Source organism: Paenibacillus sp. JGP012 (genome assembly GCF_014203995.1).
Taxonomy (GTDB): Bacteria; Bacillota; Bacilli; order Paenibacillales; family Paenibacillaceae; genus Paenibacillus; species Paenibacillus silvae.
Window position 1 is genome coordinate 115,344 of record NZ_JACHKG010000006.1, and the last position, 57,671, is coordinate 173,014.

Annotated in this window: 52 protein-coding genes and 1 pseudogene (2 of these 53 cut by a window edge); 46 read left to right on the forward strand and 7 right to left on the reverse strand. The window is 47.7% G+C overall.

The window, feature by feature from the left end; genetic code table 11:
- The 3 genes in view from HNR77_RS10345 to HNR77_RS10355 are tightly spaced (at most 21 nt apart) and all read left to right on the forward strand, a layout consistent with a single transcriptional unit that may run on beyond the window.
- Positions 1-216, forward strand: partial view of a sensor histidine kinase gene (locus tag HNR77_RS10345; RefSeq protein WP_184183351.1) — the final stretch only. It extends 1,548 nt beyond the left edge of the window; only the last 216 of its 1,764 coding nucleotides appear in the window; its start codon lies off the left edge, out of view; it ends in the stop codon at positions 214-216.
- Between the two features lie 21 nt (positions 217-237).
- On the forward strand, positions 238-783 hold the full coding sequence (gene pssA, locus HNR77_RS10350; protein ID WP_111273403.1) for a CDP-diacylglycerol--serine O-phosphatidyltransferase: 546 nt from the start codon (positions 238-240) through the stop codon (positions 781-783).
- Between the two features lie 15 nt (positions 784-798).
- Entirely contained in the window at positions 799-1,284 is a 486-nt protein-coding gene (locus HNR77_RS10355; RefSeq protein ID WP_184183354.1) for a DedA family protein, read from the forward strand.
- A gap of 1,063 nt (positions 1,285-2,347) precedes the next feature.
- Here HNR77_RS10355 and HNR77_RS10360 read toward each other — a convergent pair.
- Together HNR77_RS10360 and HNR77_RS10365 are read right to left on the reverse strand one after the other, a co-directional pair.
- Positions 2,348-3,001 (reverse strand): transcriptional regulator, encoded by a 654-nt coding sequence (locus HNR77_RS10360; protein ID WP_184183613.1) that lies wholly within the window; start codon positions 2,999-3,001, stop codon positions 2,348-2,350.
- A 395-nt stretch (positions 3,002-3,396) separates the two neighbouring features.
- Positions 3,397-4,587 carry a cation:proton antiporter gene (locus tag HNR77_RS10365; protein ID WP_184183357.1) on the reverse strand — a complete coding sequence of 397 codons (1,191 nt, stop codon included), beginning with the start codon at positions 4,585-4,587 and terminating at the stop codon, positions 3,397-3,399.
- A 406-nt stretch (positions 4,588-4,993) separates the two neighbouring features.
- On the opposite strand from HNR77_RS10365, the gene HNR77_RS10370 reads away from it, so the two are divergent.
- The 5 genes from HNR77_RS10370 (at position 4,994) to HNR77_RS10390 (ending at position 8,601) form a co-directional block, all read left to right on the forward strand.
- The gene (locus HNR77_RS10370; protein ID WP_397366551.1) at positions 4,994-5,554 is read left to right on the forward strand and encodes a DUF420 domain-containing protein; all 561 of its coding nucleotides are present in this window, start codon (positions 4,994-4,996) and stop codon (positions 5,552-5,554) included.
- 76 nt (positions 5,555-5,630) lie between these two features.
- A complete protein-coding gene (gpmA, locus tag HNR77_RS10375) occupies positions 5,631-6,374 on the forward strand; it encodes a 2,3-diphosphoglycerate-dependent phosphoglycerate mutase (RefSeq protein WP_184183363.1) in 744 nt (247 codons plus the stop codon).
- A 516-nt stretch (positions 6,375-6,890) separates the two neighbouring features.
- Positions 6,891-7,079 carry a hypothetical protein gene (locus HNR77_RS10380; protein ID WP_111273603.1) on the forward strand — a complete coding sequence of 63 codons (189 nt, stop codon included), beginning with the start codon at positions 6,891-6,893 and terminating at the stop codon, positions 7,077-7,079.
- A 180-nt stretch (positions 7,080-7,259) separates the two neighbouring features.
- Entirely contained in the window at positions 7,260-8,168 is a 909-nt protein-coding gene (locus HNR77_RS10385; protein WP_184183616.1) for an aldo/keto reductase, read from the forward strand.
- A 106-nt stretch (positions 8,169-8,274) separates the two neighbouring features.
- Positions 8,275-8,601 (forward strand): thioredoxin family protein, encoded by a 327-nt coding sequence (locus HNR77_RS10390; RefSeq protein ID WP_110899450.1) that lies wholly within the window; start codon positions 8,275-8,277, stop codon positions 8,599-8,601.
- A 107-nt stretch (positions 8,602-8,708) separates the two neighbouring features.
- On the opposite strand, the gene HNR77_RS10395 is transcribed toward HNR77_RS10390, so the two are convergent.
- Positions 8,709-9,599 carry a DMT family transporter gene (locus HNR77_RS10395; protein ID WP_311768602.1) on the reverse strand — a complete coding sequence of 297 codons (891 nt, stop codon included), beginning with the start codon at positions 9,597-9,599 and terminating at the stop codon, positions 8,709-8,711.
- Between the two features lie 200 nt (positions 9,600-9,799).
- On the opposite strand from HNR77_RS10395, the gene HNR77_RS10400 reads away from it, so the two are divergent.
- Both HNR77_RS10400 and HNR77_RS10405 read left to right on the forward strand, forming a co-directional pair.
- Positions 9,800-10,690, forward strand: a complete 891-nt coding sequence (locus tag HNR77_RS10400) for a LysR family transcriptional regulator (RefSeq protein WP_184183365.1) — start codon at positions 9,800-9,802, stop codon at positions 10,688-10,690.
- A gap of 78 nt (positions 10,691-10,768) precedes the next feature.
- Positions 10,769-10,951: a hypothetical protein gene (locus HNR77_RS10405; RefSeq protein ID WP_184183368.1), complete on the forward strand. Its 183-nt coding sequence runs from the start codon at positions 10,769-10,771 to the stop codon at positions 10,949-10,951.
- Between the two features lie 136 nt (positions 10,952-11,087).
- Here HNR77_RS10405 and bacA read toward each other — a convergent pair whose 3' ends face one another.
- Positions 11,088-11,900, reverse strand: a complete 813-nt coding sequence (gene bacA, locus HNR77_RS10410) for an undecaprenyl-diphosphate phosphatase (protein WP_184183371.1) — start codon at positions 11,898-11,900, stop codon at positions 11,088-11,090.
- Positions 11,901-12,121: 221 nt separating this feature from the next.
- Between bacA and HNR77_RS10415 the strand changes: the two genes are divergently transcribed.
- The 29 genes from HNR77_RS10415 (at position 12,122) to HNR77_RS10555 (ending at position 47,919) form a co-directional block, all read left to right on the forward strand.
- Complete coding sequence (locus HNR77_RS10415; RefSeq protein WP_184183375.1) at positions 12,122-12,754, forward strand: TetR/AcrR family transcriptional regulator; 633 nt, start codon at positions 12,122-12,124, stop codon at positions 12,752-12,754.
- Between the two features lie 140 nt (positions 12,755-12,894).
- Positions 12,895-13,767, forward strand: a complete 873-nt coding sequence (locus HNR77_RS10420) for a substrate-binding periplasmic protein (protein WP_145405986.1) — start codon at positions 12,895-12,897, stop codon at positions 13,765-13,767.
- A 31-nt stretch (positions 13,768-13,798) separates the two neighbouring features.
- Positions 13,799-14,443 (forward strand): amino acid ABC transporter permease, encoded by a 645-nt coding sequence (locus tag HNR77_RS10425; protein WP_184183378.1) that lies wholly within the window; start codon positions 13,799-13,801, stop codon positions 14,441-14,443.
- Positions 14,444-14,458: 15 nt separating this feature from the next.
- Entirely contained in the window at positions 14,459-15,205 is a 747-nt protein-coding gene (locus HNR77_RS10430; protein WP_184183381.1) for an amino acid ABC transporter ATP-binding protein, read from the forward strand.
- A gap of 76 nt (positions 15,206-15,281) precedes the next feature.
- Positions 15,282-15,704: an OsmC family protein gene (locus tag HNR77_RS10435; RefSeq protein ID WP_184183384.1), complete on the forward strand. Its 423-nt coding sequence runs from the start codon at positions 15,282-15,284 to the stop codon at positions 15,702-15,704.
- Positions 15,705-15,939: 235 nt separating this feature from the next.
- A complete protein-coding gene (locus tag HNR77_RS10440) occupies positions 15,940-17,730 on the forward strand; it encodes a sensor histidine kinase (protein WP_184183387.1) in 1,791 nt (596 codons plus the stop codon).
- Positions 17,723-19,291, forward strand: a complete 1,569-nt coding sequence (locus tag HNR77_RS10445) for a response regulator transcription factor (protein WP_184183389.1) — start codon at positions 17,723-17,725, stop codon at positions 19,289-19,291. Before HNR77_RS10440 ends, HNR77_RS10445 begins: the two co-directional genes overlap by 8 nt.
- A 160-nt stretch (positions 19,292-19,451) precedes the next feature.
- Positions 19,452-22,502 (forward strand): sugar-binding domain-containing protein, encoded by a 3,051-nt coding sequence (locus tag HNR77_RS10450; protein WP_221443795.1) that lies wholly within the window; start codon positions 19,452-19,454, stop codon positions 22,500-22,502.
- A gap of 292 nt (positions 22,503-22,794) precedes the next feature.
- A complete protein-coding gene (locus HNR77_RS10455) occupies positions 22,795-23,778 on the forward strand; it encodes an ABC transporter permease (RefSeq protein WP_184183395.1) in 984 nt (327 codons plus the stop codon).
- Between the two features lie 15 nt (positions 23,779-23,793).
- The gene (locus tag HNR77_RS10460) at positions 23,794-24,696 is read left to right on the forward strand and encodes a carbohydrate ABC transporter permease (protein ID WP_184183398.1); all 903 of its coding nucleotides are present in this window, start codon (positions 23,794-23,796) and stop codon (positions 24,694-24,696) included.
- Between the two features lie 205 nt (positions 24,697-24,901).
- Positions 24,902-26,587, forward strand: a complete 1,686-nt coding sequence (locus HNR77_RS10465; protein WP_184183401.1) for an ABC transporter substrate-binding protein — start codon at positions 24,902-24,904, stop codon at positions 26,585-26,587.
- A 399-nt stretch (positions 26,588-26,986) separates the two neighbouring features.
- Positions 26,987-28,687: an ABC transporter substrate-binding protein gene (locus HNR77_RS10470; protein WP_184183405.1), complete on the forward strand. Its 1,701-nt coding sequence runs from the start codon at positions 26,987-26,989 to the stop codon at positions 28,685-28,687.
- A gap of 64 nt (positions 28,688-28,751) precedes the next feature.
- Positions 28,752-30,464: an ABC transporter substrate-binding protein gene (locus tag HNR77_RS10475; RefSeq protein WP_184183408.1), complete on the forward strand. Its 1,713-nt coding sequence runs from the start codon at positions 28,752-28,754 to the stop codon at positions 30,462-30,464.
- A 356-nt stretch (positions 30,465-30,820) separates the two neighbouring features.
- A complete protein-coding gene (locus tag HNR77_RS10480) occupies positions 30,821-32,167 on the forward strand; it encodes a GH1 family beta-glucosidase (RefSeq protein ID WP_184183411.1) in 1,347 nt (448 codons plus the stop codon).
- A 376-nt stretch (positions 32,168-32,543) separates the two neighbouring features.
- On the forward strand, positions 32,544-32,807 hold the full coding sequence (locus HNR77_RS10485) for a hypothetical protein (protein WP_111268361.1): 264 nt from the start codon (positions 32,544-32,546) through the stop codon (positions 32,805-32,807).
- A gap of 321 nt (positions 32,808-33,128) precedes the next feature.
- Positions 33,129-34,103 (forward strand): ubiquinol oxidase subunit II, encoded by a 975-nt coding sequence (cyoA, locus tag HNR77_RS10490; RefSeq protein ID WP_184183414.1) that lies wholly within the window; start codon positions 33,129-33,131, stop codon positions 34,101-34,103.
- Between the two features lie 21 nt (positions 34,104-34,124).
- A complete protein-coding gene (locus tag HNR77_RS10495) occupies positions 34,125-36,095 on the forward strand; it encodes a cbb3-type cytochrome c oxidase subunit I (RefSeq protein WP_111268363.1) in 1,971 nt (656 codons plus the stop codon).
- Positions 36,096-36,716: a cytochrome o ubiquinol oxidase subunit III gene (gene cyoC / locus HNR77_RS10500; RefSeq protein ID WP_111268364.1), complete on the forward strand. Its 621-nt coding sequence runs from the start codon at positions 36,096-36,098 to the stop codon at positions 36,714-36,716.
- Position 36,717: 1 nt separating this feature from the next.
- Positions 36,718-37,047, forward strand: a complete 330-nt coding sequence (cyoD, locus tag HNR77_RS10505) for a cytochrome o ubiquinol oxidase subunit IV (protein WP_111268365.1) — start codon at positions 36,718-36,720, stop codon at positions 37,045-37,047.
- Between the two features lie 363 nt (positions 37,048-37,410).
- Entirely contained in the window at positions 37,411-38,394 is a 984-nt protein-coding gene (locus tag HNR77_RS10510) for a zinc-dependent alcohol dehydrogenase family protein (protein ID WP_184183426.1), read from the forward strand.
- An 81-nt stretch (positions 38,395-38,475) separates the two neighbouring features.
- Complete coding sequence (locus HNR77_RS10515; RefSeq protein ID WP_184183430.1) at positions 38,476-38,922, forward strand: hypothetical protein; 447 nt, start codon at positions 38,476-38,478, stop codon at positions 38,920-38,922.
- A 157-nt stretch (positions 38,923-39,079) separates the two neighbouring features.
- Positions 39,080-39,919 (forward strand): 5-dehydro-4-deoxy-D-glucuronate isomerase, encoded by an 840-nt coding sequence (gene kduI, locus HNR77_RS10520; protein ID WP_145406005.1) that lies wholly within the window; start codon positions 39,080-39,082, stop codon positions 39,917-39,919.
- A 61-nt stretch (positions 39,920-39,980) separates the two neighbouring features.
- Positions 39,981-40,739 carry a DeoR/GlpR family DNA-binding transcription regulator gene (locus HNR77_RS10525; RefSeq protein ID WP_184183433.1) on the forward strand — a complete coding sequence of 253 codons (759 nt, stop codon included), beginning with the start codon at positions 39,981-39,983 and terminating at the stop codon, positions 40,737-40,739.
- A gap of 79 nt (positions 40,740-40,818) precedes the next feature.
- Entirely contained in the window at positions 40,819-41,571 is a 753-nt protein-coding gene (kduD, locus tag HNR77_RS10530) for a 2-dehydro-3-deoxy-D-gluconate 5-dehydrogenase KduD (protein WP_111268370.1), read from the forward strand.
- Positions 41,572-41,617: 46 nt separating this feature from the next.
- Positions 41,618-42,463 carry a sugar phosphate isomerase/epimerase family protein gene (locus tag HNR77_RS10535; protein WP_184183436.1) on the forward strand — a complete coding sequence of 282 codons (846 nt, stop codon included), beginning with the start codon at positions 41,618-41,620 and terminating at the stop codon, positions 42,461-42,463.
- A 607-nt stretch (positions 42,464-43,070) separates the two neighbouring features.
- The gene (locus tag HNR77_RS10540; RefSeq protein ID WP_184183439.1) at positions 43,071-44,378 is read left to right on the forward strand and encodes a homocysteine synthase; all 1,308 of its coding nucleotides are present in this window, start codon (positions 43,071-43,073) and stop codon (positions 44,376-44,378) included.
- A gap of 964 nt (positions 44,379-45,342) precedes the next feature.
- Positions 45,343-45,552 (forward strand): hypothetical protein, encoded by a 210-nt coding sequence (locus HNR77_RS10545; protein WP_184183441.1) that lies wholly within the window; start codon positions 45,343-45,345, stop codon positions 45,550-45,552.
- Positions 45,479-47,482, forward strand: a complete 2,004-nt coding sequence (locus HNR77_RS10550) for a heavy metal translocating P-type ATPase (protein WP_184183444.1) — start codon at positions 45,479-45,481, stop codon at positions 47,480-47,482. The genes HNR77_RS10545 and HNR77_RS10550 overlap by 74 nt, the downstream gene beginning before the upstream one ends.
- Before the next feature lie 116 nt (positions 47,483-47,598).
- Positions 47,599-47,919: an alpha/beta fold hydrolase gene (locus tag HNR77_RS10555; protein ID WP_397366526.1), complete on the forward strand. Its 321-nt coding sequence runs from the start codon at positions 47,599-47,601 to the stop codon at positions 47,917-47,919.
- A 312-nt stretch (positions 47,920-48,231) separates the two neighbouring features.
- On the opposite strand, the gene HNR77_RS10560 is transcribed toward HNR77_RS10555, so the two are convergent.
- Complete coding sequence (locus tag HNR77_RS10560; protein ID WP_184183447.1) at positions 48,232-48,963, reverse strand: ZIP family metal transporter; 732 nt, start codon at positions 48,961-48,963, stop codon at positions 48,232-48,234.
- Positions 48,964-49,220: 257 nt separating this feature from the next.
- On the opposite strand from HNR77_RS10560, the gene trxB reads away from it, so the two are divergent.
- Positions 49,221-50,162 (forward strand): thioredoxin-disulfide reductase, encoded by a 942-nt coding sequence (trxB, locus tag HNR77_RS10565; protein ID WP_184183450.1) that lies wholly within the window; start codon positions 49,221-49,223, stop codon positions 50,160-50,162.
- A gap of 128 nt (positions 50,163-50,290) precedes the next feature.
- Positions 50,291-50,521 (forward strand): glutaredoxin family protein, encoded by a 231-nt coding sequence (locus tag HNR77_RS10570; protein WP_111268376.1) that lies wholly within the window; start codon positions 50,291-50,293, stop codon positions 50,519-50,521.
- A 266-nt stretch (positions 50,522-50,787) separates the two neighbouring features.
- Here HNR77_RS10570 and HNR77_RS10575 read toward each other — a convergent pair whose 3' ends face one another.
- Complete coding sequence (locus HNR77_RS10575; protein WP_111268377.1) at positions 50,788-50,985, reverse strand: hypothetical protein; 198 nt, start codon at positions 50,983-50,985, stop codon at positions 50,788-50,790.
- A gap of 154 nt (positions 50,986-51,139) precedes the next feature.
- Entirely contained in the window at positions 51,140-52,303 is a 1,164-nt protein-coding gene (locus HNR77_RS10580) for an ROK family transcriptional regulator (RefSeq protein WP_184183453.1), read from the reverse strand.
- Between the two features lie 442 nt (positions 52,304-52,745).
- Here HNR77_RS10580 and xylA point away from each other — a divergent pair, with 442 nt between their 5' ends.
- From xylA to HNR77_RS30765, 5 genes and pseudogenes are all read left to right on the forward strand, one after another.
- Complete coding sequence (gene xylA, locus HNR77_RS10585; RefSeq protein WP_111268379.1) at positions 52,746-54,062, forward strand: xylose isomerase; 1,317 nt, start codon at positions 52,746-52,748, stop codon at positions 54,060-54,062.
- A 188-nt stretch (positions 54,063-54,250) separates the two neighbouring features.
- Positions 54,251-54,439: a hypothetical protein gene (locus HNR77_RS10590; RefSeq protein WP_184183456.1), complete on the forward strand. Its 189-nt coding sequence runs from the start codon at positions 54,251-54,253 to the stop codon at positions 54,437-54,439.
- A gap of 386 nt (positions 54,440-54,825) precedes the next feature.
- On the forward strand, positions 54,826-56,319 hold the full coding sequence (gene xylB, locus HNR77_RS10595) for a xylulokinase (RefSeq protein WP_184183457.1): 1,494 nt from the start codon (positions 54,826-54,828) through the stop codon (positions 56,317-56,319).
- 283 nt (positions 56,320-56,602) lie between these two features.
- The gene (locus HNR77_RS10600; RefSeq protein ID WP_184183460.1) at positions 56,603-57,274 is read left to right on the forward strand and encodes a glycosyltransferase family 2 protein; all 672 of its coding nucleotides are present in this window, start codon (positions 56,603-56,605) and stop codon (positions 57,272-57,274) included.
- A gap of 20 nt (positions 57,275-57,294) precedes the next feature.
- Positions 57,295-57,671: pseudogene (locus tag HNR77_RS30765) on the forward strand (hypothetical protein) (its annotated part continues 133 nt past the right edge of the window); the annotation flags it as partial.

A 57,671-nucleotide genomic window follows, 5' to 3' on the forward strand; every position in this document is an offset into this window, starting at 1 on the left:
ACGATTGAAAATAAAGGTGAACACATTGCTGAAGAGGAACGGCAATATATATGGGAGAGGTTCTACCGTGTAGAGCGATCGCGCAACCGTAAAATGGGGGGGACCGGACTGGGGCTGGCGATTTCGAAGCAGATTCTGGATCTGCACGGATGCGGATATGGTGTGGAGAATACACCGGATGGCGTACGTTTTTATATTACATTTTCTAAAGCCTAATATGAAAGGAAGTTAAATCTTATGAAGTCTTTACCATCCATTTTAACCTTGGGGAACTTAAGTTCAGGAATGCTGGCGGTTATTATGGCCATTCATGGCGAGTTTGCCTTGGCTGTGACGATGATATGGGTAGCGATGTTCTTTGATCTGTTCGATGGATATGCAGCACGCAAGCTGCATTGTGAAGGGGAGTTTGGCAAAGCGCTGGATTCACTGGCTGACGTCGTTTCATTCGGAACGGCACCTGTGCTCATTCTGTATCTCAATTCAATGACTGAAGTAGGTATGCTGGGCATGGCATTAACGGCATTGTTCCCGGTATGCGGTGCGCTTCGCCTTGCACGTTACAACTGCCAGAAAACACCGATTAGCGGTTTTGTAGGAATGCCGATTACTTTTGCAGGGGGGCTGATGTCCTTCTTCGCACTCTGGAGTCCTTATTTTACAACGGGTGTGGCGTATCTTGTTATTGTTGTGCTGTCTGGTCTCATGGTTAGCCAAATCCGTTTCCCTTCTTTGAAGCAAATACTGCCCTCTCATGAGAAGGATATTGTGGAACCGAAATAAGGAGCGAGTCAACGTATGGAATTTGCTAAAGAAATTATTGGTCAGTACGGATATTTTGCAATTTATGGCTTACTCGCTCTTGGCGTCATTGGGATGCCGATTCCGGATGAGGTGCTGATGACCTTTGTGGGTTATCTCGCCTCCATCTCGGTTCTGGATTATTCGGTATCCATTGCTGTCTGCTTTGGAGGAGCGTTTACAGGCGGGCTGCTTAGTTATACGATTGGCAGGAAAGCGGGCAGACCTCTGTTTCACAAATATGGGAAATGGATCGGAGTTAATGCCAAGCGGTTCAACAGGGTGGAAACGTGGTTTCTCAAATATGGGTCCTGGTCTGTGATTCTCGGTTACTTTATCCCGGGAGTCCGTAATCTGATGTGCTGCTTCTCCGGCATGAGCCGTATGGCGATGAGCAGATACGTTCTTGTATCCGGCATTGGCGCCTTTGTCTGGTGTGTGGTGTTTATCTCCATTGGCTTCTATGTAGGCGTATTAACCTAGATTGGACAACCTCTTTGCCGCTTGGTGAACTAACGATATATGGTATACGTGATATGCCTGTGAAGAGTGGGGTGTGGTCGCTTTGGTAGCAGTATGCAGTCAAATACAACCTAGAACTAGAATGAAGACCTCTTGTGTGCAAGGTGGTCTTTTTTTATTGAGTTTATGGATGGACGATTGTCATCATCAGCAGCTGATGAGCGAAATTGCTGGCACAACAGCAAACATAAGGCATACAAGTACCAGCACCAGCACTTGAGCAGCACCATAGAGCACATTAGTAACATTGTAGAGCTTTAGGTAGCACTAGTAGTGCATTTCAATAACATTATAAAGCACGTCAGTAGCACTGTAGAGCATTTGGTAGCACCATAGAGCATTCGGTAGCACCATAGAGCACATTAGTAATATTTTAGAGCACATCAGTAACACTATTAAGTACATCAGTAATATTGTAGAGCTTTGGGTAGCACCAAGGAGTACTTCATTAACATTATAGAGCACATCAGTAGCACCCGTACACCACTACAGTAGCATACCTGAGCAAGTCAAAGTGCGACTGAGGAAGAGGAAGCTTAGCGAGAATCGAGTGGGGGATAGCTAATGGGTGGCAATGCCCTATCCAAATCTCTAACGATCTCAGATGACCTTATTTGGGTGATTTTAAGCTTTTTGAAATTCTAACGAATCACAGAAAGCTTATTTCGATCAAAATCGAAGAAAATGGCCCATTTTCATAGCAAATGAATGAAATAGCGTCTCCTGAAATCGTTAGAATTTTCAAAGGTGTGATTTACCCCAAATAGCGTTTCTGGGAATCGTTAAAAGGTAAGGTGATTATCACAATTACTGCAAAGCTCCATTTGATACCTATGATTGCTCAATATTTACTGTTTTCTACCAATTTGGATTCGCACTACCTCTACGTAACTGCATAACTGCCCACCACCAGACCAGCAAGCACTCCCCCCTACGTCTCTAATAACTCACAACCATCATCCCTAGTCCCACGAGACCGATTCATCCCACCATCAACAGTGTCACCTCAAGCGTATCTGCCAGCTCACATTCGCAATGCATACGTCCGATATCGCTGGGTGCCGCTTGCAACATATATGATGTGCTGGTCCAGCAAACTGCGAAGGACCTTTCGGGCGTGAGTATCCGAGATTCGCAGATGTGCTGCGAGCTCCGAAGGTGCAAAAGGGCGGACGATACGTCTTGCATATCGGACAGCCTCTGCATCCAACCAATTCAGGGATGCGGGCACATCTGCGGCCATAAATTTGCCCATAAAAGCCAGCACCAACTGCTGACATTGTTTCGGTTCATCTTTGATGGAGAGATAGGCAATGGGCAGGAAAATCCAGTCATCCAGCGTCAGCAGACAATGGCGCCAGCACAGGTCCTTGAAACGTCTAACATCCAGATCACGGGCATGCGGTCCGTAACCTTGGATTTCGATGCCACCTTTTACACCGTTGCCCGGTAAATACGCCAGGTCCAAATAACGGTAACCATTGTGAAAATCCCGCACCTCCCATTCCGGGTGCAAATGATTGAAATTTTTCATCACCGGAAACCATATCGAACGCAGAAACTCCATTGTCGCATGCTCAAGCCCTTGTTCAATTCGGGAACGCACACGTGGATTGGTTTCCTGTTCCAGTAGTGCGTTCATCCACTCTTCGTATGCTTCGTTAAAATCAAGACTCATTGTACTCAAGACATGTTTCCTCCTTAATCACAATAGTGTAGTAGTGTAAAAAAACAAAAAAGCCGCTCTGCCATTTTCCAAGCCTTCACAATGGAAGGAGAGAAGAAAGGACAAAGCGGCGTGTGCTTCACGACCGACAATCTTATTTCATTATCTAGTTTTACACAGTTCTCTTCATAACGATTATAACTTACACCATGTGCAGATGCTACTCCCAGTGCACACCGAGAGGAGGCAACATCAATTATTTTGTAATCATCGTATTACGCGTGAACGATTCACACCAAAGCTGTAATTACGATCCTCATCCTCTCGTGCTCACGATAACCGTATTTCCGGGCCTGCTAACAAACATCCACACAACCACATCTACGCACCCACACATCAAGCCTGCCTCATCCGTTCAGATGAGATTCTTCAATTCCACGTTCAATACGTTGTTCTCCCTTTTTGCGGGCAAACGTGATTTTGAGCAGGGGTGGGGTGACCAGTGTGGTGATAATGACCATGATTACAACGCTGGTAAAATATTCAGCATCAAGCAAGCCTGATGCAAGGCCAGTGGAGGCGATAATCAGGGCAACTTCGCCCCTGGAGATCATGCCCGCCCCGATCGCTAGGGAAGAGGTGCGGTCAAACCCGGTCAAACGCGCACCGGCACCACCGCCAAGCAGCTTGGTTATAATCGCCACGATGCTAATAACAACGATCAGCCAAATTTGAGAGCCCACACCCTCGAAGGTCACGTTAAGTCCGATGCTGACAAAGAATACAGGAACAAAAATACTGTAAGCAATCGGCTCTACTTTTTGCTCGACTTCATGTTTAAATCCGGTTTGAGAAATAGCAATGCCTGCTGCAAATGCACCGATAATGCCTGCAACACCCATCCACTCGGCGAAGTAAGAGAAGCCAAAACAGATAATCAAACCCGCGGTAATGACCGTTTCCGTTACCCGCAACGGGGCCATCCATTTCATAATACGCGGAACAACGAGCCAGCTGGCTGCAATGATGATCACGAAGAATAACAGCTTTTTGCCAATGAGCAGGCCGATGGAAACATCGCCGCCGCCCGTTCCGAGCAGACTCATCATAACCGCAAGCAGCACAACAACGAGCACATCATCGACAACCGCCGCCCCCAGAATGGTCGTGCCTTCACGCGAGCCGAGCTGATCCATATCCTTCAACGTTTGCACGGAGATACTGACTGAGGTAGCACAGAACAACAACCCGAAGAACAGTGCATGAGTCTGCGACATGCCGAAAGCAATAGCTGATCCGTATCCTCCGATAAAAGGTAAAATAACCCCGCCTACCGCCACAGCGAAAGCAGCCTTCCAGTTTTTCTTCAATTGGTCCAGATCGGTTTCCAGACCTGCGATAAACATCAGCAGCAGTACCCCGATTTCGGCCATGTAATGAACAAAATCAGTTTTATCAACCCAGCCAAGCAGGGCGGGTCCGAGCACAACACCTACAATAAGTTTTCCCAGCACCGACGGCTGACCTAGTCGGACCGACAGATCACCCGCAAGTTTGGTAAAGATCAGGATAAGGGCAAGAACAAATATAAATTCCACAGATGGTTTCTCCTCTCTGCTCGCAGCATACTTAGAATAACCCTTCCAAGTTAAAATAACCCCATCCAGCCCTTTAACAAAACAAAAAGGCACAGAACAACGATAACCCTTTACCGTCCCATGCCTATAAAAGACAAAGAGGGGCCCTTGGTGACAGGCTCCTCCGTATCCATGCGTATGTGATTAAGTGCATTAATTATAACACATTTGGAGCCTTGGGTAAAATAGTGCTTGGACGAATGGGGATGAAAATCCCCTTAAACGGGCATTTCTACGTAAAGACAGCCTTTTTTTGTTCAGAGTGTTGTCACTTAACAGCCCCGAATCGCCGCGATATAATGATATAGAACACAGAAAGTTAGGATATGAGGAGGATTTTGCATTGGCTAAAAAGGAAAGAGGGGATCTGAACGTGCCATCCAATCAGACGGCCCCGACCAGTAATAAAAATTTTGCAGGTATCATTATTACCATCTCCATTCTTGCTAACGTTATTATCCTGTTATTGTTTTTCGCCCCATCCATCGGTTACAAAGGCGAGCTCACCTTTGATATTACCGTGCTTCCGCGCTTTAATGCCGTATTTAACAGCTTCACCTTTATCTTTTTGCTGGCTGCGCTGATCGCGATTATCAAGCGTAACGTCAAGCTGCACAAACGTTTTATTCTGGCAGCCTTTACAACTACGCTGCTGTTTCTGGTGACGTATCTGACCTTCCACTATCTGTCCCCGGAAACGTCCAAGTTTGGCGGCGAAGGCATCGTTCGCAGCATCTACTTCTTCATTTTGATCACACACAGCATTCTGGCTGCGCTGATCGTACCATTGGCGCTGTTTACGCTGGTATGGGGCTGGACCAACCAACTGCAGAAGCATCGCAAAATCGCACGCTGGACCATGCCGATCTGGCTGTATGTAAGCTCCACAGGTGTTGTTGTATATCTGATGATGGCACCGTATTATTAATTTCATTTCAAGTTATGAATAGTTAAAGTGATGAGTTATGTTTCGAAAGAGCTGCACAGGAAAGGGGATTCACGTGATGTACAGAATCGTGTTGATTCGTCATGGACAGAGCATGTGGAACGTGGAAAATCGCTTTACCGGTTGGACGGACGTGGATCTGACCGAGGATGGATATGGAGAAGCACGCAAGGCGGGCAAAATTCTGAAGCAGCAGGGGTTTGATTTTGACTGCGCCTACGCTTCGGTTTTGAAACGTTCGATTCGGACCCTGGATATTGCTCTGGATGAGATGGACCTGATGTGGATTCCGATTACGAAGACGTGGAAGCTGAATGAGCGTCACTATGGAGCACTGCAGGGGCTTAACAAACAGGAGACAGCAACGAAATACGGGGAAGAGCAGGTTCACGAATGGAGACGTTCCATTCACGTATCACCACCGGCTTTGGAAGAAAGCGACGAGCGATATGTCCGGGATCTGGACAAGTACAAGCGCCTGGGCTGCACCATTCCGCGAACAGAGAACCTGATGGATACGTCCAAGCGAGTGCTGGAATATTGGAATGCAGAGATCAAACCGATGGTATCTTCGGGAAAAAGGGTGCTGATCTCCGCGCATGGCAATACGCTCCGTTCACTTGTCATGCATCTGGACCAATTGTCCGAAGCAGACGTGATGGCGCTCAACATCCCGACAGGCATTCCGCTGGTCTACGAGTTGAACGAAGAGCTGCACCCGACAGGTCATTTTTACCTGACGGCCGATGGCTCCACCTATCAGCATGATGAGATGAAGCATGTAGCCACGCCGTCAGATTAAGGGAGAGCATCGATCCTTATGACTCGTTCAAGGCATGATCTTCATGAAGCAATACAACGTGTTACTTTTGAACATAATAAAAAAACGCATTTCCAGAAGATGATTACCGAAGTTATTGGGTAATCATCTTTTTTGACTCTATATAAGTTGAAGGGTTTATTTACACGTGAACGGAGAGGACAGAAAAAACCTGAAAAAGCGGAGCTAAAAGCTTTCTGCAAGAAAGCTACATCGGAAGCATAAGCTTCGCCTTTATCACCGGATTTTTCCCTTTGGAAAAGGGAATCCAAAAAATCTGGGGATAACAGCGATTGGAAGGTTGTTCTGTCATCGGAGTGGATTGTGTAAAATCTTTAGTTCAACTTATATAGATGCACCTGAGCATGATGCTATTCAGAAAAGGGAAGATTTTATTTTCAAAGGCAGCCTGATTTTTCGTTTCGTTTGCTGCAGAGCGGGTAAAACTCAAACAAGACACGATGTACATGAATCCGAATGGTTAAGGAGGAGAGCAGCATGTCAAAACGTAAATTGCTTATGACGGCGATTGGAGCTGGCGTAACGTATCTGATGAGAAATAAACAGGCCCGGGATAAAGTAATCAGTACCGTATCCAATATGGTGAAAAAGAATGGGTCATCCTCGGCCCGCAGTGCCAGACCTCGTGTGGAGGTTAACAACCAGCACCGGGAGTGGAGAGAGTGAGGCAGGGACAAAAAATAATGAGCAAACAGAAGCAGAACCCGGGACAACTTGTTTCGGGTTTTTCTTTATATGCTGTGGCATACTGTGCTTATATGCGATTTTTGCCAGGAAGAATGATACAATGAATACTTGCAGAACGTATGGAGAGGAGAGACGCTTATGGAAAAAGAGAGCACATCCATGAAACAAAATCGCTTGGGCACATCTGACTTGATGGTGGGTGAGATCGGGCTAGGCTGTATGTCGCTTGGAACGGAAGTGAAACCGGCGGTAGAGCTGATTCATGAAGCGCTGGATCGTGGGGTCAATCTGCTGGATACAGCGGATTTATATGATGCAGGCCGCAATGAGGAAATTGTGGGACAAGCGATTAAAGGCCGGCGCGATCAGGTGATTCTGGCTACGAAGGTAGGCAATCGCCGTATTCCTGGCAAGGAAGGCTGGTCATGGGACCCATCCAAAGCTTATATCAAGCAGGCTGTTCACGAAAGTCTAAAGCGACTGCAAACCGATTATATTGATCTGTATCAGCTGCATGGAGGCACGCTGGACGATGAGATTGATGAGACGATTGAAGCATTTGAGGAATTGAAGCAGGAGGGGCTTATCCGATATTACGGTATCTCTTCCATCCGTCCGAATGTTATTCGTGAATATGTAGGCAAATCATCGATTGTGAGTGTGATGAATCAGTACAGCGTGGTGGATCGCAGAGCAGAAGAGGAAGTATTACCTTTACTTGAGCAAAATCAAATCAGTGTCATCGCTCGTGGCCCGGTAGCCAGTGGTGTACTGGCTGACTCGGGAGCGACGAAGGTGGACAAGGGTTACCTGGACTATACGCCAGAGCAGCTGCAGCATATTCGCCAAGGGCTCGTTGGACTGGTCACAGATAACCGAAGCATGGCACAGACAGCCATCCGTTATGCGCTCTCGCATCCGGCTGTGGCAGCTGTTGTTCCGGGTGCCAGCTCCAGAGAGCAGCTGCTGCACAACATTGCGTCGTCGTCTTCAGCGCCACTTACCGCAGCAGAGATCCAGATGATTCGTGAGCACCACCCTGCCAATCGGTACACGCAGCACCGCTGAAGAACGGAGACCTATTTTCAAATGTAACTAATCGAGGTACAATAGAGTCGGAAAGCAGCTTGAGTGAGCATAAACAAATAAAATTTACCCTAAGGAGAGAACCCTAATGGAAAGAATACAAAGCGAACAGCAATATCGTGATCTGATCAACTCCGACGGTTTGACTGTCATTAAATTTGATACAACCTGGTGCCCGGACTGCAAAAACCTTGACCGCTTTATCGGTGATGTGATTGACCAACACACGGATAAATCCTTCTACGCACTGGATGCGGAACAATTCCAGCCGTTTGCTGACGAGAATGGTGTGCGCGGCATTCCAAGTTTGCTCGTGTTCCAGAACGGCAAAAAGCTGGCACATCTGCACAGCAAATGGGCCAAAACGCCTGCTCAAATCTCAGAGTACCTGGAGACACTTGAGTCCAAAGTATAAAAAATCATTATGCATATCCAAAACCCCTGCCTGTCTTGTGACAGAGCAGGGGTTTTAAAATTCAAATGTTTAACTGGCACCGTAAAACTAACACTGCTTAACTGCCGTTATAGCTTAACAACTTTACTTCCTTTGGACTTGAGGTTGACAAGCAGAATACTCGCAATAATCATGATCAGTCCGGCAATCAGGTTGACGGTGATCGACTCTCCAAGAAACAGCACACTGCACAGCAGAGCAATTAACGGAATCAGAAAGGTGAAGGAGCCCACCTTGCTGGCTTCCCCGGAACTGACAAGTTTGAAGAACGCAAGCCACCCGAGAGCAATGACAAATACAGAGATGAACAGCATATCCAGCACAAAAGGCAATACCCATTGTATCGCGTTCCAGTTCTCTGTTGCCGTTCCCGTTAACGTCAGAATCACTCCGCCAATTAGAATCGGAATGGCTGTCATCCAGATTCCGTCCACCTTGGCTGAAGTTTTCTTCATATAGATGGTGCCAGCAGTCCAACTGATGGCACTGAACAAACCGAGCATGACACCTTCGGGGGATACTTTGCCAGTCATGCCACCAATGCTGATCGTTGCTACACCTGTAAAGCCAAGCACTAATCCGATGATTTTCATGGCATACATTGTCTCACCCAGCCACAGCCACGCCCCAATGCCAAGCAGAACAGGCTGTAGAAATACGATGGAAGAAAACAGTCCTGCTGGCACTTCGGTCAGACCGACCGTCTGGAAGCCGTAGAAAAAAATGATATTAAGAACAGCAGAGATGGCATAAATGTACCATGTTTTCCGAAACTGAAGTGTGTTGTATCGCGGAAATGCATAAATGCCAAGGACCAGTCCGGCAATCAGCAGCCGCATGCCTGCAAAGAGGAGGGGCGGTGTATAGTTTAAAGCATATTTGGTCAGAGGCCAGTTGATTCCCCACATGAGAACCAGAAAAGCCAAGATCCACCCTGCTTTTGCACGTGATAAAGTCACAAATAATCTCTCCTTCAAGTGATATGGAAAAGCCTGTTTGCCCCACAAGCGCGGCACAGCTCTTAACCTGTATCTATCCGATTCGGATGTTTCTTTGGCCCTGTATCTGCCAGTCGTTGATCGTCCGTGTTCTCCATGATACAATAACAAACGTAATAATTGAAATGCATGTTATTTATAAGGAGCATACCAAAACTGTTATGAACAATTCACAATTGCAGTTGTTTGTTAAAATAGCCGAGACGGGAAGTTTCACACGAGCTGGCCAGGAGATGAATATGACACAGCCTGCGGTCAGCCGTGCTATCTCCGCTCTGGAGAACGAGCTGGACGTATCGCTGATCATTCGGGACCGGCGTAACGGTATTGTGCTGACCGACGTGGGGCAGCGAATACTGGTCATTTTCCGCAGGATTTTACAGCAGTATGATAAGGTGCAGCAGGTTGTTGCCGCTGAGAAGGGACTGGAGATCGGAACGATTCGCATTGGTTCTTTTCCAATGTCCTCGGCCCATCTGCTGCCCAAAATAATTCGATCGATTCGAGATCGTTACCCGCAGATCGAGTTTGAGCTGCATGAAGGCAACATTATGGAGATTCAGCAGTGGCTGAGTTCGCGTGTTATTGATGTTGCTTTAATCATTGCAACGGAGCAGGAGGCGGCAGAGCCAAACTATGAAACAATGCCGCTGTATAACGAAGAAATGCTTGCTGTATTTCATGAGAATGAGACGTTTGCAGATCAGGACATCCTGAATGTGAAAAAGCTGAGCGGGCAGTCAATGATTATCTGCAACGGCGGTTATGAAATGCCCATTGTAGATCTGTTTGCACGTGCAGAAGCGGAGCTGAGCATCGGCTTCATCGTGCATAACGTCAATACATGTCTTAACATGATTGAGCAGGGGCTGGGAACAGCCATATTACCTGCCATCTCGTTATCCTGGCTTCCACCCGGGGTCAGAGCTCTGCCAACGGAGCCCAAAGCCTATCGCCCCGTTGAGCTTGCTGTACCTTCCTTTTCGGAGGCCTCCCCGGCTTCACGTTTGTTTGTGGAAACGGCATTGCAATTGTTTGCACGACCGGAATAAGCGTCTTGTTTAGAATTTGTTCAGTATCGTTCTGTATACTTATAGAACAAACTGAATATTGGAGTGAACAAGAACGTCATGAGCAGAGAGATTTTGGAGGAAATGCATCAATTAAGCCACAATGATGAACGCAGATACCGTTTGCTAATGATTGGTGTCAAACAACTGTTACACGAACAGAAACAGAACAGATATCGCTGGATGGGCAGATTGAAGGAGCGTAAAAAGCTAAGAAGTGTTCAGGCTGATCGATGGGAATAAGGCTCGAACATCCTGAACATGACATGATCTATCAGTTTAATCTACATATGGCATCATATAAAAATGGCGGCCCTGCTTCCTGTGAGGAAGGCAGGGCCGCCATTTTGGTTAAAGCACTGTTCTGATTGATATCAAATTACATCATCAGGATTACAAAGAATACCGCTGCCAGTACAAAGCGATAGATAGCGAAGACCGTCAGACTCAATCTTTTCAAAATAGAGAGGAACGTCTTGATCGCCAGCATAGCCACGATAAACGCAGCAATAAAACCGATGGCAAAGATGACAAAATCATCGCTGTTCAGATGATTGATGCTTTTGTACAGGTCATATCCTGTAGCACCAATCATAATTGGCACAGACACAAGGAAGGTGAACTCTGCCGCAGCTACCCGGCTGATGCCGGCAAACAGACCGCCTGAGATCGTGGAGCCGGAACGGGAGAAGCCTGGCCACAACGCCAAAATTTGAAACACACCTACGGCAAATGCTTGCTTGTAGGTAATATCGTCAACATCATGGGTTGTGATGCGTGAGCTTTTACGGCTCCAGCGTTCAGCGACGATCATCAATATACCACCAATCACAAGGCTGTACAGTACGGTTTCCGGACCAAACAGGTGCGCTTTGATCCAGTCCCGCAGCACAAGTCCGATGACGACAGCAGGAACCATCGCCAGAATGATATGTCCCAGATTGAGGCGGCGGGAATACGGCCTTTGGCCCCCTGTGAAGCGAAACATATCAATGAATTTGTTCCAGTACAGTACAACAACAGCCAGCACAGCACCCAGCTGCACAACCACCTCAAACGTTTTGACTGACTCGTTGTCCTCTGATAGACCCAGCAGGTGAGCTGTCAGAATCATGTGTCCGGTTGAGGACACGGGCAAAAACTCAGTCAAACCTTCGATGATGCCCATAATAATGGATGATATAAAGTCCAATGTTCTTCCTCCTTGAATTGCAGGTGACAGCCCCTGAAGCCTGTCCTGCTATGACGATGTCTGTTCTTTTTGAACAAGACTATCCTCTATTATGCTCAGATTTGTCCTCTACTTCAACTCTATGCGTGTAACCCGCTTTTTAAAACGATATTGACAAAAGCCTAGTTATCCCATAGGATATACATTAACTGACTGACTAATCAATCGGGAGGCATTCAGGTATGACGAAAATAAACGGTTTGGAGCCCGGAGAAGAGCGTCGGGACCAGATTATACGCATAGCAATGGAGCGATTTGCAACGCAAGGGTATCATCAGACGAAAATTTCCGATATCGTTCGTGAAGCCGGAGTCGCTCAAGGAACGTTTTACTGGCATTTCAAGAGCAAGGAAGCTATTGCCTCGGAGATATTGGTAACAGGCAAGGAGGAATTGCTTGAGTCGATCGGACAAGGGTATCGCAAGGATGCCGGATCGGTTGAGGATATGGTGAAGGCGTCGGAGAAGCTGTTCACTGACCTGTTCACCTTTGCTGCGGAGAATCGGTACTTTATGGAGCTGCTGCTCAAGGGAATCGTGACCGAAAGCTCCGTTAAGAAGCTGGTTGAAGAAACACGCAATGCGGTGGAAACAGCGTTTCGCCACAACATGGAGCGTGCAATTGAACTGGGCATGCTGCCGGCAGATATGAATGTTCCGCTGCGAGCAGCACTGCTTGTAAGCATGATCGAAGGTATGATCTCGCGTTGGTTATTCGGCTCGGCGGAGCTGCACAGCCGATTCCCGGAGATGGACGCTGCCGCTCTGGCGGCAGAGGCGGCAAGCTTTGAGTTTTACGGCCTGCTCGGTACATAGATGTCAGCAAAGTCAGTGGTTTTATTTTTCACGCAAACAGGTAAAAGGTACACATCACACTTCTTCACATGATTAAGCCAGTCACAGGGAATAATGGAATCACCAAGAGAACATAAGATGAATGAGAGGAAGTTAACGTCATGAATAACACATATGGATCGAAAATTCGCAAAGGGTGGTCCCTCACCGCTATTCTGCTCATGGTTGTGCTTGTACTTAGCGCATGCGGCAGCAAGGCTGCGGATAATGGGAATACGAATGCTGGCAATACAAACAATGCAGCCCAGTCTGGCGGCAACGAACTGGAGCAGATTAAATCAGCAGGTGTGATCAAGGTTGGTATGATGGGCACGTATCGTCCGTACAACTTCCTGAATGACAAGAAGGAAATGGACGGCTTTGATGCCGATATCGCGCGTGAAGTGGCGAAACGTCTGGGTGTGAAGGTGGAATTTGTATCTCAGGAATTCTCGGGTCTGACACCGAGTCTGCAAGCGAAAAAGCTGGATGCCATTATCAGCCAAATGACGATTACCGATGATCGTAAAAAAGTGCTGGATTTCAGTGATCCATACATCACGAACCAGGTCAAAATTATCGTCAAAGAAGATAACAACGATATTACAAAGCTCGAAGATTTCAAAGGTAAAACGATTGGTGTAGGCTTGGGCACAAACGATGAAACATACCTGCGCAATGAGGTGCTGCCGAAAGTCGGAGATTTTACAATTAAAACGTACGATGATGTCATTTCATCCCTGAAAGACCTGAATGCAGGTCGTATAGATGCAACGATTAACAACCTTTATGCTTTGAAACCTATCGTTGATGCGAATGGATTCAAAATCAAAGCTGTAGGCGAAGCCATCAAGAGTGACCAGGCAGGGATCGCAGTGCGTAAGGACAACCCTGAGCTTGTAGCTGCACTGAACGATGCGTTGAAAGGCATGAAGGATGACGGTACGTACAATACGATTTTCAAAAAATGGTTTGGTGAAGAGCCTGCGCAATAATGAACCGGCAAGGCGAAGGGAAGTTTGATCCATGGAACTGGTATTTGAGAACATCCCCTTCTTTCTGAAGGGGGCTTATTATACGCTTTATGTTACGGTGATCTCCATGTTTTTTGCCTTTATCATCGGGGTGCTGATTGCCATTGCCCGTCTCAAAGGGCCGATGTGGTTAAGGCTGATCGCCAGATTTTATGTATCCATCATGCGGGGCACCCCGCTGCTGGTGCAATTATTCGTTATTTATTACGGGCTTGTCGACTATGGTGTAACGCTCGGTTCGCTTACGGCCGCTTGTCTGGGGCTTAGTTTGAATGCCGGAGCGTTTCTGTCCGAGACGTTCCGCGGGGCGATTCAGGCTGTGCCGAAAGGGCAGACAGAAGCGGCATATGCAACCGGCATGACGCCAGCACAGGCGATGAGACGGATTATTTTCCCGCAGGCGGTGCGTATTGCCATTCCACCGATGGGCAATACCTTTATCGGCATGCTGAAGGAAACATCGCTGGTGGCGGCGATCGGTGTTACGGAGCTGCTGCGTTCCGCACAGCTTCTGGTATCCCAGTATGCGCTGAACATGCCATTTTATCTGGCGATCGGAGTCATTTACTGGATCATGAGCATCGGCTTCTCGGCCATTCTGGAGCAAGTGGAGCGCCGGCTGGCCCGGGCTTACTAGAGGGGGAGAGAAGCGATGATTACAACAAAAGGACTGACCAAACGTTTTCAAAATCATGAAGTACTGACCAATATCGATATGCATGTGGATGCCAAAGATATTGTTGTACTGCTAGGTCCGAGCGGCTCAGGCAAAAGCACACTGCTTCGCTGTCTCAATGGACTCGAACAGTTGTCCGGCGGACAGATTGAAGTGAACGGCATTGTGGTAAACAGCGCAGATCCGCTGCGCGTTCAGCGTGCCCGGGTACTGGAGATACGACGCCAGACCGGCATGGTGTTCCAGCAGTTTAACCTGTATCCGCACAAGACGGTGCTTGGCAATGTGATGGAGGGTCTTGTGACGGTGAAAAAAATCAAACGGGACGAAGCCGCCGAACGTGGACGGCTTCTGCTGGATCGTGTAGGTCTGTCGGATAAGCAGGACGCTTATCCTTCCCGTTTATCCGGCGGACAGCAGCAGCGTGTAGCGATTGCACGGGCACTGGCAATGGAGCCGGAAGTGATGCTGTTTGACGAGCCGACCTCGGCCCTTGACCCTGAGCTGGTGGGAGAGGTTCTCTCGGTCATGAAAGAGCTGGCACAGGATGGTATGACGATGCTGGTCGTGACACATGAGCTCAAATTTGCCCGCAATGTGGCGAACAAAATTGTCTTTATGGCGGATGGCTCCATTGTGGAGACGGCGAGCCCGGAGACCTTTTTCGAACATCCCGCACAAGAGCGCACACGCCAGTTCCTGCGGCAGATTACGGAATTTTAAAATCACCCAGTGATTGGAAGGTAATTCTGTCATCGGAGTGTGTGTGTAAACACTATAGAGAAAGAAGGATAACATCATGAATGTAACGACGGTATGGAAAGGCAAACGCGCGTTTACCTCTGAAGGACCTTCAGGCTACGCTGTAGGCATGGATGCTACGGCAGCTTATGGTGGAGATAGCCAGGGGGCAACACCGATGGAGCTGCTGCTGGCTGGACTCAGCGGCTGTATGGGGATTGATATTACGATGATTCTGGATGCTTTTCTGGACAAAATTGACTCAATCGAAATCGAAGCGCAAGGTACTCGCAGTGAAGACATGCCCAAAGGCTTCACATCCATTGATCTGATCTTTAAAGTAGACGGCGACATCCCGGATTACCGGATCTGGAAAGCCATTCAGATGGCTGAAGAGAAATACTGTGCCGTTTCCGCATCTCTGAGCGCAGATATTCATCCGAAGCTGATTCTGAATGGTGTCAGCACACCTCGTCCTTAACAGACACGTATAATCGCATATAGTTCTGTTCGGTTCAATTACAGAATGCTTAAAGGCACTTCCAATCACGGGAGTGCCTTTTTTGCATTAACAACTCAATCCTGTATCTCCTTTTTTATGTCAGATCGAATGTTGGCGGTTATGTGGTATGATGGATGCGCAGGTACGCACAGGCAGGCCTGCTGCTGATCATTCCGAGTTGTAAGCGCTTATACAGATGACGGAAGGTGCAGATATGATAAAACGGCTGATTCGAATTACAAACGACCTCAAATTAAAGCATAAATTGCTTATTTCCTATGTGCTTGTTGTCATGATACCCGTGCTCATTATCGGTCTCGCGGTCACAAGTTACTTCCGTCAGCAGGCACTGGATAATGCGATTGGGCAGACCATCATCAATGTGGACAAAATCAAAAGCCAGACAGCCACGATGCTGCGTGTGCCTACTGATATCTCCAATATGCTTATGTTTAATACCGATCTCAAGGAGATCGTGAATCGGCGGTACAAGAGTGTGGTGGAGCTGACCTCGGCATATCTCGCCTATAAGGATTTTCAGGAATATCGGCGGTTGTATCGTGAAGTTGCCGGCATTCGATTTTACTCGACGAATCCGACCTTGATTAACAATCTTGAATTTATCCCGGTCAATGAGCGCACCAAGGAGAGTTACTGGTACAAGGAGGCGTTGAAAACAACGAGCATTGGCTGGTTTTATATCCCTGGCAACGAAGACAATCCGGTTCACCGGCTTAGTCTGGTTCGTAAGGTTCCTTTTGCCGAGTATAAAACCGAAGGTGTGCTGATGATTGTGATCAATCAGGAGGAGCTTAACGGTTTGCTGCGTCAGGAGCAGTTTGAGACGTTGATCACGGATGATCAGGGATACGTTGTGGCAGCCAAAAATACCGAACTGGTCGGTAAAACGCTGGACGAGCTTGATTTTGGCGTAGACCTTCAGAGTCAACCGAAGGGCACCATTGAAGCTGATTTTCAGGGGGAACCCTCGAATATTGTGATTGATGAACTGGGCCCGGGATCAAGCTTTAACAAGCTGAAGGTCATCTCGGTATTTGCGACCAAAAACATCGTCAAGGATGCAAACCAGATCAGCCAGATCGGCATGATTTTTATTACGCTTGTGCTGGTGATCGCGCTGCTGCTGGTGTACATTATTTCTTTTCTGACCTCGAACCGACTGCTTCGGCTCAGTAAACATCTGAACAAGCTGGCCCTTGGGGATCTGAACGTTACTTCTCGCATTGACGGAAATGATGAGATCGGGCAATTGTCGCGCCAGTTTAATTATATGGTGAAAAGTATTAACGAACTGATGACTCAGGTGGTCGAAACGACCGAGCAGAACAACCGATTGGAAATCGCGCAGAAAGAGATTAAACTGAAAATGATGGCCAGCCAGATTAATCCCCATTTTTTATTTAATGCTCTGGAATCGATTCGGATGAAGGCTCATATCAAGGGAGAAGCGGAGATTGCGAATATCGTCAGGCTGCTTGGCAAGCTGATGCGCAAGAGTCTGGAGATTGGCAGCGGCAAAACAACGTTCCGGGCGGAGCTGGAAATGGTGCGTTCCTATCTGGAGATTCAGAAATTCCGGTATGGAGACAGACTGGCATTTGAGATTCACCTGGACCCTATGGTGGAGAAGATGTATATCCCGCCGTTGATCATACAGCCGATTGTGGAGAACGCCATTGTGCATGGACTGGAGAACAAAGAAGGACAGGTACAAGTGCATATTCACATCTGTATGAAGGACGGTATGGTTCGAGTGAAAGTGAAGGATGATGGAGCGGGGATCACGCCGGAACGGCTTGCAGAGGTCATACAGTTTGTCAGCGGCCCTGAGGAAGAGGAAAGAAGCCGGATCGGGATGCGCAATGTGCATCAGCGTTTGACTTTGACGTACGGGGACAACTCCGGGTTACAGATTAACAGCGTGTACGGGGAAGGAACAGAGGTTTCTTTCACCTTGCCAGCAGGGGGGAACCAGCATGTATAAAGTATTGTTGGTCGATGATGAACCGAGCATTCGCGAGGGACTGACAACGATTATCGATTGGGAAAAATACAGCTTTCAGGTCATGGCTACTGCCGGAAGCGGGCGCGAGGCCATCGCCTGTTTCAATGAGATGTTGCCTGACCTGACCATTATTGATATACGGATGCCAGGCATGACGGGCCTGGAGGTCATCGAGGAGCTCCGTGTGCAGCATCCGGATGCGCATTTTCTGATTCTGAGCGGTTACGCTGACTTTGACTATGCCAAAAAAGCAATCAGCTTTGGCGTGGACGGTTATCTGCTGAAGCCGGTGGATGAAGATGAGATCATTGCGGAGCTTGAGCGTATTGCTGTGCAGCTTGACCAGGAACGGGAGACGTTGGCTCGCTATGCGGGAGAAGATACGGCCTACAGGGAGCATCAGATTGAAGCGCTGCTGTATGACTCTCTTCAGGGTGAAGGCAGCGTTGAGACGGATAGCCTTGGCCTGCACTGGCCGGAGTATCAAGTCATTTTACTGGAGATTCATGCAGCGCCGGACCTGCAGCGGAGCAATGAAATGAAACGCAAGCTGGTGGAGGCCTTTGATCAGAAGCAGCGGGGCATCGTGTTTTCCTTCCATTCGGGTCTGGGCCTGTTAACACAGGAGGTAGTTGATCAGAATTCCACATCACAGAGCCTTTACGATGAATTGCAGACCTTGCTGGCCGAATGGGATGTGAAGATGTATGCGGCTGCCGGGAAGCCTGTGCAGTCTACTACGGAGATTGCGAGGTCTTATACACAAGCGAGCAGCCTGCTTGCCGAACGTTTCCTGTTCACAGAGCAGCGGATCAAACGCTGGGAAGAAGGCCGAATCTCTCCGCGGGGTGAGCATGAAGACCATTCGGCAGCGGAGGCAGATGGTTTACAGGAGCCTGACGAGGTAGAACTGGCGGACAAGCTGTATTATGCGCTGGATATTCGCAGCAGCGAATCGGTGATGCGTGTGCTGGGAGAGATGGAGGATCGTCTGGTTACGTATTACTGGACAGAGCAGGCAGTCAAAACGGCATTTTCACAAGTGTTCTCACTTGCCTTCAACAAGCTTGCTGCTGCCAATCAGCAGATGCAGTCCATTATGCAGGAACACTCGGTGCTGATTAACGAGGTATACCATCAGTTGACGATAGCTGATCTTATAGCGATGTCGGCAGAACATTTGAACCGTCTGATTCAGCGCATGGGCGGCGGCAGCAAGGACACGGTGATGAAACAGATGATTGAATTCATTCAGCGTAACCCCGGTGAGAATCTGAAGCTGGAGGTGCTGGCCGAGGTGTTTAATTACAACAGCAGTTATTTGGGAAAATTGTTCAAGAACCATACCGGCGAGTATTTTAACGCCTTTCTGGACAAGGTGCGCATCGAAAAAGCCAAGACGCTGCTTGACGAAGGGTTAAAGGTTCATCAGGTCGCTGCAAGAGTGGGATATGCGAACGTGGACTATTTTCACAGTAAATTCAAGAAGTATGTAGGAGAATCCCCTTCAGCGTATAAACAGGCCAGATCGCAGTCTTGACTTGGCCTAAAGGGTTAAGGGCAGCACATGGTGAATAATACGAAGGCTTCATAATATAGTCCATGTACTTCCCGCAATAAGCAATGGTCTAGGCAGGATCTTACACCGTAGACTGATTGTACAGTGTACAAGAGTCCAGATGAAGGGATGGCTGCGGGATATGAATCGACTGGATGTAGCTGCTGCACGTTACACGATAAACTTGAACGGAACCTGGCAGTTCCAGTTGGCTGAGCAGGCTGAAGTAGCGGGGGAAAAGCGAGGCACTCAGCAATACAGTCCCCCGAACCGGCAGGATACCGCATGGAATACAATTCAGGTTCCAGGTTCATGGGAAGAGCAGGGGTACGGGGAAGAGCCGGAATACGCAAGAATGGACACATGGACCAAAATTCGTGAATATGAGGGCTCGGCTTGGTACGCTCAGGATGTTCATATCCCTGCTGATGAAACCGTTGGCTACTATGTATTCAGGCTTCGTGGCGTGCGATGGACTTCCAGGCTGTGGTTCAACGGCGTTGACGCTGGAGAACGGGATAGTCTGCTTACGGAACATACGTGGGAAGTAACGCCTTGGGTCAAGCCGGGAGAGATCAACCGGATCGAAATGTGGGTGGATAATACGATGAAGCTTGCTCTGGCTGGCAGTCATATTCACTCTTTGCATACGGCTACGGCTTGGGGTGGTATTACAGGTGGAGCATTTTTGGAAAGGCTTCCACTATGCCGGGTGCATACGGTTCGAATTGAGCCTGACCTGGATAGCGGCACAATAGAGGTGCAGGGTGCAGTAAGCGTACCTGATCCGTCCGCAGCTGCATCCCTCAAGCTTCAGTTGGATATACAGCATCCGAACGGCACATGGCTCAAGTGTGAGCATCTGGCATTAAAGCACGAACAACGTACATCCGGTGCAGTCCAGCGTGATTACGGGAGTGACAACGATACAGGGCCGGATACGGTGTTGCTGCCATTTTCACAACAGGTTGCACTGGATGCCGAGTATTCCATCACAGATTGGACCGATGAGCATCCTGCCTTGTACAGGGCCGTTATTCGGCTGCAAGAGGCTGAACAAGAACCGGGACAAGGGAAGGAAGCTGAACCGCAACCAAATCCGGGAACAGACCGGGGCCAAGCAGCAGAGCAGGAGCTTGATCGGGTAGAGCAGCGGTTCGGCATGCGTTCGTTTACGGCGAAGGGGAAGCAGCTAGTGCTGAACGGAACGCCCGTTTTTCTGCGCGGCTACGTGGACTGCTGCATCTTTCCGCTGACTGGGTATCCCGTGTGGGAGGTTTCCGACTATGTCCGGCAGTTTCGTATAGCCAAGTCTTACGGGTTCAACCATGTACGATTACACGGGTGGAGTGCGCCTGAACCGTTCTGGGAGGCAGCCGATGAGGTGGGTATGCTGGTACAGGCCGAGCTTCCTCATTGGTCGCGCTTTTTTGAGCAGCGAGATGTTCCTGCTCCTCCTGAAATACGGACATATCTGACCCAGGAGCTGGATCGGCTGCTTGAGACACTACATCGTCACCCTTCCTTTGTGCTGTTCTCCCTTGGCAATGAGCTGATTGGAGCAGATGGACATCCTGAACTAAATGCAATGCTCGACAGAGCAAGGCAGAAGGACCCATCCCGACTGTACACAGACAATACAGGCTTTGGACAGCTTCCAGCACGGGGACGGGAGGCCGACTATTATATTCAATCCTTCAACTGGCACCCGCCGCTGGAATCCGTGCTATCCGCTATGCCTGATACTACGCTGGATTATCATGCAGTTACAAGGCTTGCTTCACAGCCGATTATCGGGCATGAGCATGCGCAGTTTACGATGTATGTTCGTCCTCAGGAGAGGCGGAAGTATACAGGAGTTCTTCGGCCTACGTGGTTAGAGCCTGTTGAAGAATCGCTCTCTCGCAAAGGCATGATGAGCAAGCTGGAGCAGTATCAGCAGGCAACGGGCACACATCTGATGCGATCGCTGAAAGAAGCCATGGAGCGAGTAAGAAGAACATCGGATGCTGCAGGCATTCAGCTGCTGGATATTCGTGATTTTCCAGGGCAGGGCCATGCTACAACCGGTTTTCTGGATGTTTTCTGGGATAGTAAAGGAATTACCACACCGGATGAAGTTAAACAATTCAATGCCGATGTAGTGATACTTCTAGGTTCCAGGGAGCGGACATACTATGCCGGAGAAGCGATTGAAATCGATGTGAGCATATCCCATTATGGCAAAAGGGTGTTAAAGAACGCCGCTGTCCATTGGAGGGTTTTAACAGATGCGGGTGCAGCTGAAGATGAAGTGACACATGCTGAAGGAATGTGGAGGTACGGGGATATCTCATGCGGCTCGGTCATGTCTCTGGGAAGCATTCACGCAAACGCGCCGGGCACGGGTGCAGCTGGATTTCGAGTAGAAGCGGAGCTGCGATGCGATAATGTTTCGGATGCCCATACTCTGGTGGCTCGGAATGATTGGCATGGCTGGTCGTTTCCGATGATGATGCTGGATAGAGAACGTCATGGGGAGATGAGACGGGTCTGGAACACGGTGAAGGAGCTGCAGTCTCTGCTGGTTGACTCGTATGCAGATCGTGTGGACGATGTGGATGGTTACCGTTTATTAAAACAAGGCCAGCATGACCTGGTGATTGTGAAGTCTTTAACTCCTAATGTGCTGGATTATCTCTTGAATGGCGGCAAGGTTTGGCTTATGCCAGCTGCCGAGGATCTGTATGATCCGGTGGAAACGAAATACCTCCCGGTGTTCTGGAATTATCTCATGTTTGCCACGCAGCCTGGAGCTACGATGGGGATGTATATCGAGCAAGGAACGCCGATGCTCGGTGCTTTTCCGCAGGATGGGGCTTCGGACTGGCACTGGTATCATCTGGTGAACGGAACGCCTGCACTATGCCTCGACACCATGCAGGACGTTACACCGCTGATTGAAGTGGTGGATCATTTTCACCGGGCCAAACGGTTGGCGTATGCATTCGAGGCCAGAGCAGGGAAGGGCCGCTTGCTGGTATCCTCTTTTCCTTTTACAGACACATCCTTGATGAAACGACCGGAAACGGCTTTCCTGTTTCAAGAAATGCTGACTTATGTGCGCGGAGAGCAGTTCCAGCCGGAACAATCGATCACATCCGCCCAGTTACTAGGCATGTTCAAGCTTCAACCCATTCAATTTACCTTATAAAAAAGGGAGCATGTTAAGGGACCTGAGAAGGTCTCTTTTTGATGTGCCCTGAAACAAAGGTAAACGATTTCTAAAAAACGTTTTCGAATTATAGTAATTAAAATCATATATTCCTTTATATGTATTCGTCTGCGTTGGTTAGTTTAAATTATCACTAATTTTAACGGTCTAATGTCTTGTTTTAAAGGGGAATATCTAATTTCTATATGATTTTCTCTAAAATCCAGATGGTATTTTGGAAACGCTCTATCGATTATGATTATTTTATAAAAACAGAGGAGGGGGAACGGAGATGGAAACGCTAACAAAGAAATCCGCTTCCGCGAGAAGAAGCAGTGACCCCAAACCGCCATTGAAGCAGCGGCGAAACGGAGTTTGGGACAGAATAAAACAACAGAAGTATCTTTATTTGATGTCATTGCCATTCGTAGCTTGGGTTTTCGTATTCAACTATCTGCCACTGTGGGGATGGACGATGGCTTTTCAAAATTATAAACCGGCCAGGTCTTTCGGAGATCAGCAGTGGGTCGGGTTTAAACATTTTGCAGAATTGTTCAGTGATGACCGATTCTATCTGGTTCTTCGTAATACACTTGCCATGAGCTTGATGGGACTGATCGTCGGTTTTGTCGTGCCGATTGTTTTTGCCATCCTGCTGAATGAAATGAGAGGTATGTTCTTCAAACGGGCTGTACAAACCGTATCTTACCTTCCTCACTTTGTATCCTGGGTTGTTGTGGCGGGCATTATCACCAAAATGTTGTCCACGGACGGCGGGATTGTCAATGATCTTTTGATGGGTCTGAATATTATTGATCAGCCGATACAGTTTATGGCAAAGGGGAATCTGTTCTGGTACATTGTCACCGCTTCAGATATGTGGAAGGAAACCGGCTGGAATGCGATCATCTATCTGGCAGCCATAACGGGGATTGACCAGGAGCTGTATGAGGCTTCCCGTGTGGACGGTGCGAACCGTTTCAGACAGATGTGGCATATTACATTACCAGGCATTCGGACAACTATCTCGGTATTGTTTATTATGTCCATCGGACATCTGATCAGCATCGGCTTCGAGAAGCAGTTCCTGCTCCAGAACAGCCTGGTACTCGATTACTCAGAGGTGCTTGATCTATACGCGCTCAATTACGGTTTGAATATGGGGCGTTTCTCGTATGGTACAGCAATTGGTATATTCAACTCCGTTGTCAGCATCATCCTTCTGTTTACGGCAAACGGCTTGTTCAAAAAATTCACCAAAGAAAGCATCATGTAGGGAGGGGGAGACATTATGGCGAACAAAGCATTCAATGCCACACGGGGCGATAAAGTGTTCGATATATTCAATATCCTCGCGATGACCATGGTGCTGGTTGTAACACTCTATCCATTTCTTAACGTACTGGCGATCTCGCTGAATAACTCGGCCGATACAGTACGTGGCGGAATCTATTTGTGGCCGCGCGAATTTACGCTGCAGAACTACCAGACCATTTTTCAATATGACGGCTTGCTGCAAGGTTTGAAAATCTCTATCATGCGTACTCTTGTGGGTACACTGCTCGGTCTGATCAGCTCATCCATGATTGCTTTTACACTGAGCAGACCTGATTTCGGTCTTCGGAAATTTGTTTCCACCACGTTGGCGCTGACAATGTACTTCTCCGGGGGTCTGATCCCGGTATACATTCTGATGCGTGACCTGAATCTGATCGGTACCTTCTGGGTATACGTACTGCCGGGTATGATCAGCGCCTGGAACGTATTTATCATCCGTTCATTTATTGACGGTTTGCCTTATGCCTTGCAGGAATCAGCCAAGCTGGACGGTGCCAATGATTTTACAATCTATTACCGCATCATTCTTCCTTTGTGCAAACCGGTACTTGCCACAATCGCTTTGTTCCTGGCTGTAAGTCAGTGGAATGCCTGGTTCGATACGTACCTGTATAATGGCTCGAAGGCACATCTGACTACGTTGCAATACGAGCTGATGAAGGTGCTGCAAAGTACACAGCAAGGCTCGGGAGCCGGACGGAATGCCAATGATATGGCGCAGCAGATGGCACAAATTTCACCGGAATCCATCAAAATGGCGATTACCATCGTTGTAACGGTTCCGATTCTGATCGTGTATCCATTCCTGCAAAAATACTTTGTGGGTGGCATGACACTTGGGGCGGTAAAAGCATAGACCTTGATACCGATGTAAAGACTGGCCTAATAATGGATTGTAAACCTATAATAGAGTACTTATATAGAGAAGCTCAGGGTATCCCGGCTGCTGCCATACGCTAAAACTTTCAGTTGTGGCGGCAAAGCAGGGGAATCATGAAGCTAAGAGAGGAACAGAACAGTTCCGTATAAGACAGACGTATGAAATAGGGAGGATTACCATTATGTCCAGTTTGAAAATGAAGGTCGCACTGGGGCCGCTCCTGGCTTTACTTTTGATTACATCCTGTGATGGAGGCGTCGGCGGTAAATCGTCACTTACGAATACTAGCGGAGCGCCGTCTCCACTTGCGTTCGATTTCTTCAGTGTAGATCCAAGTCCGAACTGGAATGGCATGAACGATGACGTTGGCAAAGTTATTACAGCCAAAACAGGGGTAACCCTGAACGGAGAGTTTGCTGTGAGCGGGGGACAGGACAGAATATCCCTGATGGCAGCCAGCAGAGACTTCCCCGATATCGTTTCACCTAAAGGGGAGCTTAGCAAGCTGGTGGATGCTGGGGCAATGGTGGATCTGACGGACCTCATTGAACAATACGCTCCCAATCTGAAAAAGCTATATGGTAATTACATGAATCGGCTGAAATACAGTAATGAAGATCAGGCAATATATGTGCTGCCGACGTATTATGCGGTGGACCAGACCTATTTTGATGCAGGCGGGGGATTTGGTATTCAGCATCGAGTACTGAAAGAGCTTGGTTACCCTCAAGTCCGCACCCTTCAGGATTACGAAAATGTATTGCGAGCTTACAGTGAGAAGCATCCTGTAACGGACGGTCAGCCCACCATTCCGTTAACGCTGGATGCAGAGGGCTGGAGAATTATGATCACTGTCACCAACCCGGCATTTCTCGCAACAGGTGCACCGGATGATGGTGAATACTGTATCGATCCAAAAACCTATGAAGCGATGCTGCACTATAAACGCCCGGAGGAAAAGGAGTACTTCCGCTGGTTGAATCATATGTACAACGAAGGTTTGCTTGACCAGGAGAGCTTTGTCCAGAAATCGGACCAGTATAAATCCAAAATTGCCAGTGGACGTGTACTGGGAGTTATTGATCAGGATTGGGGATACGCTGATGCAGTGGATGAACTGAAATCTGCGGGCAAAGCAGAATCAGCCTATTCCCATTTCCCGGTTACTCTGTCCGAAGAGATGAGAGATCATTCCTTCCAGAATCCCGGTTTTGTATCGGGCTGGGGAGTAGGCATTACTACAGCAAACCCTGATCCTGTGAGAACGATCAAGTTTTTTGATTATTTGGCTTCGGAGGAAGGGCAAGTGCTGATGAACTGGGGCATTGAGGGCAAGCATTATGAGATCAAGGAAGGCAAGCGAGTAATTCCTGCGGCTGTTCAGGATCAGAAAACGAATCATGCGTCCAAGTTCCAGAAAGAGTCTGGCATTGGATTATATAAAAATATGTCCGGACGGTATGGAGACGGTGTGAAGGACTCCACGGACAATTATTTTACGACCAACTTTCCTGAACAGATTGAAGCGGGATACACCGAAGCAGAGAAGGAAACGCTGCAAGCCTATGGTGCATTGACATGGAAGGATCTGTTCCCGAGCGAAGAGCAATTCCCGGTCAAACCGTGGGGAGCAGCATACAACATGCCCGCACCAAGCGACTCCGAGTATATGGTCATATTCCAGAAAACACAGGACATTATTCGCAGACGGATTCCCGAAGCGGTGCTCAGCTCACCCGAGCAATTTGATGTAATTTTTGATGGCATGATTACAGAGCTGAATCAGGCAGGAGCAGAAAAAATGGAAAAACAATATACAGAGCTGATACGAAATCGTGTTCATTTATGGAAGGATAAACCGAGCTAGAGAGCTATACGTTTGTCCATTTTGAAAATAAAATAAAACCCAGAAAATTGGGTTTATTTTATACAGAAAACGTTTTAGTGAAACCGTTTTAGAAATTATATTTTAGCTATTGACAAGGGATTTTTATGATATTATGATACAATTATGAAAGCACTTACAAAAACTTGTACAAATATATATTTATTTACCCAAAACAAAGATAATGGACAAATCTGGACATTTATGAAGATCGTTAATCATTAAGGTCAAAGTGTAACCCCTTCTTCATTTGAAACAAGTAAGCGCTTTTAATTTTATTGAATCTGAGAACATCACAGGATTCACCCGAATGACGGTATAAGCAGGCACAGCCTGATGTACAAATACACAGCTTCATTTTATCCAAAAGGGGGATTATACATGAAGGGCAGAACACCAAAAACATTTGCAATGCTTCTATTAGCCAGCGCGCTTGCTATCACAGCAGGATGCAGCAGCAGCGGAGAAAAAACAGCTTCAGAGAAACCGGTGGACACGGGGGATACAACGACTCCGATCACACTTACATTCTTTGGCGCAGACGCTAGTCCGAACTGGAACAACATGAAAGACGCTGTCGGGCAAGAGATTACCAAGGCAACAGGAGTTACAATTGAAGCTGAGTTTGACGTAAATAATGGTGGCGAGCAGAAGATTCCGCTTATGGCTGCCAGTGGTGACTACCCTGATATTATCTATCCTAAAGGAAACCTTTCGAAGCTGGTGGATGCAGGTGCAATGCTTGATCTGACCGATCTGATTAATGAGCATGCGCCCAACCTGAAGAAAATCTACGGTGACCAGATGAACCGACTGAAATACAGTAACGAAGATCAGGCGATCTATACGATTCCAACGAACGTGGGCGTAGACAACGTCGTATTTGACGCTACAGGCGGGTTCGAAATCCAGCAGAAAGTGCTGAAAGAGCTCGGTTACCCTGAAGTGAAAACACTCGAAGATTATGAGAACGTGCTGCGAGCCTATTATGAGAAACATCCGACCATTGACGGTCAGCCCACCATTCCGCTCACGCTGAATGCAGACGACTGGAAGATTATGATTACGGTTACAAATCCGGCTTTCCAGGCAACGGGCGCACCGGACGATGGTGAATATTATATTGATCCCGAGACGTATGAAGCGAAGCTGCATTACAAACGTCCGGAGGAGAAGGAGTATTTCCGCTGGCTGAACAAAATGTACAACGAGGGCATGCTGGACAAAGATACCTTTGTGCAAAAGGATGACCAGTACAAGTCCAAAATTGCCAGCGGCCGTGTGCTGGGTTTGATAGACCAGGAATGGAACTATGGCGAAGCCGAGAATGCTTTAAAATCAGCAGGTAAGGATGACAGCACTTATGCGCACTTCTCTGTATCCTTGAACAAAGACATTGTGGATCATACGTTCCAGCCAACCGGCTTTGACGGTTACGGTATCGGTATTACAACGTCTGCAAAAGACCCGGTACGCATTATTAAATTCATGGATTGGCTTGCTTCTGACGAAGGTCAAGTGCTCAGAAACTGGGGTATAGAGAACCAACACTACAAGGTGGAAAATGGAAAACGCATCGTACCTGAGGATGTTCAGGATCGTAAAATCAATGATAACTCCGCGTTTACCAAAGAGTCAGGTATCGGAATGTATAGCATTTTCAGTGCCAGATATGGTGATGGGGTGAAAGATTCTACGGACAATTATTACACAACGAATTTCCCGGAGCAGATTCAGGCTGGATATACAGCAGCTGAGAAGGAAACGTTGAAGGCCTATGGCATTACAACCTGGAAGGACTTCTTCCCTTCTGAAAAAGACCTGAAGCTGAAGGATTGGGGAGCAGCATATAACATGCCTGTACCTTCTGATACGGAGTACAATGTCACCTTCCAAAAAACACAGGACATCATCCGTAAACGAATTCCTGAAGCAATTCTGGCGAAGCCGGATCAATTCGACAAGCTGTATGATGGACTGCTGGCTGAACTGGATAAAGCCGGTGCGGTGGAGATGGAAAAACAATATACCGTCTGGATCAAGGATCGTGTAACCCTGTGGACAGGGAAAGACGTAAGATAAGTGGTATCCTCAGGCTTCGGCCTGTTATACAGATAAAACCTTCATACTTAGGGGGAAATAGACAATGAGAGGCAAAATGAAAGGCAGAATAACAGGTAAGTCACCCAAAACGTTTGCAATGTTAATGCTTGCCAGTGCAATGCTGGTGACCGCTGGATGCGGCAACTCCGGCAGCAAGGAGACAAACACTGAATCCAGTGGAACAGACCCGATTACGATCTCGTTCTTCGGTGCGGACCCAAGTTCGACCTGGAACAATATGCAGGATGCTGTCGGCAAAGAAATTACGAAGCAAACCGGTGTTACCATTGAAGCTGAATACGATGTGAATAACGGCGGTGAACAGAAAATTGCGTTAATGGCAGCAAGCGGTGACTACCCTGATATGATTTTCCCCAAAGGAAATCTGTCAAAGCTGGTGGATGCGGGCGCCATGCTCGATCTGACGGATCTGATTGAGGAACATGCGCCAAATCTGAAAAAAATTTATGGTGATCAGATAAACCGTCTGAAATACAGCATGGAAGATCAGGCCATCTATACGATTCCGACCATTACGGGTATAGACAACGTCGTATTTGACGCTACAGGCGGATTCGAAATCCAGCAGAAAGTGCTGAAAGAGCTCGGTTATCCTGAAGTGAAAACACTCGAAGATTATGAGAACGTGCTGCGAGCCTATTATGAAAAACATCCGACCATTGACGGTCAGCCCACCATTCCGCTCACGCTGAATGCAGACGACTGGAAGATTATGATTACGGTTACAAATCCGGCTTTCCAGGCAACGGGCGCACCGGACGATGGTGAATATTATATTGATCCCGAGACGTATGAAGCGAAGCTGCATTACAAACGTCCGGAGGAGAAGGAGTATTTCCGCTGGCTGAACAAAATGTACAACGAGGGCCTGCTGGACAAAGATACCTTTGTGCAAAAGGATGACCAGTACAAGTCCAAAATTGCCAGCGGCCGTGTGCTGGGTCTGATTGACCAGGAATGGAACTATAGTGAAGCGGAGAATGCACTGAAGTCAGCAGGCAAGGATGACAGCACATATGCTCACTTTTCCGTCTCGCTAAACAAAGACATTGTGGATCATACGTTCCAGCCAACCGGATTTGACGGTTACGGTATCGGTATTACAACGTCTGCAAAAGATCCGGTACGCATCATCAAATTCCTGGATTGGCTTGCATCGGATGAAGGCCAGGTGCTGCGGAACTGGGGCATTGAAGGCGAGCACTACAAAGTTGAAGATGGCAAACGTGTCATCCCGCAGGATATTCAGGATCGCAAAGTGAATGATAATGCCAATTTCACCAAAGAAACGGGCATTGGAATGTACAATGCTTTCAGTGCTCGATACGGTGATGGGGTGAAAGATTCTACGGGCAATTATTACACAACGAATTTCCCTGAGCAGATTCAGGCTGGATATACCGCGGCCGAGAAGGAAACGTTGAAAGCGTACGGCATCACAACCTGGAAGGATTTCTTCCCGTCTGAAGATGAGCTGAAGCTGAAAGAGTGGGGCGCTGCTTATAATATGCCTGTACCTTCAGGCACCGATTACAGTGTGAAGTTCCAGAAAACACAGGATATCGTGCGCAAACGTATTCCGGAAGCGGTGCTGACTACAGCAGCGAACTTCGATGCCACGTATGATGCGTTCCTGGCTGAACTGGATAAAGCAGGTGCAGTGGAAATGGAGAAACAATACACGGAATGGATTAAGGATCGTGTAGCTCTCTGGACAGGAAAAGATGTAAAATAATGATCTGTAACATGTAATACCTTAACTGGTTTAGTAGTGATCAAGAGCGCATTATATTCACCAAAAAAAGACCCTTTACGGGTCTTTTTTTGATAATGGTGAGGCAGGGCATTGACGCCTTTTTTTGAATCGAATATAATCCTCTTATTGAAAGCACTCTCAGGCATGGAAAAGCCTTCAAATGCTGTGCAACCAATATAGTGGTAGCATCAAACAGGCAATATGTTTTGTTCAACCTATTTCGAAAACGTTTTAGGAAACTGGTTTCGTAGGCTTCGAAGAAACCGAAAATATGATAACGTGAACGCAAAAATTAGAAAAGCTTGCGAGTCACATCAGAGACGGAGGATTTTATTATGACTATTTTCCAATTCCCCAAAGATTTTCGCTGGGGCACAGCTACGGCATCCTATCAGATTGAAGGTGCTGCGCAAGAGGGAGGACGTGGTGTTTCGATCTGGGATACCTTTGCACGTACACCTGGCAAGGTGTTCAATGGTGATAATGGGGATGTAGCTTGCGACAGCTACCACCGTTACGAGGAAGATATTGAGCTGATGAAAAAGCTCGGCATCAATACATACCGCTTCTCCATAGCATGGCCGCGTATTATTCCGGATGGGGATGGAGAGATCAACCGTGAGGGACTTGATTTCTATGTTCGCTTTGTCGATGCCTTGCTGGAGGCGGGAATTGAACCTTTCCTCACGCTGTATCACTGGGACTTGCCGCAGACACTTGAGGATGATGGAGGTTGGGGAAACCGTAGAACGGTAGATGCCTTTGTCAAATATGCCGAGGTAATATTCAAAGAATTTTCAGGCAAAATCAATTTCTGGCTTACCTTTAATGAACCTTGGTGTATTGCCTTCTTGTCCAACATGCTGGGTATTCACGCACCTGGTAACAAAGACTTGCAAACCGCAATCAATGTGGCTCACGGCCTGCTCGTAGCACACGGTAAAGCGGTTCAGTCCTTCCGCCGCATGGGCATTACCGGGCAGATCGGTATAGCTCCAAACGTGTGCTGGGCCGAACCTTATAGCAAGTCTCCTGAGGATCAGGCTGCTTGTGACCGCTCCATTGCATTGAACACGGACTGGTTCCTTGATCCGATCTACAAGGGCTCCTATCCACAATTTTTGGTTGACTGGTTTGCAGAAGCAGGAGCAACGGTTCCGATTCAGGACGGGGACATGGAGATTATCTCGGAGCCGATCGACCTGCTAGGTATTAATTATTACACGATGGGCATTAACCGTTTTAATCCAGAGGCGGGTGTGCTTCAGTCGGAAGAATTGAACATGGGGCTGATCAAAACGGATATTGGCTGGCCAGTGGAATCACGCGGACTTTATGAATTCATGCATTATTTGCAAAAGTACGGCAACGTGGACGTGTATATTACCGAAAATGGCGCATGTATCAATGATGATCTCGAAAACGGTAAAATCAATGATGATCGCCGAATTTCCTATTATGAGCAGCACTTGGCACAGATCCATCGTATTATCAATGATGGCATTAACCTGAAAGGATACATGGCCTGGTCCTTGATGGATAACTTCGAATGGGCTGAAGGATACCGGATGCGCTTTGGTCTCGTGCATGTCGATTACCGTTCGCTTGTTCGCACACCGAAGGAAAGTTTTTATTGGTATCAGAATGTGATTAAAAACAATTGGCTTGAAATCCGGAACTAATTGGTTATTTGTACAAGAATAAGTTTCTTCTATTATATATAGGTATATTTCAGACTCCTAGACGGCTTTATCGGAATCATCCGATGTGCCGTCTTTTTGTTGTAGTTCCGTCGTAAAAGGAAGGGGCGTTGTTACAGGTAAACAAGAAAGTTATTTACCGTTCAAAAGGAACAAGCAATAATTTCTGTTATGAAATGAGGGTTTTTGGGTTATAAGAAGTAAAGGTGAAGTGTTTTTAGTTTTGTCAACAATATTTGGATAAATAAAGTGTCTAAAATAAGAAATAAATTTGAACATTTGTTGACTAAAATTCATACTAATGTGGTATATTGGTATTAGGAAAGCACTTACAAAAAGGGAAAAGGAAGTGTTTACTATGGCATCGAAAACAGCAATGGTCAGCCAATTAGAGCGTAAAGATAAAAATATGCGGCGCGCAGTTTTGACAATGACAGTTCTGGCATGGGTCGCACTGATTACCGGAGTTGTACTGTGCCTGATTAATTTAAATGATTTTAATGATCGTAATCTGGGGTTGATGGTGGGAATCGGATTTCTCGTCGGCAGTGTTTTCATCTACGTCATTGCCAAAGCCATTGGCTTGGTTCATACTCGTCATGAAGATGAAGGAGCGGATTAATTATAATCTTGCGAAAGATCGTCCATAATAAGACTGGAGTATTCCCTGAAATCCAGTCAATAAAGCCCTTTGCGGATTCGTTGACCATCGTTCAACGGGACTGCAAAGGGTTTTATTTTGTGACTCGAAGTGTAAAGATTACGATGTGCAAATATCAACCGATCCAGCGATTTGTGAGAAAAAATTCACACATTTAGGGTGTAAAATCGACAAATTTGTTAACAAGAATAAAAAAGTCACTCGTTTCTGATATCTTTAGTAGGAAGAGAGTAGTATACTGATTTTTTAGTATTAGCGAATATTTGAGGAGAGGGGATCAAAATGAACAAGAAACCTAGGTCGCTGATTCGGATTATCATTCCGGTTGTCCTGACGTTGGTTACAATTGCATTGATTGTCTGGCCAATGATGGCAGGCGGGCAGTATGTTGTTCTGGATCCGAAGGGGCCTATCGGCGCTTCGCAAAAAGACTTGATTATCATCTCAACCATTCTTTGTGCGATCGTCATTGTTCCTGTGTTGATTTTGTCTGCTGTAATCGTTTGGCGTTACCGCGACAAGCCGGACAATAAAACTGCTTATGAGCCGAACTGGGCTCATAGCACAAAAGCGGAAGTGGTGTGGTGGACGATTCCAATCGTTATCATCGGACTTCTGGCCATCGTTACTGTACGTTATACGTACGATCTGGAACCTTCGAAACCGTTGGTTCACGAAGAGAAAGCACCAATTACGATTCAGGTATCTTCACTGGATTGGAAATGGCTGTTCCTCTATCCTGAGCAAGGCATTGCAACAGTTAATACGCTGAATATTCCGGCAGATCGGCCTGTGAAATTTGAGCTCACTGCAGATTCACCGATGAACTCGTTCTGGATTCCGCAATTGGGTGGACAGATTTACACGATGTCAGGAATGGCGATGACGTTGTATTTGCAAGCCGACCACGAAGGTAAATACTGGGGTTCTGGCGCTAACTTCACTGGTGAACACTTCGGACAGATGCGTTTTGATGTAAATGCAACTTCGGATGAAGAGTTTGACACATGGGTGAAGGAAGTGAAACAGCAATCTCAACCAATGACACAAGAAACGTATGATGCTCTGGCTAAGCCGGGAACAAGCAACGTTGCTTATTTCTCTGAGTTCCCAGAGGGCTTATTCCAGAAAATCGTGACTAAATATGTTGTTGACGGTAAAAGTGCTCACAGCAAGCATGAAGGTTCAAGCTCGAACGAATCTGCTGCTGGAGACAAATCCTTGTCTGTACCGAAAGTAAATACAAGTACGAACTAAAGATTGGAAAGGAGGCCCCCAATGTTAGAGAGATTAAAAGAGTTTGCATCGGAGTTTTTCGTTACCGGCGACCCGCTGATCTATGGAGCAGACGTGGCTATCGGGATTACGATGATTGCGATCGTAACGGTGCTGACTTATTTCAAAAAATGGGGCTGGCTCTGGCGTAACTGGTTAACTACTGTCGATCACAAGAAGATCGGTATTATGTATATCATTGCTTCCATTATCATGTTGTTCCGTGGTGGTGTGGATGCATTGATGATGCGTCTGCAGCTGGCTATGCCTAATATGGATTTCTTACATCCAGAACACTATAATCAGGTCTTCACAACACACGGTACGATCATGATCCTGTTCATGGCGATGCCGTTTATGTTCGGTTTGTTTAACGTCATTGTGCCGTTACAGATCGGAGCAAGGGACGTTGCATTCCCGTTCCTGAACGCACTGAGCTTCTGGTTGTTCTTCCTGGGCGCAATGCTGTTCAACCTGTCCTTCGTTATCGGTGGTTCACCAGACGCAGGATGGCTGAGTTATCCGCCTCTATCGGAGCTGTCACACAGTCCGGGGGTAGGACAGAACTTCTATATATGGGGTATCCAGATATCGGGTATCGGTTCCCTGGCGACCGGTATCAACTTTATGGTTACCATCATTAAAATGCGTGCGCCAGGCATGAAATGGATGAAACTGCCGATGTTCACCTGGTCGGTATTCTCCACTTGTATCATTATCCTGTTTGCATTCCCGATCTTGACTGTGACACTGGCATTGCTCTTCCTCGACAGGTTTGCGGGGGCGCATTTCTTCACACTTGATCTGGGCGGCAACCCGATGATGTACATCAACTTGATCTGGATGTGGGGTCACCCTGAGGTATACATTGTTGTCTTGCCGGCATTCGGTGTATTCTCCGAGATCGTAAGTACGTTCTCACGCAAAAAATTGTTCGGTTACAAATCAATGGTATTCGCGATGTTGATTATCAGCTTCCTGTCCTTCTTCACATGGGCGCATCACTTCTTCACGATGGGCTCTGGAGCAGACGTCAACGCATTCTTCGCGGTTACAACGATGTTGATTGCAATTCCGACAGGGGTTAAAATATTTAACTGGCTGTTTACGATGTATCGAGGAAGGATTCGCATGGCAACTCCGATGATGTGGACGATTGCCTTTATCCCGTGCTTTATCGTCGGGGGGATGACAGGTGTCCTGTTGTCCGTTGCACCTGCTGACTTCCAGTTCCACAACAGTTACTTCCTGATTGCCCACTTCCACCAAGTATTGATCGGTGGCGTTGTCTTCGGATACTTCGCAGGTCTGTACTACTGGTGGCCTAAAATGTTCGGTTTCCAACTGGAAGAGAAACTGGGCAAATGGGCATTCTGGACTTGGAATATCGGTTTCTATGTCTGCTTCATGCCGCAGTACGCTGTCGGTCTGATGGGTATGACACGTCGTCTGAGCACCTATGGCTGGGATACCGGCTGGTGGGAACTGAACTTTGTTTCCACAATCGGCGCATTCCTGATGGGTGTCGGTTTCTTGTTCCAGGTTGCACAAATTGCAGACGGTATTCGCAAATACAAAACACTCAAAGCTTCTGGCGATCCATGGGATGGTCGTACACTTGAGTGGTCGATTCCTTCACCAGCTCCAGAATACAACTTCGCCGTTACACCGCGCGGAGATGATGTGGATGAGTGGTGGGAAGAGAAAGAACGTCGCGCGAAAGGCATCTATCCGCCTGAGCCTGTATATGAGCCAATTCATATGCCTAAGAATTCTTCCATTCCGTTCATTATGTCTGTCTTCTGGTTCGTAGCCGGTTTCGGTTTCGTCTTTGGATGGTTGTGGATGGCAATTCTCGGACTCGCTGGCGTGGGTATCTGCATGATTGCTCGTTCCTTCTCTTACGATACGGATTATTACATTCCGGTCGATGAAATCAAGCGTACCGAAGCGTCGTTAAGGGGGTCGGTATAGATGGCTCAAGCAGCCGCTAAGCACGGTGAGAATCATGCACACGGTCATGACCATGGCCACCATGATCCACAAGAAATGAAAATTCTCGGATTCTGGTTCTTCCTGATTTCCGACGTGATCCTGTTCTCCGTATTGTTCGCAACCTTTATTGTGTTGCGTGACAATACGGCGGGCGGACCTATCTTGTCTGAATTGATCAAAATGCCTGGTGTTATTGCTGAAACATTTATCTTGCTCACAAGTTCATTTACGAGCGGACTTGCGGTTCTGGCAATGAATCAGGGCAAAGTGAAACAATTGATTAACTGGCTGATTGTTACAGCGGTTCTCGGTGCGAGCTTTATCGCACTGGAGGTATATGAGTTTGTTGAGATGGTTCACGAAGGATTCAGCTACACAACCAGTGCGGCGTCCGGCGCGTTCTTTACCCTGGTGGGTACTCACGGACTTCACGTATCGCTCGGTCTGATCTGGATGATCGGATTGATGTTCCAACTGAAAAAACGGGGTATTACCGATGTAACTCGCGGTAAAATCAACGTAATCAGCTTGTACTGGCACTTCTTGGACGTCGTATGGATTTTCCTCCTGTCGATCGTCTATCTCCTGGGGGTGATGTAAGATGGCAGGACACAACTCACATGATACGCACGGTCACGAGCAGCATGGATCATTGAAGTCATATGTTATCGGCTTCATCCTGTCTATCGTTCTGACCATCATTCCTTTGGTTGTAGTACTGAACGACATGATGGGCAAGACTGGAACACTGATTGTTATTCTTGGTACAGCAGCTTTGCAGTTTGTGGTTCAGCTCTTCTTCTTCATGCACATTCGTGAGACAGAGCAACCACGCTGGAACGTTATGGCCCTGATCTTCGGCCTGCTGATCATGATGACCATCGTCATTGGTTCCATCTGGATCATGCTTAACAACGCAGTTGCACATTAATATGTTCTAATCGAGAATCTTCCCGTCTGAAGTTAGGTGGGGAGGTTCTTTTTTTGTTTCTATTGAACTAAAGAATTTACACAAGCCACTCCGTTGACAGAATAACCTGGGGATAAAGGCGAAGCTTATGCTTTCGATGTAGCTTTCTTTCAGAAAGCTTTTAGCTCCGCTTTTTCAGGTTTTTTCTGTCCTCTCCGTTAATGTGTAAAAGAATATTTTAACTTATATAGCTATACTGTAGAGTGGTTACATAAAAGCTTGCTTGGAAGTTAAAAGTGATTTTGTGTTAGGATATTTATAATCAATGGGAGGATAACCCATTTAAAGTAATGTATAGTAATGAAGTGATAGGGGCGATTACTAGTGAGAGCAAAAGTTATACGTTATCATCGCTTTGGCGCACCAGGCAGTGTGCTGCAGGTTGAAGAAAAACAAGTAATAAAACCTGCTCCAGGAGAGTTGATGGTAAGGATGTCTGCTCGGCCTATCAATCCATCTGATCTTATTCCTGTTCGAGGAGCATATCCACACCGTACTATGCTGCCTGCTGTTCCAGGTTTTGAGGGGGTAGGGGTAGTTGAGGCAGTGGGGCATGGAGTATCCAATCAAATGCTGGGTCGTCGTGTTTTACCGTTAAGGGGTGAGAATACTTGGCAGGAGGTCGTGAAGACCTCAGCCAGACATGCCATCATCGTACCTGATGAAATTGGTGATTTCTCCGCCAGTCAGATGTACATTAATCCGATAACCGCATGGTTAATATGTACCCGGGTTCTGAACCTTACAGGTGGGAGCACTTTACTTGTCAATGCGGGGGGATCAGCAATCGGACGTATCTTTGCACAACTTGCGAAGATTATAGGCTTTAGGATGATAGCGCTTACAAGAAGTGATCATTATACTGCTGATTTACATCGGTTAGGGGCTGATTCAGTTCTAAATTCCACGGAGGGATTGTTACAAGAGAGGATCGCAGCTTTAACAGAAGGCCATGGTGCTGACGCCGCTGTGGACTGTATTGGAGGAACTGACGGAGAGCAGTTAGCGGGTTTTCTTAGAGTCAATGGAATGATTATAAGTATTGGACTGCTGTCAGGCGTTACACCTCCATGGCATGAAATAGCCCGCGAGGCACAGGTGCATGTTAAACTTTTTTGGCTTAAACATTGGGTAGAACAGTGTTCGCAGGAGGACTGGGAACAGATGTTTCATGATGTGATGGAACTGGTTAGTACGGGGAAGTTATGCATGGCGGACGTTGGGGCAATCTTCGAGTTAACTGATGTTTATCAAGCTATTGCTAAGGCTGAATCAGGTATTAAAGGAAAAGTATTATTGAAGAGTTAGAGGTGATTACTTATGAGGCTTTTGAAGAAAGCGCTATATTTAGGCATGTTGTGTATGGTCTTGGCTTCATTATCTGCATGCTTGCAAAAAACGGAGAGTGAACCTGTTACAGACGATTCGGAGCCGAGTCCTCCGGCAATGGAAGTTTCCTTGCAGGAAGCGGAAGCCAAGGTTCCTTTTCCAATCAGACAGCCTGTAGTACCTTTTGAAGTAACTGAGCAATCCACAAGGATTCTGGAAACCGATGGAACATATGATGCGGTTGAACTCACTTATGCGAATAAGGAAGAAGGTACAAATCTCATTCTCCTGATCACTAATTCCAAAGCCGATACACCTCCAAAAGGCAAGAAGGGGCAGCCGTTGGCGAATGGTTCACCAACGTGGGATCAGAGCAACGAAAACGTAAGTGCCATCTATTGGAGATATGAAGGATTAACCTATGCTCTTGTTTCGGGAAAAAATAACAATCTTGAACCGCTGTATGATGACGCGACATTAAAGGAAATAGCAAATACGATCCAATGATTTTAAACATTTTATAAAATAAAGGTACACAAATGGCATAAAATGAACTAAAATGAACTTATATAAACTTTAATGAACATCAATGGAACATCATCAAGGTCAGAAGACGTCAGGCGCACATGAACTCATTTCACAAGACGAAAGGAATGGATTACAGATGGAAAACCGTTATGCAGCACACCCGAATGAAGTCAAAAAATATGATACAGCTCGTTTGCGTGAGGAATTCCTCATGGAGCAATTGTTTGCGAAGGATGAACTGGTAACTGTATACTCCCATGTGGATCGTTATATCGTAGGAACGGCTGTAACTCAAAGCAAGGACATTACCCTTGAAGTAAACCTGAAAGATATCGGAACGGACTTTTTTCTGGAGCGCCGTGAAATCGGTATCATTAACGTGGGTGGACAAGGTACAGTGACAGCGGATGGAGAAGTGTATGAGATCGGGGCAAAAGAGTGCCTTTATATCGGTAAAGGGGTTAAGGAAGTTGTGTTCAAGAGCAATGGTACAGAGCAAGCGGCTCAGTTCTATTTTGTCTCCACACCAGCTCACCATACCTATCCGACGGTAAAAGCAACTCAGGAGCAAGCACAGCCGAACCACCTCGGCAGCATCGAAAGCTCCAACGAACGTACCATTTATCGTTACATTCACCAGGGCGAAGGCGGAATCAAGAGCTGTCAGCTGGTGATGGGGATCACGGAGCTTAACAAAGGCAACATGTGGAACACGATGCCAGCGCATACGCACAACCGTCGTTCCGAAGTATACTTGTACTGGAACCTGCCTGAAGATGGCGTAGTATTCCACATGATGGGTGAACCGGATGAAACGCGTCACCTCGTTGTGCGGGATCGTCAGGCGATCATCTCTCCAAGCTGGTCCATTCACAGCGGTGTGGGTACAAGCAACTATACATTCTGCTGGGCGATGGCTGGAGAAAACCAAACGTTCGAGGATATGGACGGCGTAGCAATGAAGGACCTGAAATAAGAAATTACAGATGTCTGAGTTAATTTGACAGGGTAACTCGGAGGTATAGGAAGTTGATTAGATGAATCCATTGAAACGACATGAGAAAATAATGGAGGCTCTGCTGGAGCGCCAGGAGGTCACGGTCAGTGATCTGAGCGAGCTGCTGCAGGTGACAGGCAAGACGGTACGTGAGGATCTCGATAAGCTGGAGAGCATGGGGCTGCTTGTGCGTGTGCACGGCGGGGCGATGCTGGCTCAGAACGACCAGTATGGGATTTTGAACAGTCGGGGAGCGCTGGAGAAACATCAGTCCGAGAAAACGGAAATTGCCGAGCGTGCTCTTGCGTACATCAAGCCTGGTGATATTGTAGCGCTCGATGGCGGAAGCACCACGCTGGAGATGGCAAAGCGGCTCGATAACCAGCCGCTGACGGTCATCACGAGTGATCTGTACATCATTGCGGAGCTAACCAAAAAGGAGCAGATCAGGCTGGTCGTGCCTGGTGGCGCACGTGTGCGCAATATGCTGGTAGGTGACGATACAGCGGCATTTATTTCCGGTCTGAACATTCACAAAGCTTTTATCTCAACGACGGCACTTCACCCCGAATTCGGGCTGTCCATCTATACAGGGGATCTGGTTCCGTTGAAAAAAGCAATGATTGCCGCCGCACAGCAAGTATTTGGTGTGGTGGATCATTACAAGTTCGGGCAATTTGCTCTTCGTACCTTCGCGCAGTGTGCTGAACTGGACTATATTATCAGTGACGGGCATCTGGATGAAGAGACAGCGGCGCTTTACAGGCAGAGTGGTGTCCATGTGGATTACCAAAGTTAACTTCATGAATCTTTAACGGTATTAAAAATAAATAATGATGTTGTTGTTTGCATATCAAAGACATGCGGAGGAATCATTCATGAACCCATTTGATTTAAGCGGACAAGTTGCAATGGTTACAGGTACTTCAGGAGGACTCGGTCAAGGAATGGCTGTCGGTCTCGCGGAAGCGGGCGCTGATGTGGTGCTGGTTTCCTATTCCAAACCTGCCGAAACGGCAAGTGCAATTGAAGCGCTGGGACGCAAAGCGTATATTATTGAAGCTGATCTGAGCAAGGAAGAGGAACTGTCAGCTGTGTTCGAAAAAGCACTGTCATTCCAGGGCAGAATTGATATTCTCGTCAACAATGCCGGTATCATTCGCCGTACTCCGGCAGCAGATCACGCACATCAGGACTGGCATGACGTCATCGCCTTGAATCTGAATAGTGTATTTTTCCTGAGCCAGCTGGCGGGCAGACATATGATCGAGCGCGGAAGCGGTAAAATCATTAACATCGCGTCGATGCTTTCTTATCAAGGAGGCATTAATGTACCAGGATATACAGCGAGTAAACACGGTGTCGCCGGATTAACGAAGGCACTCGCCAATGAATGGGCGGGCAAGGGCATTCAGATTAACGCGATTGCACCAGGTTATATGGAAACGGATAATACAACGCAAATTCGTGCCGATGAGAACCGTTACCGGGATATTACGGCGCGTATTCCAGCAGGCCGTTGGGGTACACCAGAGGACTTGAAAGGCCCGGTTGTATTCCTGGCTTCGTCCGCATCGGATTATTTGAACGGTCACGTACTGAATGTGGATGGCGGATGGATGGCGCGCTAGGCCATGATCCGATTCCAAAATCCATTTTGCAGAAGGAGGCAGTGAGATGAAACTAGGCGTTCTTGCACACACATTTGGCAAGAGACCTACGGCTGAACTGGCGCAGACGATTGCGGACAACGGATTCAATGCTGTGCAGCTGGCTCTGGCGAAGGCCTTGTCCGATGTGGATTCTGCGAACGGCAAACTGAGTCCGGGTCTGGCTAATGAGGTTGGGGAGCAATTCGCAAGCCGCGGGGTGAAAATCGCCGTGCTGGGCTGTTATATTAACCCGATTGATCCCGATCCTGTGAGCCGCCGGGCAGACATTAATCGCTTTAAGGAGCATCTGCGTTATGCCCGGGATTTTGGCTGCAGCATGGTGGCAACTGAAACAGGGGAGCGCACAACGTATCGTGATACCCATCCGGATTCCTATGATGAGAAGTCCTGGAGCGTGCTGAAGGATACGCTTGAGGAGATTACAGAGGAAGCGGAAAAATGGGGCGTACACGCCGCTATTGAACCGGTTGCGACCCATACGCTGCATACGCATGAGCACATGACTCGTTTGTTTGAAGAGATTCCTTCATCCAATCTGGGCATGCTGTTTGATCCGTGCAATCTGATCAAGCACCATCATACGGTGGATCAAGGCGCGTTTTTGCGTGAAGTGATGGAAAAGCTCTATGAGCGGATCATTGTGATTCATGCGAAGGATGTAGCCTTCAACGCACAAGGGGAGAAATACAATCCTGTTCCTGGTGCGGGCATTCTGGATTATCCTTTGTTCTTCGAACTGCTGAAGACCTACAAGCCGTATATTGATATTTCGCTGGAGGGTGTAACAGCAGAAGAGGCTGTGCCTGCTGCGAAGCATCTGAGAGAGGTTTGGAATTCGGTGAGCGTGTAACGGGTGAGGTTTAATTAGGTGAAAAGCCTTAACAGTCATATAAATTGCTGGCTGGGAATCATAGCCGAGCTGCGGCTGCGGCAGGAGAGGCATCATCCTACCTTGGATGCTGGCCTTCATCGGATGCTGGGTTGCAGCGTATATCGTCTAATGATTTCAGGCAGCAGTCTCATAAGCCTTTGCGCGAGCGAAGGCTTTTTTGGTATTAACGTTTTAAAGTGTTGATGGTATAGTTGTGTTAGTTGTAAAGGGGGATGGCTTTGGCTATGGTATGGTTAAGGCTATAGGGAAGGTTAAGCCTGTAGGTATGTTTATGGAGAGGTTAATGGTTAGGGATATGGGAATAGTTATGTGAATTGAATTTGGCATGTCCGTGGCTAAGGTTTTAATGTTAATCGTTATTGGTAAGATGATCTTATTTAGCAACTTGGGTTGATGTTTTGTATTTTATTTCATTTCACATCGGAAAAATCGGAAATAACTCTTTTCAAAACCGACATCTTATGAGAGAATATGTAAAACATAAACCGCCATGAGAAGACATCAGGAAGCCATGATTGAGAATCAAATGTATCATAATGCAGATATCAAGGGAGGATTCAGATTTATGTCAAACGAACGTGAGCTTTCATTTGAAACGTTAGCCATTCATGCAGGCCAAGAGATTGATCCAACAACTCATGCTAGAGCTGTACCTTTGTACCAGACAACATCGTATGGATTCCGGGATACGGAGCACGCTGCTAATCTGTTTGGTTTGAAAGAGTTTGGCAACATCTACACACGTCTGATGAATCCAACGACCGATGTGTTTGAGCAGCGGATTGCGGCATTGGAGGGCGGAGCCGGAGCGCTCGCAACAGCTTCGGGGCAGGCAGCGATTACGTTCTCTTTGTTAAACATTGCTGGTGCTGGTGATGAGATTGTATCCGCGGCAAGTTTGTATGGTGGTACTTATAATTTGTTCTCTACTACACTGCCCAAGTTGGGTATCGATGTAAAATTCGTGGATTCGAGTAATCCTGAGAACTTCCGGGCGGCAATTACGGACAAAACAAAAGCGTTGTACGCTGAAACGATTGGTAACCCGCAAGGTAACGTACTTGATATTGAAGCTGTGGCAGCGATTGCTCATGAGCATGGCATTCCTCTGATTGTAGATAACACGTTCCCAAGCCCGTATCTGTTACGTCCAATCGAGCATGGAGCAGACATTGTTGTTCACTCGGCAACGAAGTTCATCGGTGGGCACGGTACATCTATCGGCGGCGTTATCGTAGACAGCGGTAAATTCGACTGGAAGGCCAGCGGGAAATTCCCTGGATTGACTGAGCCGGACCCAAGCTATCACGGGGTCGTTTATACGGAAGCGGTTGGGCCGATTGCTTATATTATTAAAGCACGGGTACAACTGCTGCGTGACCTGGGTGCATCGATCTCTCCATTCAATTCATGGCTACTGCTGCAAGGTTTGGAAACATTGCATTTGCGCGTAGAGCGTCATAGCACCAATGCACTGGCTGTAGCAGAATACCTGGAGAAACATGAAGACGTTCAGTGGGTAAGCTACGCAGGTTTGCCAAGTCATCCATCCTATGAGCTTGCACAGAAGTACCTGCCAAGAGGGCAAGGTGCAATTTTGACCTTTGGTATCAAAGGCGGCGTTGAAGCGGGCCGTAAATTGATCGAAAACGTAAAATTGTTCTCTCACCTCGCAAACGTTGGTGATTCCAAGTCGCTGATCATTCATCCGGCAAGCACTACACATGCTCAATTGACGGATGAAGAGCAGAATGCAGCTGGCGTAAATCCAGAGTTGATTCGTTTGTCCATCGGTACAGAGAATATTCAGGACATCATTTACGATCTGGAGCAAGCGATTAAAGCGAGCCAGGGTGCAAGTGTAGGCGCGTAAAGAGCTGTAAAGAGTTGTAAAGAGCTGTAACGTGTTATAATCAATTTTAAACAAGGGCCAAAGCAGCGTTAGCGTGCTTTGGTCTTTTCTTCGTGAGTAGGGATATAGTTTAATTCATATTAATTTATTTCATTTTATCTGAAGGCTAACGATTCCTAGTGATCTTATTTTCCGCTTTTTGCTGAGTTTGAAAATCTAACGAATCCTAGCGACCCTATTTGTCAAATTTTCGGCCTGAGAAAGAGGGAAATGGGCTAAATGCGATGAATAGCGTCTCCACGAATCGTTAGAAATCTAAACGGGGTGTTTTCGGCGAAATAAGGCTTCTGGGATTCGTTAGTCCGGACGCTGGTGATGGGAATTAACATTCCTGAGGATGAATTTCGTATGAGAAGCTTTTGGTGGAAGATGCATATGTTTTGAGTGGGGTGTAGTGTGTGTGTCAAAACTATTCAGGGCTCTGTCCAAGTAGATCCGAGTACAAGTAGATCCCTGCCCAAGTGTTTCTGTCTAAAGTGTTTGAGTTCCTGTTTAAGCCGCTGCTGGCGGCTTTTTTGGTGTTTGTGTTTGTCGCAGGGCTGCCTCTTTTTGATTTTTTGAATTTGTTTCCTATCTGCTGGAATTCATTCATCTTCATATATCATGCATTTGCAATATGTTCGATGTTATGCCTGGAATTTTATATGGAATACCCATTTACAAATTCACAACACAGGCATATAATGAAACAAAAGTTGTATTGAGTGAAAATAATTGCATAAGTACAAAAATGATTATCATTCTCACTGAATCTTGATTCGTTGAGGATGTAAAATCATCTCTAAACCATGCTGCTGCGGGATTCCCGCAGCAGCATGTGCCATTTTTAGGGCAATAACAATGGATCTCATTCTCAATACAACTTGGGTTAAAGACAGTCAGATGGGAATCAGATCGGAAGCGGAAATGGGCAGCAGTTGAAACGTTGGATTCAGCGAATTTCAAGCAAAAGAACAAAAGAACAACAGCAGCAACAGCAGCAACAGCAAAAAAGAAAAAGAAAAAAGCGAAAAAGCAGCGTCACTACGCTAAAACTCATACGCGAAAGGAACGTGATTCATATGCAAGCGATACATCAATCTTTACAAGGAAAACAGCAAGCGAAACGGCAATCGGCCAACACGCCTGGTCCTAACCGGGGCAAGAAGCCTGACTTCCGTGTCATGCTGAAGAACAAGGAGATGCAGGCGGCGTTAGGCAGTGGTCTTATGATGCTGATTGCCTGGGGGATTGCTCCTTACTTTGCGACATTATCTGTCATACTCTACATCGCGGCTTATGCCATCGGTGGCTGGACCAAGGCCAAGGAAGGCATCGAAACGCTGGTTAAAGACCGTGACCTGGACGTTAATCTGCTGATGATTGCCGCTTCGCTCGGAGCCGCAGCCATTGGGTACTGGAATGAAGGGGCGATGCTGATCTTTATCTTTGCCCTCAGTGGTGCACTGGAAAGCTACGCTACCGAGCGCAGTCACAAAGACATCTCATCCTTGCTGGCACTCAAACCGGAGACGGCCCTGCGCATTGAGGATGGACAGATGAATGTGGTTGCTATTGAGAATTTGAAAGCGGGAGATTTGCTGCTGGTGAAGCCGGGCGAGCTGATTCCTGCGGATGGTGTTGTTTATCGGGGAAGCTCTTCTATCAATCAAGCTTCGATTACAGGGGAATCCATGCCCGTAGATAAGATCACAGGCGACGAAGTGTATGCAGGTACGGTGAACGGCGAGGGGGCATTATATGTCGAGGTCACCAAGTCGGCTGAAGGATCATTGTTCGGCAAAATTATCAAGCTGGTGGAGGAAGCGCAGGCCGAGGTGCCGGATTCGCAGCGATTTATGGAACGGTTTGAAGGCATCTATGCACGGATTGTGGTAGGAGTCACACTGCTTGTTATTGCAGGGACACCGCTGTTCTTGGGGTGGACGTGGAGTGAAGCTTTTTATAAAGCAATGGTCTTTCTGGTTGTGGCTTCCCCTTGTGCGCTTGTGTCATCTATTATGCCTGTGATGCTGTCAGCGATGTCCAGCAGCGCACGCCGCGGCATTTTGTTCAAGGGAGGGGCACATATGGAGAATATCGCGCGGACCAAGGTTGTTGCTTTTGACAAAACAGGTACACTCACGATGGGAACACCACAAGTTACGGATATTCTGACAGCTTCCCATGTGAGCAGAGAGCAATTGTTGTCCGCTGTGGCGTCTGTTGAAAATCTCTCCATGCACCCTCTTGCCCTGGCCATTGTTGAACAGGCGAACAAGGAGAGCTTGCCTCTCCAGGAGGCAGAGCATGTGCAGTCGATTACGGGACACGGCATCGAAGGGACGGTGAACGGCAACGTATGGAAGATTGGACGGCTGGACGGAACAGCATGGACAGAAAGAATGCCCGACGTTGTAACGGGGGCAATCTCTGATGCGACAAGTTTGGAAGGCGCGGCGGATTGGGAGAAAGTATGTGCCCGACTGGAGCAGGAAGGGAAAACCATCTCTGTTGTAACAGTCAACGGTGAGTTCGCTGGTTTGATTGCGATGCGGGATATGATTCGTCCTCAAGCTGCTGCTGCTGTGAAGAAGCTGGAGAGTATGGGGGTGCAAGTAGCGATGTTGACCGGTGACCGTGCCCGTTCAGCGTCAGTGATCGCACGTGAAGCCGGGGTTAGTATGGTCTATGCAGACCTGCTGCCCGAAGACAAGGTGAAGCAGGTGCAAGCGCTACGGAAGCAATATGGCCATGTGCTGATGGTTGGTGACGGGGTTAACGATGCACCCGCACTTGCAGCAGCAACGGTAGGACTGGGCATGGGCTTGTCAGGGAGCGGGACGGCTATTGAGGTGGCCGATGCGGTGCTGATGAACGATAACATTGAAGAGATTGTCTGGGTCATCGGGCAGGCGCGGCGGGCAGAACGCACGGTAAAACATAATATGTGGTTTGCGATTACCGTCATTCTGGCGCTGATTGCGGGTAATTTCCTGCAGGATGTAGCACTGCCACTTGGGGTGGTTGGACATGAAGGCAGTACAATTCTGGTTATTCTGAATGGACTGCGGCTGCTGCGATAAGGTGAGCTGCTGGTGCATAACGAGCATATTTGTAAAAAATGTTGAAGCGATAGGGCATCGACGTGTGTGTGCAACTTTGTTAACGGATAAAGTCCGGCAAGCTTCCGTTTGGCGGGATGTTTTTTGCCAAAGAGCACAGCAAGCCCTTCATGAATTGGTTCCATGCACTCGGCATGGAGGCTTCGTCTTATGGTACGATCAGCAGTGCCATGGCGCTGCGGGATGAGGATTTACGCGGAGAGCTGGAGACGATTCAGGTGCCTACAGCCATTTTCCACGGTAAAAAAGATGAAATCTGTCCGTTTGAATTCGCTGAACAGATGCACCAAGCGATTCCGTCAGCCGAACTGGTGGTATTTGAGGAAAGTGGACACGGTGCATTTTACGATGAGCTGGAAAAATACAATGCCGAACTGATTCGATTTATTCAATCTTGAATTGATTGGCTTACAGATGATTTCAGCAATTTCAGTAATTTCATGGAATCTTCATTTGTGACTAAAAAAAGAACCCGACTTCAGCTTGCCGCTGTCGTTTGGGTTCTTTGGCTTTTCGTTGAATTTTTCGCTTTAAGCTGATGTTCCCATCTAGGGCGTGTCTTGAAACCTACTGAAGTGCATCTTTTACTGCCTTTTCGCCCCCTGCTGCGTCACTTTCCCTTGACGTGCCCCGGCACGCCTGCGGAAAACTTCCTTGCTTGGAACGAAAATTCAGCAAAATCTGCTTCCTTCAGAGTTTTCAGACACGCCCTAGAAAAGCTCGGTCAGGCCGATCATCGTAATCAGACCTAGCAGGAAGGAGATGGTGGCTGCACGGGCGTTGCCATCGCCATGGCTTTCGGGAATGAGCTCTTTGTAAACGATAAACATCATCGCACCGGCTGCAAACGCCAAACCATACGGTACTAGACCAGCCACAAGACTGCTGAGGGTAAATCCGATCATGGCGGTTACGATCTCTACAGCTCCGGTCAGTGTTGCAATGCCAAGTGCTTTGAAGCGGCCAATGTTCTGATTGACCAGGAAAAGAGCGACCAGAAATCCTTCGGGTGCATTTTGCAGACCTATGGAAAAGGCGATCAGGTTGCCCAGATTCTCATCCGTACTTGCGTAGCTTACACCGACAGACAACCCCTCCGGCAAGTTGTGCATGGTGATCGCGGCGATAATCATGAAGGCCTTGCCTTCGATTTTGAAAGGCATCTTCTCCGGGTTCTCCAGGTCTACATGCGGAATCCGCATCTCCAGCACAAGCAGAACCAGACTGCCCAGCATGATGCCAAAAGCGAGTACAAACAGATTAGATTGCCCGAGCGCCTCGGGAATGAGATTGTACACCGAGGCTGAGGTCATAATGCCCGCTGCATAAGCGAGCAGAATGTCACGCAGACGATGTGATATTTTACGCATAAATAAAATCGGTACGGCTCCAAGTCCGGTAGACATGGCCGAAATAATACTGCCTAGCAGAGCATCGTTCATGCTTCCATTTTCCCTCCTGATGAAGACTTCTTCATAATCGCTGCCGAGCATTGACACCGTACATAAAAGAGATCATAATGAACAACAGATTAGAATGATTATAAATTAGAATTCCGTTTCTGCATAGGTGAATCTTCATTTTCTCAGGCAGTTCTGATGGACATGACGTGGGCTATCCGTTTTAGTGTATGCAACTGTCCGCGCTTTTGATGCCGGAGAGCCTGACCTTTTTGCAGAACCTGGGGGAGGAACTATACATGTATAAATCAATTATTATTGGAACAGGCCCTGCAGGGCTGACAGCAGCAATCTATCTGGCACGCGCCAACCTGAACCCGCTCGTGATTGAAGGGCCGCAACCTGGCGGACAGCTGACAACAACGACGGAAGTGGAGAACTTCCCGGGTTTCCCTGATGGCATCATGGGTCCTGAGTTGATGGACAATATGCGCAAGCAAGCGGAGCGTTTTGGCGCAGAATTCCGTACGGGCTGGGTAAACAACGTCGACATGAGTGAGCGCCCATTCAAAATTCAAGTTGAAGGTATGGGAGAACTCGTATCCGAAACGTTGATCCTGTCTACAGGCGCATCTGCTAAATACCTGGGTATCCCGGGAGAAGAAACAAACGTAGGTCGCGGTGTCAGCACATGTGCAACATGTGATGGATTCTTCTTCCGCAACAAAGAGATTATCGTTATTGGCGGCGGCGATTCCGCGCTGGAGGAAGCAAACTTCCTGTCCCGTTTCGGTTCCAAAGTAACGCTGGTTCACCGTCGTGAAGAGCTGCGCGGCTCCAAAATCATGCAGGATCGTGCACGCAGCAACGAAAAAGTGGAAATGGCGCTTAACCGTACACCACTTGAAGTTATTGCCGGCGAGAACGGTGTGACAGGTCTGAAAGTGCTGAACAACGCAACAGGTGAAGAAGAAATTCTTTCGGCAAGCGGCGTATTCGTAGCGATTGGCCACACACCAAACACAGGCTTCCTTGGCGGTCAGATTACAACCGACGATCATGGTTATATTTTGACAACACCAGGCACTTCTGAAACGAACATTCCAGGTGTATTCGCATGTGGTGACGTTCAGGATACACGCTACAAACAAGCGATTACCGCAGCAGGAAGCGGATGTATGGCTGCGATGGATGCAGAGAAATTCATTGAAAGCCTGGAGCACAGCGCGGTTGCGCTGTAATTCGGAGCCATTTGACAACACGGATATTGGATTAAAAGTTAAAAGTCCGGTGTTTGAATAAGGCAACATTAAGCTTATAAATAATTAACCGTATAAATTAAATAATCATAATATGAGGTGAATTGAACATGGAAAACGTAATTGTATACACATCCACAAACTGCCCGAACTGCAAATCTGTAAAGTCTTTCCTGGCTGATAAAGGCATTGCTTACGAAGAGCGCAACATCGAAACCAGCGACGAGTTCGCACAACAAGTATGGGACATGGGCGTACGCGCGGTTCCGCTGACTGTAATCGGTGAACACCGCATTCTGGGCATGAACAAAACGCAATTTGCGAAAGTGCTGGACGCTTAAATCAGGTTGATATTCTAGGGCAACATGTGATGAAAAAAAGTTTTGATTCATATGCAATTCCGGTTTTCGCGAGCCGTTAGAATATAGAAAAAACCGTACCTTAATGGGTACGGTTTTTTGAGCATGTGCTGTGAGAATAATGCACGATTATAGAGTGGGTTGCGAGTATGAAAAATCCCCTTTCGCAACTACAACAGAGCACATGGTTCATGAACTCTTTTGTGGATGTAAAAGGGGATTTGACGTAAAAACCGAACTTATTTACGCTAGAAAAAAATACTCATAAACGTCTGAAATACGACATACACCAGCAAGCCTGACAGCATGTACATGATACCAGCCTTCTTTTTGCTCTGAAAAAATCGAAGTATGCCTAGGCTGAACAGGGGCGCAAGCACAATCAGGAACAGGAGTACGGTGACAAATACTGGCGCCGAGATATCTGATGTATCCACGTAGGTCACGAGTTTTCACTCCGTTTCATTATCGGATAACACAGCAGCGAGAGCGCTGCCATGATAAAAATCACATAGTCTCATTATACCTCTGGATTTCTTTAACAAAAAGGGATGAAATGGGGCGAAATCTTGTCAATTTCAGCTGTTTATTAGCTAAATATTAAACAGACACCCGTACATTGCCTAAAAATTGGGATATAGCAGCATAAGCTGCCCCGATTCGGGTTGAGCGGCTGCCCAGAGCGGCCCATTCGACTTGCAGGCTGCGGCGGTGATAAGGCAGGGTACGTTCCTCCACCACCTGTTTAAGTGCCGATTCAATCCAGGGTTTAGCCTCCGAAAGCGGTCCGCCAATAATGATACGTTCCGGGTTAAAGCTGTTGACGATATTGGTAATGCCGATGCCGAGCTTGCGTCCAACCGTTTCGTACAAGTCCAGTACAGCCTCGTGACCCTCCTGAGCCAGTTCAATCAATTCCTTGGTAGTACGCGCAGGCAGGTGCTGCTGATCCGGGTGCTCATATACTTTTTCCGAGGCATATAACTCCCAGCATCCCCGATTACCGCAAGAGCAGGGCAAACCCTCTGCTTCAATCGACATGTGTCCAGTCTCACCCGCATATCCCCAGGCGCCCTTATACAATTCACCATCTACAATGATGCCTGAACCAATCCCGATACCAGCACTGATATAGATCAGATGACGTACGCCAATCCCTGCACCAAAGTTCAGCTCGCCCCGCGCACCCGCGTTGGCTTCATTATCAATCGTAACAGGAAGCTTGAAGCTGTCCTCCATCATCGCTCGCAAGGGAACCATCTCCCACTTCAAGTTGGGTGCAAACAGCACGGTGCCCTGCTCATCGACCATTCCGGGAACACCGATGCCAATGCCGATCACGCCATGAGGGGATGGAGGAGCCTGCCGGATCAGGTAATCCGCTGCCAGCTTTAATTGTTCGAATACAGACGCTGCATCATGCTGCACCAGATCGGTGGCATATTCGGCAACGATATGACCCTCAAGATCGGTAAGCACGCCTTTCAAACGGGTGACCGTCAACTCCAGTCCGACTGCATAACCCGCAGTTCCGCGAAAAAGCAGCATCAACGGCTTGCGCCCACCGCTGGACTCTCCGGGACCAATCTCCTGCACGAGTTCGTCACTGATCAGATCCGCAACCAGATTGGAGACCGTTGCTTTGTTAAGCCCTGTCACTTCGGACAATTTGGCCCGGGAAAGGGGGGCGTGGCGCCGGATCGTATCGAGTACGATCGACTTGTTTATTTTTTTGACCAGCATCTGGTCGCCAGTAATTTTCATATCGCTTAGGCACTCCTATTCTTTCTCTTTTTATCAAATTGAACTGAAGAGATTTATACGGACATTCCGATGACAGAATAACCTTTCAAGCGCTGTTATCCCCAGATTTTTCGATTCCCCTATTCAAGGGGAAAATCCAAGGATAAGCATATGCTTTCGATGCAGCTTTCTTTTCAGAAAGCTTTTAAGCGAACCCTTCGCTTCTACAGGTTTTTTCTGTCCTCTTCGTTCATGTGTGGATGAAGTAGTTCAACTTATATAAGGCTCTCATGCTGATCCGCTAACAAGCTATTCGACTATTATAGCGTAAACGAACGGGGAAAAAACAATTTTATTTTAACTTTGTTTAACCGATAGACAAAGTGAAACCGATGTGTTAGGATAACGGTGTAAACGATTTCTTTATAAACTCTTTTAAAACTTTTGAGGAGGCATTTATCACATGGCCTATTTTGAATCCGTTAATAAGATTGCATTCGAAGGTAAAGATTCCAAGAATCCATTTGCTTTTAAACATTATAATCCGCAAGAAGTTGTTGCTGGCAAAACGATGGAAGAGCACTTCCGTTTCGGTATGGCTTACTGGCACACATTAACAGCAGGTGGTAGCGATCCGTTCGGTGCTGAAACAGCAGTGCGTGCATGGGATAGCTACTCCGGTCTGGATAAAGCTAAAGTTCGCGTAGAAGCGGCTTTTGAATTTATGGAGAAAATGAATCTGCCTTACTACTGCTTCCACGATGTAGACATCGCTCCGGAAGGTGCAACGCTGCGTGAATTCTACAGCAACATTGATACCATCGTTGATCTGCTGGAAGAGCATATGAAAGCAAGCGGCAAAAAGCTGCTCTGGAACACAGCTAACATGTTCTCCAACCCACGCTTTATGTTTGGTGCAGCATCCACTTGCAACGCTGATGTATATGCTCACGCAGCCGCTCAGATCAAGAAAGGTCTGGAAGTAGGTAAACGTCTCGGTGCAGAAAACTACGTATTCTGGGGCGGTCGTGAAGGTTACGACACATTGCTGAACACGGACATGCAGCTGGAGCAGGACAATATCGCTCGTATGTTCCATATGGCAGTTGATTATGCAAAAGAAATCGGCTTTGATGCTCAGTTCCTGATCGAGCCTAAACCAAAAGAGCCAACGAAGCACCAATATGACTTCGATGCAGCAACTTCCATTGCGTTCCTGCAAAAATATGATCTGCACAACCACTTCAAGCTGAATCTTGAAGCGAACCATGCCACGCTGGCAGGCCATACGTTTGACCATGAAATTCGTGTAGCCCGCATCAATGGCATGCTCGGTTCCCTGGATGCCAACCAGGGCGATCTGCTGATCGGCTGGGATACAGACGAGTTCCCTGTTGATATGTATGATGCTACGCTGACGATGTATGAAGTGTTGAAAAACGGTGGTCTGGGCAAAGGTGGCGTAAACTTTGATGCGAAAGTTCGCCGTGGTTCATTCGAGCCTGAAGACCTGTTCCTGGCTCATATCGCAGGTATGGATACGTACGCGAAAGGTCTGAAAGTAGCTTCCAAGCTGATCGAAGACCGCGTATTCGATGAATTCATCGAGCAGCGTTACAGCAGCTTCAACGAAGGCATCGGTGCAGATGTTGTAGCAGGCAAAGCAACACTTGCTTCCTTGGCTGAGTACGCTCTGAACAACGAAAGCCCACGCAAAAATCAATCCGGACGTCAGGAATTGCTGAGAGCAAAACTGAACCAATACATTCTGGCTGACTAATAACAGTCATAGAGGAAGAACTTTATGCCTTGGTGTGCAGCTTGCCTCTGATTGAAATCATAGGCAAGATCTGGAATCTAGCAGGGCATACAGCTTCCTACTCGGTGCAACTTCAAACTTGTGCCTTGGACGTTGAATAAGGTGACATTCAAACCGTCCCCGCTTTCCTCCGGGAAGGCGGGGACGGTTTGTTGTCATTGGAGCATCACCATTTCCCGCAAACGAGTACGGTTGTACCGTTTGAAGGAAATGTTGGAGAAGCGGCATGCAAAGCGGAGTGGGCAGAAAGAACCCGAAGAAGCGAAGCTGGAAGCTTTCTGAAGGAAAGCTGGCATCGTAAGCATAAGCTCGCATTTACAACCGGATTTCCCCCTTGAGAAGGGGAATGAAGAAATCCGGGGGTAAGGGGGATCGAAGGGTTTTCTGACCACGGAGTGACCATTCATGCCGCAACCCAAAAGGTTTTATGTTCCAAGCCAATGACAAGGTAGTTTGATGTCATAGAATCCCCCATTTCCCGCAAACGAGTACGGTTGTACCGTTTGAAGGAAATGTTGGAGAAGCGGCATGCAAAGCGGAGTGGGCAGAAAGAACCCGAAGAAGCGAAGCGTTCGCATTTACAACCGGATTTCCCCCTTGAGAAGGGGAATGAAGAAATCCGGGGGTAAGGGGGATCGAAGGGTTTTCTGACCACGGAGTGACCCGCCATGCCGCAACCCAAAAGGTTCCCATTCAATCCTGTATAAACGAAAGGAGTCTACTTATGAGTTACGTCATCGGCGTCGATCTCGGCACGAGTGCGGTCAAAACCGTGCTGGTCAACCGCGAAGGAAAAGTGGCATTTGAAGCATCGGAGGCCTATCCGCTTTACCAGCCCAAGGCTGGATACAGTGAGCAAAATCCGGAGGATTGGGTGGAACAGACGATTGTGTCGCTTCGCAAGCTGCTGGAGGTATCCGGCGTGCAGCCATCCGAGATTGAAGGCATGAGCTTCTCCGGGCAAATGCACGGGCTGGTGCTGGTGGACGCGGAAGGCAAGCCGCTGCGCAATGCAATTCTGTGGAATGACACCAGAACGACCGCGCAGTGCCGCCGGATCGAGAAAGCACTGGACAGCAAGCTGCTCAGCATTGCCCGAAATCGTGCACTGGAAGGTTTTACACTGCCTAAAATCCTGTGGGTACAGGAAAACGAACCCGAATTGCTTGAACAAGCAGCTTTATTCCTGCTGCCAAAAGACTATGTTCGTTACCGGCTGACCGGTGATTACGCTATGGATTATTCCGATGCAGCAGGTACACTGCTGTTAGACGTGACAGGTAAGCAGTGGAGCGCGCAGATCGCGGCCGCATTTAATCTGCCGATGTCGCTATGCCCGCGCTTGGTGGAATCTTTCGAGCAAGTTGGCACGCTGCTGCCTGACATTGCGGAGCAAACAGGCTTGGCGAAAGCGACCAAGGTATTTGCCGGTGGCGCAGATAATGCCTGCGGAGCGATTGGCGCAGGTATTCTGAGTGAAGGACAAACGATGTGCAGCATCGGTACGTCCGGGGTGGTTCTCTCGTACGAGGAACGGAAAGACCTGGATTTCGAAGGGAAAGTGCACTTTTTTAATCACGGGGAGAAAGATGCCTTCTATATTATGGGAGTGACGCTGGCGGCAGGATACAGTCTATCCTGGTTCAAGGACACCTTTGCAGCCGATAAATCCTTTGATGTGCTGCTGCAAGGCATTGATGAGATTCCGGCAGGAAGCAGCGGTCTGCTGTTTACGCCTTATATTGTTGGAGAACGGACACCTCACCCGGATGCGAATATTCGTGGCAGCTTTATCGGCATGGATGCCGGACATCGTCTGGAGCATTTCGGGCGTGCGGTGATGGAAGGCATTACCTTCTCGCTGCGCGAGTCGATTGATATTTTGCGCGGCGCCGGCAAGACGGTGAACGAGGTCATTTCCATCGGTGGCGGTGCCAAAAACGAGGCTTGGCTGCAGATGCAGGCCGACATTTTCAATGCAACGATTGTGAAGCTGGAGAGCGAGCAGGGCCCGGCAATGGGGGCTGCGATGCTGGCTGCTTACGGCAGTGGCTGGTTCCCGTCTTTGCAGCAGTGTGCTGAAGCCTTTATTCGTCCTGCGAAGTCATATGTACCTAATCCAGAGACAGTGGCTGTATATGACGGTTTGTTCGCTCTCTACCAAGAGGTGTATGGGCAGACACGCGGCTTGAATGATCGACTGGCGGCATATCGTTAATCGAAACGATGCAAGTCGTCGGCCGTCTTCTTTTTACATCATACGCAGTTGATCCGGGATAAAAGCAAACACTTCAAGAAGCATTCGCTTAGGGCGGGTGCTTCTTTTTGTCGTTGGCATTTTCGTTGGCATCTTGAAGCATGATGACCTGCATATCTGGATTCCGGCTTCGCATAGATTAGGTATAGACCGTTTGGGTTGTCACAGCGAAGTTAAGCGCGGGGGTGGGATTTTGGATGAACAGGAGCATTCTGCGAGAAACAGGCCGCACATCACCTTGTCAATGATTGTTCGCAATGAGGAGAAGCGTTATTTGAGACAGGCACTGGAGACGCATCGGCCATGGATTGACCGGGCTGTCATTATTGACGACGGAAGCACGGACGGGACGGCTGCCATGTGCAGGGAGCTGTTAGAAGGAATTCCGCTGGTGCTGGTGGAAAATCCGGTATCTCGTTTTTCCGATGAAGTGAGGTTAAGAAAGCAGCAGTGGGAAGAGACGATTGCGGTCAACCCGGAGTGGATTCTTAATCTGGATGCGGACGAGATTTTAACATCGGATTTCGGCGAGCTGCGGGATGTGTTGCTAAGCGGCCCGGAGGAAGCGATATATTTCCGTTTGTTCGATATGTGGAGTGAGACAGCGTACCGGGAGGATGCGTTCTGGCAGGCCCATGCGTATTATCGGCCCTTCCTTATTAAATATCGGCCCGGTATGGTTTACGAGTGGAAGGAAACACCGCAGCATTGCGGCCGCTTTCCGCTAAGCATCCAGCATCTGCCTTACGCCTGCCATGTGCCGCGGGTGAAGCATTACGGCTGGGCCAGGGAGGAGGATCGTGTCCGCAAATACGTCAGATACCAGACACTCGATCCGGAAGCTCGTTACGGCTGGAAAGAGCAATATGAGTCCATATTGGATGCAGAGCCGAGGCTTATTCCGTGGACGGATTAAGGTTGAAGGGAGAGAGTTAATTGAAGAAGGAACCGAAGGAAAAACCATCGTTTCAGCCAGAGGATGCGAGTATCACCCGAGATAACCGAGAGCGTATTTTGATTGCAAGTCCTGTACGGCAGACGGCTGCTGTACTGCATGAATTCCTGGATTCATTACAGATGCTTGAACGGGTAACGGTGCAGACGGACTATTTATTTGTGGATGATAATGAGGAAGAGGCCGCCTCCCAGATGCTGCTTGATTTTGTGCATCGACATGAGGGTACCGAGGAGGTGATCCCTGCCCGTGAGTTATTTGATGATGAGCACGCGGACGATCAGGGTATTTACGCCAAGGATGAAGGAGGACATTACTGGAAAACAGAGCAAATCTGGCGTGTCGCACGGCTGAAAAA

What these genes read in the sequence shown, in the direction of transcription:
- pssA (WP_111273403.1), top strand. Translation starts at nt 238, where the DNA reads ATGAAGTCTTTACCATCCATTTTAACCTTGGGGAACTTAAGTTCAGGA.
- HNR77_RS10355 (WP_184183354.1), top strand. Translation starts at nt 799, where the DNA reads ATGGAATTTGCTAAAGAAATTATTGGTCAGTACGGATATTTTGCAATT.
- HNR77_RS10360 (WP_184183613.1), bottom strand. Translation starts at nt 3,001, where the DNA reads ATGAGTCTTGATTTTAACGAAGCATACGAAGAGTGGATGAACGCACTA.
- gpmA (WP_184183363.1), top strand. Translation starts at nt 5,631, where the DNA reads ATGTACAGAATCGTGTTGATTCGTCATGGACAGAGCATGTGGAACGTG.
- HNR77_RS10380 (WP_111273603.1), top strand. Translation starts at nt 6,891, where the DNA reads ATGTCAAAACGTAAATTGCTTATGACGGCGATTGGAGCTGGCGTAACG.
- HNR77_RS10385 (WP_184183616.1), top strand. Translation starts at nt 7,260, where the DNA reads ATGAAACAAAATCGCTTGGGCACATCTGACTTGATGGTGGGTGAGATC.
- HNR77_RS10390 (WP_110899450.1), top strand. Translation starts at nt 8,275, where the DNA reads ATGGAAAGAATACAAAGCGAACAGCAATATCGTGATCTGATCAACTCC.
- HNR77_RS10400 (WP_184183365.1), top strand. Translation starts at nt 9,800, where the DNA reads ATGAACAATTCACAATTGCAGTTGTTTGTTAAAATAGCCGAGACGGGA.
- HNR77_RS10405 (WP_184183368.1), top strand. Translation starts at nt 10,769, where the DNA reads ATGAGCAGAGAGATTTTGGAGGAAATGCATCAATTAAGCCACAATGAT.
- HNR77_RS10415 (WP_184183375.1), top strand. Translation starts at nt 12,122, where the DNA reads ATGACGAAAATAAACGGTTTGGAGCCCGGAGAAGAGCGTCGGGACCAG.
- HNR77_RS10420 (WP_145405986.1), top strand. Translation starts at nt 12,895, where the DNA reads ATGAATAACACATATGGATCGAAAATTCGCAAAGGGTGGTCCCTCACC.
- HNR77_RS10425 (WP_184183378.1), top strand. Translation starts at nt 13,799, where the DNA reads ATGGAACTGGTATTTGAGAACATCCCCTTCTTTCTGAAGGGGGCTTAT.
- HNR77_RS10430 (WP_184183381.1), top strand. Translation starts at nt 14,459, where the DNA reads ATGATTACAACAAAAGGACTGACCAAACGTTTTCAAAATCATGAAGTA.
- HNR77_RS10435 (WP_184183384.1), top strand. Translation starts at nt 15,282, where the DNA reads ATGAATGTAACGACGGTATGGAAAGGCAAACGCGCGTTTACCTCTGAA.
- HNR77_RS10440 (WP_184183387.1), top strand. Translation starts at nt 15,940, where the DNA reads ATGATAAAACGGCTGATTCGAATTACAAACGACCTCAAATTAAAGCAT.
- HNR77_RS10445 (WP_184183389.1), top strand. Translation starts at nt 17,723, where the DNA reads ATGTATAAAGTATTGTTGGTCGATGATGAACCGAGCATTCGCGAGGGA.
- HNR77_RS10450 (WP_221443795.1), top strand. Translation starts at nt 19,452, where the DNA reads ATGAATCGACTGGATGTAGCTGCTGCACGTTACACGATAAACTTGAAC.
- HNR77_RS10455 (WP_184183395.1), top strand. Translation starts at nt 22,795, where the DNA reads ATGGAAACGCTAACAAAGAAATCCGCTTCCGCGAGAAGAAGCAGTGAC.
- HNR77_RS10460 (WP_184183398.1), top strand. Translation starts at nt 23,794, where the DNA reads ATGGCGAACAAAGCATTCAATGCCACACGGGGCGATAAAGTGTTCGAT.
- HNR77_RS10465 (WP_184183401.1), top strand. Translation starts at nt 24,902, where the DNA reads ATGTCCAGTTTGAAAATGAAGGTCGCACTGGGGCCGCTCCTGGCTTTA.
- HNR77_RS10470 (WP_184183405.1), top strand. Translation starts at nt 26,987, where the DNA reads ATGAAGGGCAGAACACCAAAAACATTTGCAATGCTTCTATTAGCCAGC.
- HNR77_RS10475 (WP_184183408.1), top strand. Translation starts at nt 28,752, where the DNA reads ATGAGAGGCAAAATGAAAGGCAGAATAACAGGTAAGTCACCCAAAACG.
- HNR77_RS10480 (WP_184183411.1), top strand. Translation starts at nt 30,821, where the DNA reads ATGACTATTTTCCAATTCCCCAAAGATTTTCGCTGGGGCACAGCTACG.
- HNR77_RS10485 (WP_111268361.1), top strand. Translation starts at nt 32,544, where the DNA reads ATGGCATCGAAAACAGCAATGGTCAGCCAATTAGAGCGTAAAGATAAA.
- cyoA (WP_184183414.1), top strand. Translation starts at nt 33,129, where the DNA reads ATGAACAAGAAACCTAGGTCGCTGATTCGGATTATCATTCCGGTTGTC.
- HNR77_RS10495 (WP_111268363.1), top strand. Translation starts at nt 34,125, where the DNA reads ATGTTAGAGAGATTAAAAGAGTTTGCATCGGAGTTTTTCGTTACCGGC.
- cyoC (WP_111268364.1), top strand. Translation starts at nt 36,096, where the DNA reads ATGGCTCAAGCAGCCGCTAAGCACGGTGAGAATCATGCACACGGTCAT.
- cyoD (WP_111268365.1), top strand. Translation starts at nt 36,718, where the DNA reads ATGGCAGGACACAACTCACATGATACGCACGGTCACGAGCAGCATGGA.
- kduI (WP_145406005.1), top strand. Translation starts at nt 39,080, where the DNA reads ATGGAAAACCGTTATGCAGCACACCCGAATGAAGTCAAAAAATATGAT.
- HNR77_RS10525 (WP_184183433.1), top strand. Translation starts at nt 39,981, where the DNA reads ATGAATCCATTGAAACGACATGAGAAAATAATGGAGGCTCTGCTGGAG.
- kduD (WP_111268370.1), top strand. Translation starts at nt 40,819, where the DNA reads ATGAACCCATTTGATTTAAGCGGACAAGTTGCAATGGTTACAGGTACT.
- HNR77_RS10535 (WP_184183436.1), top strand. Translation starts at nt 41,618, where the DNA reads ATGAAACTAGGCGTTCTTGCACACACATTTGGCAAGAGACCTACGGCT.
- HNR77_RS10540 (WP_184183439.1), top strand. Translation starts at nt 43,071, where the DNA reads ATGTCAAACGAACGTGAGCTTTCATTTGAAACGTTAGCCATTCATGCA.
- HNR77_RS10550 (WP_184183444.1), top strand. Translation starts at nt 45,479, where the DNA reads ATGCAAGCGATACATCAATCTTTACAAGGAAAACAGCAAGCGAAACGG.
- HNR77_RS10555 (WP_397366526.1), top strand. Translation starts at nt 47,599, where the DNA reads ATGTTTTTTGCCAAAGAGCACAGCAAGCCCTTCATGAATTGGTTCCAT.
- HNR77_RS10560 (WP_184183447.1), bottom strand. Translation starts at nt 48,963, where the DNA reads ATGAACGATGCTCTGCTAGGCAGTATTATTTCGGCCATGTCTACCGGA.
- trxB (WP_184183450.1), top strand. Translation starts at nt 49,221, where the DNA reads ATGTATAAATCAATTATTATTGGAACAGGCCCTGCAGGGCTGACAGCA.
- HNR77_RS10570 (WP_111268376.1), top strand. Translation starts at nt 50,291, where the DNA reads ATGGAAAACGTAATTGTATACACATCCACAAACTGCCCGAACTGCAAA.
- HNR77_RS10580 (WP_184183453.1), bottom strand. Translation starts at nt 52,303, where the DNA reads ATGAAAATTACTGGCGACCAGATGCTGGTCAAAAAAATAAACAAGTCG.
- xylA (WP_111268379.1), top strand. Translation starts at nt 52,746, where the DNA reads ATGGCCTATTTTGAATCCGTTAATAAGATTGCATTCGAAGGTAAAGAT.
- xylB (WP_184183457.1), top strand. Translation starts at nt 54,826, where the DNA reads ATGAGTTACGTCATCGGCGTCGATCTCGGCACGAGTGCGGTCAAAACC.
- HNR77_RS10600 (WP_184183460.1), top strand. Translation starts at nt 56,603, where the DNA reads ATGATTGTTCGCAATGAGGAGAAGCGTTATTTGAGACAGGCACTGGAG.